At 66.2% G+C, this 55,637-nt stretch carries 56 protein-coding genes and 2 tRNA genes (2 of these 58 running past the window's edge); 36 read left to right on the forward strand and 22 right to left on the reverse strand.

Annotation, left to right across the window (positions count from 1 at the left end; all coding sequences use genetic code 11):
* The 4 genes from mobA to U5A58_RS19695 form a co-directional block, all read left to right on the forward strand.
* Positions 1-194 carry the final stretch of a molybdenum cofactor guanylyltransferase MobA gene (gene mobA / locus U5A58_RS19680; protein WP_321962674.1) on the forward strand. Its footprint begins 430 nt before the window's first position, so only the last 194 of its 624 coding nucleotides appear in the window; its start codon lies off the left edge, out of view; its stop codon occupies positions 192-194.
* A gap of 107 nt (positions 195-301) precedes the next feature.
* On the forward strand, positions 302-1,606 hold the full coding sequence (glp, locus tag U5A58_RS19685; protein ID WP_321962675.1) for a gephyrin-like molybdotransferase Glp: 1,305 nt from the start codon (positions 302-304) through the stop codon (positions 1,604-1,606).
* A gap of 67 nt (positions 1,607-1,673) precedes the next feature.
* Positions 1,674-1,949 carry a hypothetical protein gene (locus U5A58_RS19690; RefSeq protein ID WP_028212919.1) on the forward strand — a complete coding sequence of 92 codons (276 nt, stop codon included), beginning with the start codon at positions 1,674-1,676 and terminating at the stop codon, positions 1,947-1,949.
* Positions 1,949-2,446 carry a GNAT family N-acetyltransferase gene (locus U5A58_RS19695; protein WP_321962676.1) on the forward strand — a complete coding sequence of 166 codons (498 nt, stop codon included), beginning with the start codon at positions 1,949-1,951 and terminating at the stop codon, positions 2,444-2,446. Before U5A58_RS19690 ends, U5A58_RS19695 begins: the two co-directional genes overlap by 1 nt.
* 79 nt (positions 2,447-2,525) lie before the next feature.
* Here the strand turns inward: U5A58_RS19695 and U5A58_RS19700 are convergent, their stop codons facing one another.
* From U5A58_RS19700 to pncB, 5 genes are all read right to left on the reverse strand, one after another.
* Complete coding sequence (locus U5A58_RS19700) at positions 2,526-4,052, reverse strand: DNA recombination protein RmuC (RefSeq protein WP_415774257.1); 1,527 nt, start codon at positions 4,050-4,052, stop codon at positions 2,526-2,528.
* Complete coding sequence (locus tag U5A58_RS19705; RefSeq protein WP_321948774.1) at positions 4,049-5,038, reverse strand: D-glycerate dehydrogenase; 990 nt, start codon at positions 5,036-5,038, stop codon at positions 4,049-4,051. Before U5A58_RS19705 ends, U5A58_RS19700 begins: the two co-directional genes overlap by 4 nt.
* A 104-nt stretch (positions 5,039-5,142) precedes the next feature.
* Positions 5,143-6,579 carry a sodium:proton antiporter gene (locus U5A58_RS19710; protein WP_321962677.1) on the reverse strand — a complete coding sequence of 479 codons (1,437 nt, stop codon included), beginning with the start codon at positions 6,577-6,579 and terminating at the stop codon, positions 5,143-5,145.
* On the reverse strand, positions 6,569-7,231 hold the full coding sequence (locus U5A58_RS19715) for a lactate utilization protein C (RefSeq protein ID WP_321962678.1): 663 nt from the start codon (positions 7,229-7,231) through the stop codon (positions 6,569-6,571). The genes U5A58_RS19710 and U5A58_RS19715 overlap by 11 nt, the downstream gene beginning before the upstream one ends.
* 93 nt (positions 7,232-7,324) lie before the next feature.
* On the reverse strand, positions 7,325-8,527 hold the full coding sequence (pncB, locus tag U5A58_RS19720; RefSeq protein WP_321962679.1) for a nicotinate phosphoribosyltransferase: 1,203 nt from the start codon (positions 8,525-8,527) through the stop codon (positions 7,325-7,327).
* Positions 8,528-8,853: 326 nt separating this feature from the next.
* Here pncB and fdxA point away from each other — a divergent pair, with 326 nt between their 5' ends.
* From fdxA to U5A58_RS19760, 8 genes are all read left to right on the forward strand, one after another.
* Positions 8,854-9,177 (forward strand): ferredoxin FdxA, encoded by a 324-nt coding sequence (gene fdxA, locus U5A58_RS19725; RefSeq protein ID WP_321912568.1) that lies wholly within the window; start codon positions 8,854-8,856, stop codon positions 9,175-9,177.
* Between the two features lie 107 nt (positions 9,178-9,284).
* Positions 9,285-9,360, forward strand: a tRNA-Asn gene (locus U5A58_RS19730).
* Between the two features lie 69 nt (positions 9,361-9,429).
* Positions 9,430-9,505, forward strand: a tRNA-Asn gene (locus U5A58_RS19735).
* 166 nt (positions 9,506-9,671) lie between these two features.
* Entirely contained in the window at positions 9,672-10,148 is a 477-nt protein-coding gene (locus U5A58_RS19740) for a CreA family protein (RefSeq protein WP_321962680.1), read from the forward strand.
* 28 nt (positions 10,149-10,176) lie between these two features.
* Positions 10,177-11,091 carry an AraC family transcriptional regulator gene (locus tag U5A58_RS19745; protein ID WP_321962681.1) on the forward strand — a complete coding sequence of 305 codons (915 nt, stop codon included), beginning with the start codon at positions 10,177-10,179 and terminating at the stop codon, positions 11,089-11,091.
* Positions 11,092-11,239: 148 nt separating this feature from the next.
* Positions 11,240-11,959, forward strand: a complete 720-nt coding sequence (locus U5A58_RS19750; RefSeq protein WP_321962719.1) for an AzlC family ABC transporter permease — start codon at positions 11,240-11,242, stop codon at positions 11,957-11,959.
* Positions 11,956-12,279 carry an AzlD domain-containing protein gene (locus tag U5A58_RS19755; RefSeq protein WP_321962682.1) on the forward strand — a complete coding sequence of 108 codons (324 nt, stop codon included), beginning with the start codon at positions 11,956-11,958 and terminating at the stop codon, positions 12,277-12,279. Before U5A58_RS19750 ends, U5A58_RS19755 begins: the two co-directional genes overlap by 4 nt.
* Before the next feature lie 134 nt (positions 12,280-12,413).
* Positions 12,414-13,175 (forward strand): DUF4088 family protein, encoded by a 762-nt coding sequence (locus U5A58_RS19760; RefSeq protein WP_321912572.1) that lies wholly within the window; start codon positions 12,414-12,416, stop codon positions 13,173-13,175.
* Between the two features lie 37 nt (positions 13,176-13,212).
* Here the strand turns inward: U5A58_RS19760 and U5A58_RS19765 are convergent, their stop codons facing one another.
* Positions 13,213-15,471: an ATP-dependent helicase gene (locus U5A58_RS19765; RefSeq protein ID WP_415774258.1), complete on the reverse strand. Its 2,259-nt coding sequence runs from the start codon at positions 15,469-15,471 to the stop codon at positions 13,213-13,215.
* A 157-nt stretch (positions 15,472-15,628) separates the two neighbouring features.
* A complete protein-coding gene (locus tag U5A58_RS19770) occupies positions 15,629-16,141 on the reverse strand; it encodes a hypothetical protein (RefSeq protein ID WP_321962684.1) in 513 nt (170 codons plus the stop codon).
* A 297-nt stretch (positions 16,142-16,438) separates the two neighbouring features.
* On the opposite strand from U5A58_RS19770, the gene U5A58_RS19775 reads away from it, so the two are divergent.
* The 3 genes from U5A58_RS19775 to panS all read left to right on the forward strand — a co-directional run bounded on the left by U5A58_RS19775 (position 16,439) and on the right by panS (position 19,499).
* On the forward strand, positions 16,439-16,660 hold the full coding sequence (locus tag U5A58_RS19775; protein WP_321912578.1) for an RNA-binding S4 domain-containing protein: 222 nt from the start codon (positions 16,439-16,441) through the stop codon (positions 16,658-16,660).
* A gap of 145 nt (positions 16,661-16,805) precedes the next feature.
* Positions 16,806-18,215, forward strand: a complete 1,410-nt coding sequence (locus tag U5A58_RS19780; protein WP_321962685.1) for an MATE family efflux transporter — start codon at positions 16,806-16,808, stop codon at positions 18,213-18,215.
* Positions 18,216-18,536: 321 nt separating this feature from the next.
* The gene (gene panS, locus U5A58_RS19785; protein WP_321962686.1) at positions 18,537-19,499 is read left to right on the forward strand and encodes a ketopantoate/pantoate/pantothenate transporter PanS; all 963 of its coding nucleotides are present in this window, start codon (positions 18,537-18,539) and stop codon (positions 19,497-19,499) included.
* A gap of 39 nt (positions 19,500-19,538) precedes the next feature.
* Here the strand turns inward: panS and U5A58_RS19790 are convergent, their stop codons facing one another.
* Complete coding sequence (locus U5A58_RS19790) at positions 19,539-19,934, reverse strand: DUF2917 domain-containing protein (protein ID WP_321962687.1); 396 nt, start codon at positions 19,932-19,934, stop codon at positions 19,539-19,541.
* Positions 19,935-20,178: 244 nt separating this feature from the next.
* Here U5A58_RS19790 and U5A58_RS19795 point away from each other — a divergent pair, with 244 nt between their 5' ends.
* Positions 20,179-21,834 carry a phospholipase D family protein gene (locus U5A58_RS19795; RefSeq protein ID WP_415774262.1) on the forward strand — a complete coding sequence of 552 codons (1,656 nt, stop codon included), beginning with the start codon at positions 20,179-20,181 and terminating at the stop codon, positions 21,832-21,834.
* Between the two features lie 245 nt (positions 21,835-22,079).
* On the forward strand, positions 22,080-23,489 hold the full coding sequence (gene fumC / locus U5A58_RS19800; RefSeq protein ID WP_321912588.1) for a class II fumarate hydratase: 1,410 nt from the start codon (positions 22,080-22,082) through the stop codon (positions 23,487-23,489).
* A gap of 94 nt (positions 23,490-23,583) precedes the next feature.
* On the opposite strand, the gene U5A58_RS19805 is transcribed toward fumC, so the two are convergent.
* Positions 23,584-24,087: an acyl-CoA thioesterase gene (locus tag U5A58_RS19805; protein WP_069262939.1), complete on the reverse strand. Its 504-nt coding sequence runs from the start codon at positions 24,085-24,087 to the stop codon at positions 23,584-23,586.
* Between the two features lie 130 nt (positions 24,088-24,217).
* Positions 24,218-25,255 (reverse strand): GlxA family transcriptional regulator, encoded by a 1,038-nt coding sequence (locus U5A58_RS19810; RefSeq protein ID WP_321962688.1) that lies wholly within the window; start codon positions 25,253-25,255, stop codon positions 24,218-24,220.
* 111 nt (positions 25,256-25,366) lie between these two features.
* Between U5A58_RS19810 and U5A58_RS19815 the strand changes: the two genes are divergently transcribed.
* The 3 genes from U5A58_RS19815 to U5A58_RS19825 all read left to right on the forward strand — a co-directional run bounded on the left by U5A58_RS19815 (position 25,367) and on the right by U5A58_RS19825 (position 29,225).
* A complete protein-coding gene (locus U5A58_RS19815) occupies positions 25,367-25,543 on the forward strand; it encodes a hypothetical protein (RefSeq protein ID WP_321912591.1) in 177 nt (58 codons plus the stop codon).
* A 186-nt stretch (positions 25,544-25,729) separates the two neighbouring features.
* Positions 25,730-26,446: a helix-turn-helix transcriptional regulator gene (locus tag U5A58_RS19820; protein WP_321962721.1), complete on the forward strand. Its 717-nt coding sequence runs from the start codon at positions 25,730-25,732 to the stop codon at positions 26,444-26,446.
* A gap of 229 nt (positions 26,447-26,675) precedes the next feature.
* The gene (locus U5A58_RS19825; protein WP_321962689.1) at positions 26,676-29,225 is read left to right on the forward strand and encodes a DUF6600 domain-containing protein; all 2,550 of its coding nucleotides are present in this window, start codon (positions 26,676-26,678) and stop codon (positions 29,223-29,225) included.
* Positions 29,226-29,320: 95 nt separating this feature from the next.
* On the opposite strand, the gene U5A58_RS19830 is transcribed toward U5A58_RS19825, so the two are convergent.
* Together U5A58_RS19830 and U5A58_RS19835 are read right to left on the reverse strand one after the other, a co-directional pair.
* Complete coding sequence (locus U5A58_RS19830; protein WP_321912593.1) at positions 29,321-30,292, reverse strand: thymidylate synthase; 972 nt, start codon at positions 30,290-30,292, stop codon at positions 29,321-29,323.
* A 314-nt stretch (positions 30,293-30,606) separates the two neighbouring features.
* Complete coding sequence (locus U5A58_RS19835) at positions 30,607-31,992, reverse strand: sigma-54 dependent transcriptional regulator (RefSeq protein WP_321912595.1); 1,386 nt, start codon at positions 31,990-31,992, stop codon at positions 30,607-30,609.
* 548 nt (positions 31,993-32,540) lie between these two features.
* On the opposite strand from U5A58_RS19835, the gene U5A58_RS19840 reads away from it, so the two are divergent.
* From U5A58_RS19840 to U5A58_RS19880, 9 genes are all read left to right on the forward strand, one after another.
* Entirely contained in the window at positions 32,541-33,086 is a 546-nt protein-coding gene (locus U5A58_RS19840) for a hypothetical protein (protein WP_321962690.1), read from the forward strand.
* 122 nt (positions 33,087-33,208) lie between these two features.
* Complete coding sequence (locus U5A58_RS19845) at positions 33,209-33,709, forward strand: hypothetical protein (RefSeq protein ID WP_321912599.1); 501 nt, start codon at positions 33,209-33,211, stop codon at positions 33,707-33,709.
* Complete coding sequence (locus tag U5A58_RS19850) at positions 33,706-34,344, forward strand: hypothetical protein (protein WP_321962691.1); 639 nt, start codon at positions 33,706-33,708, stop codon at positions 34,342-34,344. Before U5A58_RS19845 ends, U5A58_RS19850 begins: the two co-directional genes overlap by 4 nt.
* A gap of 27 nt (positions 34,345-34,371) precedes the next feature.
* Complete coding sequence (locus U5A58_RS19855) at positions 34,372-35,949, forward strand: cell wall anchor protein (protein WP_321962692.1); 1,578 nt, start codon at positions 34,372-34,374, stop codon at positions 35,947-35,949.
* 114 nt (positions 35,950-36,063) lie between these two features.
* Positions 36,064-36,786, forward strand: coding sequence for a C39 family peptidase (locus U5A58_RS19860; protein WP_415774259.1), 723 nt, complete (start codon positions 36,064-36,066; stop codon positions 36,784-36,786).
* A 13-nt stretch (positions 36,787-36,799) separates the two neighbouring features.
* Positions 36,800-37,642, forward strand: a complete 843-nt coding sequence (locus U5A58_RS19865) for a peptidase C39 (RefSeq protein WP_321962693.1) — start codon at positions 36,800-36,802, stop codon at positions 37,640-37,642.
* Between the two features lie 164 nt (positions 37,643-37,806).
* Positions 37,807-39,285 (forward strand): hypothetical protein, encoded by a 1,479-nt coding sequence (locus tag U5A58_RS19870; protein WP_415774263.1) that lies wholly within the window; start codon positions 37,807-37,809, stop codon positions 39,283-39,285.
* A 16-nt stretch (positions 39,286-39,301) separates the two neighbouring features.
* On the forward strand, positions 39,302-40,831 hold the full coding sequence (locus U5A58_RS19875; protein ID WP_321962695.1) for a sigma-54 dependent transcriptional regulator: 1,530 nt from the start codon (positions 39,302-39,304) through the stop codon (positions 40,829-40,831).
* A 117-nt stretch (positions 40,832-40,948) separates the two neighbouring features.
* On the forward strand, positions 40,949-41,446 hold the full coding sequence (locus U5A58_RS19880; protein WP_028206731.1) for a dihydrofolate reductase: 498 nt from the start codon (positions 40,949-40,951) through the stop codon (positions 41,444-41,446).
* 108 nt (positions 41,447-41,554) lie between these two features.
* Here U5A58_RS19880 and pmbA read toward each other — a convergent pair whose 3' ends face one another.
* Positions 41,555-42,925 carry a metalloprotease PmbA gene (pmbA, locus tag U5A58_RS19885; RefSeq protein WP_321962696.1) on the reverse strand — a complete coding sequence of 457 codons (1,371 nt, stop codon included), beginning with the start codon at positions 42,923-42,925 and terminating at the stop codon, positions 41,555-41,557.
* Positions 42,926-43,179: 254 nt separating this feature from the next.
* Between pmbA and yjgA the strand changes: the two genes are divergently transcribed.
* Both yjgA and mog read left to right on the forward strand, forming a co-directional pair.
* Entirely contained in the window at positions 43,180-43,794 is a 615-nt protein-coding gene (yjgA, locus tag U5A58_RS19890) for a ribosome biogenesis factor YjgA (protein ID WP_321962697.1), read from the forward strand.
* Positions 43,781-44,404, forward strand: coding sequence for a molybdopterin adenylyltransferase (gene mog, locus U5A58_RS19895; protein WP_233882353.1), 624 nt, complete (start codon positions 43,781-43,783; stop codon positions 44,402-44,404). The genes yjgA and mog overlap by 14 nt, the downstream gene beginning before the upstream one ends.
* A 96-nt stretch (positions 44,405-44,500) precedes the next feature.
* On the opposite strand, the gene orn is transcribed toward mog, so the two are convergent.
* Positions 44,501-45,130, reverse strand: a complete 630-nt coding sequence (gene orn, locus U5A58_RS19900) for an oligoribonuclease (RefSeq protein WP_321962698.1) — start codon at positions 45,128-45,130, stop codon at positions 44,501-44,503.
* 112 nt (positions 45,131-45,242) lie between these two features.
* On the opposite strand from orn, the gene U5A58_RS19905 reads away from it, so the two are divergent.
* From U5A58_RS19905 to U5A58_RS19915, 3 genes are read left to right on the forward strand one after another with little or no spacing between them, the layout of a single operon-like run.
* Complete coding sequence (locus U5A58_RS19905) at positions 45,243-46,520, forward strand: M48 family metallopeptidase (RefSeq protein ID WP_321962699.1); 1,278 nt, start codon at positions 45,243-45,245, stop codon at positions 46,518-46,520.
* Entirely contained in the window at positions 46,517-47,458 is a 942-nt protein-coding gene (gene rsgA, locus U5A58_RS19910; protein WP_321962700.1) for a ribosome small subunit-dependent GTPase A, read from the forward strand. The genes U5A58_RS19905 and rsgA overlap by 4 nt, the downstream gene beginning before the upstream one ends.
* 22 nt (positions 47,459-47,480) lie before the next feature.
* Complete coding sequence (locus tag U5A58_RS19915) at positions 47,481-47,804, forward strand: DUF2007 domain-containing protein (protein ID WP_321912620.1); 324 nt, start codon at positions 47,481-47,483, stop codon at positions 47,802-47,804.
* Positions 47,805-47,879: 75 nt separating this feature from the next.
* Here the strand turns inward: U5A58_RS19915 and U5A58_RS19920 are convergent, their stop codons facing one another.
* The 6 genes from U5A58_RS19920 to rpsP all read right to left on the reverse strand — a co-directional run bounded on the left by U5A58_RS19920 (position 47,880) and on the right by rpsP (position 52,265).
* The gene (locus U5A58_RS19920; RefSeq protein WP_321912622.1) at positions 47,880-48,818 is read right to left on the reverse strand and encodes a CobD/CbiB family protein; all 939 of its coding nucleotides are present in this window, start codon (positions 48,816-48,818) and stop codon (positions 47,880-47,882) included.
* Positions 48,819-48,966: 148 nt separating this feature from the next.
* Positions 48,967-49,689: a CoA pyrophosphatase gene (locus U5A58_RS19925; protein ID WP_321962701.1), complete on the reverse strand. Its 723-nt coding sequence runs from the start codon at positions 49,687-49,689 to the stop codon at positions 48,967-48,969.
* 86 nt (positions 49,690-49,775) lie between these two features.
* On the reverse strand, positions 49,776-50,171 hold the full coding sequence (gene rplS / locus U5A58_RS19930; protein WP_028206741.1) for a 50S ribosomal protein L19: 396 nt from the start codon (positions 50,169-50,171) through the stop codon (positions 49,776-49,778).
* 151 nt (positions 50,172-50,322) lie between these two features.
* A complete protein-coding gene (gene trmD / locus U5A58_RS19935; protein ID WP_321962702.1) occupies positions 50,323-51,090 on the reverse strand; it encodes a tRNA (guanosine(37)-N1)-methyltransferase TrmD in 768 nt (255 codons plus the stop codon).
* Positions 51,091-51,143: 53 nt separating this feature from the next.
* A complete protein-coding gene (gene rimM / locus U5A58_RS19940) occupies positions 51,144-51,908 on the reverse strand; it encodes a ribosome maturation factor RimM (RefSeq protein WP_321962703.1) in 765 nt (254 codons plus the stop codon).
* A 93-nt stretch (positions 51,909-52,001) separates the two neighbouring features.
* Positions 52,002-52,265: a 30S ribosomal protein S16 gene (gene rpsP, locus U5A58_RS19945; protein WP_028206744.1), complete on the reverse strand. Its 264-nt coding sequence runs from the start codon at positions 52,263-52,265 to the stop codon at positions 52,002-52,004.
* Positions 52,266-52,546: 281 nt separating this feature from the next.
* On the opposite strand from rpsP, the gene U5A58_RS19950 reads away from it, so the two are divergent.
* Positions 52,547-53,653 (forward strand): PQQ-dependent sugar dehydrogenase, encoded by a 1,107-nt coding sequence (locus U5A58_RS19950; protein ID WP_321962723.1) that lies wholly within the window; start codon positions 52,547-52,549, stop codon positions 53,651-53,653.
* 152 nt (positions 53,654-53,805) lie between these two features.
* Positions 53,806-54,279, forward strand: coding sequence for a TM2 domain-containing protein (locus U5A58_RS19955; RefSeq protein ID WP_321962704.1), 474 nt, complete (start codon positions 53,806-53,808; stop codon positions 54,277-54,279).
* A gap of 14 nt (positions 54,280-54,293) precedes the next feature.
* Here the strand turns inward: U5A58_RS19955 and U5A58_RS19960 are convergent, their stop codons facing one another.
* The gene (locus U5A58_RS19960) at positions 54,294-55,397 is read right to left on the reverse strand and encodes a PA0069 family radical SAM protein (RefSeq protein ID WP_321962724.1); all 1,104 of its coding nucleotides are present in this window, start codon (positions 55,395-55,397) and stop codon (positions 54,294-54,296) included.
* Positions 55,398-55,553: 156 nt separating this feature from the next.
* Positions 55,554-55,637, reverse strand: partial view of an Lrp/AsnC ligand binding domain-containing protein gene (locus U5A58_RS19965; RefSeq protein WP_321912635.1) — the 3' end only. The gene runs 405 nt beyond the window's last position; only the last 84 of its 489 coding nucleotides appear in the window; the start codon falls outside the window, past its right edge — the gene reads right to left on this strand; the stop codon is at positions 55,554-55,556.

The following is a 55,637-nucleotide window of genomic DNA, read 5'->3' on the forward strand; positions in this document are numbered from 1 at the left end:
TCTCGTTGCACCCTGTCTTCGCACTCGTGCGCACCGCGCTCGCCGACGACCTCGCCGCCTTTCTGGCTGCCGGCGAGCGCAAGGTGCGTGCGTGGTACGCGCGCCACACGGCCGCCGAAGTCGCCTTTGCCGATGAACGTGCGTTTTACAATATCAATTCCTTACAGGAACTGGCCGAACTCGAACGCGCCTGAATTGCAATCGGGCGGCGCCCGGCCAGCCGCCGTCCCCGGCACACGGCCGGCACGCCCGCCTGGACGATCGCCGCACAGGCCGTGCGGATGCGACGCTTCCTCACTCGATGACCACGCTTAACCATCCCTCCGGCAACGCCGGGTGCATCAGCCAGTACGATCCGCAAGCTTTGCCCGTCAGCGCCGCACAGGCCATCGTGCTGCAGTGGGTGACGCCGCTCGCGGCGAGCGAGCGCGTCCCGCTACGCGAAGCGCTCGCGCGCGTGCTGGCCGAAGACGTGATTTCGCCCATCGACGTCCCGGCGCACGACAACGCCGCGATGGACGGCTATGCGTTCAACGGCGCGGCGCTGGCCGACGCCTCCGGCCGTCTCTCGCTCACTGTGTGCGGCAAGGCCTTCGCCGGTCACGCCTACCCGGGCGACGTCGCAGCACTCGCCTGCGTGCGCATCATGACCGGCGCGCCCATGCCTGCGGGATGCGACACCGTCGTGCCCCAGGAGCACGTGTCGGCGCAAGGCGACGCCATCTCTTTCGAAGCGAACGCCGTCAAACGCGGCGCGAATGCGCGGCGCAAGGGCGAGGATCTCGCGCGCGGCGGCGTGGCGCTCGCGGCAGGCCGCGTGCTGCGCGCTTCGGATATCGGCTTGCTGGCCTCGCTCGGACTCGTCGAGGCGAACGTCAAGCAACGCCTGCGCGTGGCCTACTTTTCGACCGGCGACGAATTGCGCTCGCCGGGCGAGCCGCTCGAGCCCGGCTGCATCTACGACAGCAACCGCTACGCGCTCGGCGCGATGCTCCAGCGCCTGAACGTCGAGGCGATCGACCTGGGCGTCGTGCGCGACGACCCGGCGGCGCTCGCGGCAACGCTTAGAAAGGCTGCCGAAAGCGCCGATGTCGTGCTAACCTCCGGCGGCGTCTCGGTCGGCGAAGCCGATTTCACGCGCACCCAGTTGCAAACGCTCGGCGACGTCTCGTTCTGGGGCCTCGCCATGCGTCCCGGCCGCCCGCTTGCGTTCGGCCGCATCTGGTCGGGCGGACGCCCGGGCGCGGGCCGCGCGGCGCTCCTGTTCGGCTTGCCCGGCAACCCGGTCGCGACCATGGTCTCGTTCTACCAGATCGTGCGCCCCGCGCTCATGGCGATGGCGGGCGCGCAAGCGCAGCCCGTCCCGCTCGTGCCGGCACTGAGCGATCAGCCGATCAGGAAGCGAGCGGGACGCACCGAGTTCCAGCGCGGCCTTGCGCGCCGCGATAACAGCGGCCAGTGGCGCGTCACGCCGACCGGCTCGCAAAGCTCGGGCGCACTCAGCACGATGAGCGAGGCGAATTGCTTCATCGTGCTCGCCCACGAAGCCGGCGATCTCGACGCCGGCGACGCCGTCGACATCATGCTGTTCGATGGGCTCGTCTAGCGCGACGGCGCCGCAGAGGCCATCAAACGTATCCACACGTCCACACCTGCATAACGGACCGACTACTATGAAAAAACAGATCTCGTTCATCGCTGCGGGCCAGACCGCCAAGGCGCTCATCCTCGTGTACCTGACCTTCAGCGTGCCTATCGTGCTGCTCGGCGTGCTCGTGGCGTTCGTGCGCTATGGCTCGGTCGAACTCTCGACCATCTTCAGCGCGCTGCTGCTCAATGCGATCGTCGGCTTCATCCTGCTGTGGATCGCCTGCCACGCGTACAACTGGGTGGCCTCGCGCTTTGGCGGCATCGAGATCCATCTCTCCGACGTGCCCGAGGAAGCGTGATGACCGCAACGATTCGCGCCGCCACGGCCGCCGACGTCGGCGCCATGCACGCGCTGATGTATGAACTCGCCGAGTTCGAAAAGCTCACGCATCTGTTCACCGGCACGGCCGATGGTCTCGCCGACGCCCTGTTCGGCGCGCGCCCCGCTGCCGAAGCGCTGGTGGCGGAAGACGCCGGCCGCATCGTCGGCTACGCACTCTTCTTCCACAACTACTCGACGTTCCTGAGCCGCCGCGGCCTTTATCTCGAAGACCTCTACGTGCAGCCGTCGCAACGCGGCACCGGCCTCGGCACGGCGATGCTGCGCGCGCTCGCGGCGATCGCTGTCGAACGCGGCTGCGCCCGCTTCGAATGGACCGTGCTCGACTGGAACACGCCCGCTATCGGCTTCTATGAAAAGCTCGGCGCCACCGTGCTGCCCGACTGGCGCGTGGTGCGCATGACCGGCGACGCGCTCGACAAGCTCGCAGCGCCTGGCGAGACGGCGCTCGGGTAACACAACCGAACCGCACGCTCGAATGCAAACGGGCCGCCTGATTCAGGCGGCCCGTTCCCTTTTGGCGCGGCGGTTTTCCTCACTCGTTGCCGAATCCGCCTTCACTCCCCGCTTCGCCGTTGCGCAGCGCGTCGCCGAGCAGATTCGCGGCGGCCTCGCCCGGCAGCGCCTCGACGTCGCGAAGCTTGCGATTCATCGCGCGAGTGCGCACTTCGGCGGCCTCGATGGAACGCGTGACGGTTTCGAGCTGCGACTTCGTGCGCGCGAGCACGTCGCCGAACTTGCCGAACTCCGTCTTCACCGCGCCGAGTACCTGCCACACCTCGCTCGAACGACGCTCGATGGCAAGCGTGCGGAACCCCATCTGAAGGCTGTTGAGGAGCGCCGTGAGCGTAGTCGGCCCCGCGACGCTCACGCGGTAGTCGCGCTGCAGCACATCAGTCAAACCGGGGCGGCGCAGGATTTCCGCGTACAGCCCTTCCGTTGGCAGGAACAGCAGCGCGAAATCGGTCGTGTGCGGCGGTGCGACGTACTTCTCGGCGATGGTGCGCGCCTCCGCGCGAATGCGCAGTTCGAGCGCGCGGCCCGCCTCCTCGATCGCGAGCGCGTCCGCGCGCTCCTGAGCGTCGATCAGACGCTCGTAGTCCTCGCGCGGAAATTTGGCGTCGATGGGCAGCCAGACCGGCTCGCCGGTTTCCCCAGCGCCGACGCCACGCCCAGGCAAACGAATCGCGAACTCCACGCGTTCACTGCTCCTCGGCACCGTCGCCACGTTCTTCGCGAACTGGTCGGGCGTGAGCATCTGCTCGAGCAACGCTTCGAGCTGCACCTCGCCCCACGTGCCGCGTGTCTTCACGTTGGTGAGCACCTTCTTCAGGTCGCCCACGCCCGCCGCCAGCGTCTGCATCTCGCCAAGCCCGCGATGGACCTGCTCCAGCCGGTCGGAAACGAGCTTGAACGACTCGCCAAGGCGCTGTTCGAGCGTCGCGTGCAGCTTCTCGTCGACGGTGCGGCGCATTTCCTCGAGCTTCGCCGCGTTGTTCGCTTCGATGTCCTTCAGACGCTGTTCGAGCGTCGCGCGCACTTCGGCGAAGCGCCGGTCGTTGACTTCGGTGAGTTGCGCGAGCTGCTGCGTGAGCAACGAGCCGAAGTGGCGCAGCGCGGCGCCCTGCTCGTCGCGCGCTACCTGGGCTTGCTGATGCAGGCTCTGGCGCACGGCGTCGAGCTGTTGCGTATTGGTCGCCGTGAGTTTGGCGAGCTGCTGGGCGAAGCCGTCGATCTGGCTGTTCTGCACCGTTGCCATGCTGCCGAGCTGCGCTGCCAGCGCCTGCTGCACTTGCGCGAAGCCGCCGCCGAATTCGCTGCGCGAGCTCTGGGCGGTGCGCGCGATCTCGTTGCGCAGTTCGCGCTCGATGCGCTCGGCCGCGCGCGCCTGCGTGTCGGTCGAGGCGGCGAGGCGATCGCTCAGCTGATCGAGCGCGTCGAGCGTCGCCTCGGTGTCGCCCTCGCCATGACCGTGACGCGCGCGCAGCAACGCGACGAGCGTCACGACGAACGCGATCGCCAGTGCGATGATCGCCAGCGACATAACTGCAAACGGGCTCATGTACGCGCTTTCCCCAGCACGGCGGGGTTGATCGGGTTAGGCGGCTGCCCCGCGCGCGGCCCTTCGCCGAGCGCGGCGATGAGGTTGTCAGCGGCGAGGTTCGCCATGGCGCGGCGCGTGGCCTCGCTTGCGCTCGCAATGTGCGGCGTGAGCACGACGTTCTCCACTTCGAGCAGCGCCGGATGCACGCGCGGCTCGCCTTCGAACACGTCGAGGCCCGCCGCCGCGATCTGGCGTGTGCGCAGCGCGTGCGCGAGCGCCGCGTCGTCGACGATGCCGCCGCGCGCGATGTTGGTGAGCGTGGCCGTGGGTTTCATCAGCGCGAGTTCCGCTGCGCCGATCGTGTGATGGTTTTCAGCCGTATAGGGCAGCACGAGCACGACATGGTCGGCCTGCTTGAGCAGGTCTTCCTTCGAGAGATAGTCGGCGTTCAGTTCGCGCTCGATCTCAGGCGCGACGCGCGAACGGTTGTGATAGACCACGCGCATGTTGAAGCCGCGCGCGCGGCGCGCGAGCGCCTGACCGATACGCCCCATGCCGATCACGCCGAGCGTGGCGCCATAGATGTCCGAGCCGAGAAACGCGTCGAACGACCACTTGTCCCATTTGCCCGCGCGCAGGAAATGTTCGGACTCCGTCACGCGGCGCGCGGCTGCCATCATGAGCGCCCAGCCGAAGTCGGCCGTGGTTTCGTTGAGCACGTCGGGCGTGTTGGTGCCAAGCACGTTGGCCGCGTTGAAGGCGGCCATGTCGAAGTTGTTGTAGCCCACCGCCATGTTCGACACCGCGCGCAGGCGCGGCGCGGCGGCAAGCGCTGCGGCGCCGATCGGATCGCCCGCGGTGAGCGCGCCGTCCTTGTCCGCGAGACGCTGGTGCAGCGCCTCGGGCGCAAGCGCCTCGCCATTGTTCCAGTCCACGTCGAAATATTGCTTCAGCCGATCGATCACATCGGGAAAGATCGGGCGCGCCACGAGAATCTTTTGCATCGTTGCTCTCCACACTTCAGTCGTTGTCCGTCATTGTTGCGCGTGACGGTGCGCTCAGGGAAGCCTCGCGCGCTTTTTGAGAGCGGTTTCCAGGCCGCTTCCGGCTAGACGAAGAAGAGCCACGTGGCCGCGAGAAAGACCGGCGTGAGCAGCACGCCCGACCAGCCAAGATAGCCGAAGAAGCCCGGCATGCGCACGCCGCGCGACTGCGCGATCGCCTTCACCATGAAGTTCGGCGCGTTGCCGATATAGGTGAGCGCGCCCATCCACACGGCGCCCGCCGAAATCGCGGCGAGCGTCTTCGCACCGCCGGACATGAGCGCATTGGCGTCGCCGCCCGCGAGATTGAAGAACACGAGATACGTGGGCGCGTTGTCGAGAAACGACGAGAGCAGACCCGTCGCCCAGAAATACATCGCTTCATTGGGGCGACCCGGTGCGTCGTTCACGAAGCGGATCAGCGCGGCGAATGCGCCCGCCTCGCCCGCGCGCAGCATCGCGATGACCGGCGCGATCGTCACGAAAATGCCCGCGAAAAGTTTGGCCACCTCGACGATCGGCGCCCACTCGAAACCGTTGTCGGCGCGCGCCTGTTTCGACGTGAACGCGAGCGAGATGAGTGCGAGCGCAACGAGTCCCGCATCGCGCACGAGGTTCTGCAACTGCACATGCGCGCCCGCGACTTCGAAGACGATACCCGGACGCCATATGCCGCTCATCAGCACGAGCGCGATGAGCAGCGCGAGCAGCACGAGATTCGCCTTGCCACCGATCGCGAGCGCGCTTGTGTCCGGCGTCGGGTCGAGCGAGGCGGCGTGCACTTCCCCGGCCTGGCGGAAGTACCAGCTATCGAGCGCATAGAAAACCGCGAGCAGCACGCCGCAGACGAACAGCATCGGAAGCGCGAGATGCTGCGCAGTCCAGAAGAATCCCACGCCATTGAGGAAGCCGAGAAAAAGCGGCGGGTCGCCGAGCGGCGTGAGCAAACCGCCCGCGTTCGCGACGAGAAAGATGAAAAACACGACCACGTGCACGTTGTGCCGGCGATTGTCGTTGGCGCGCAGGAGCGGCCGGATCAGCAGCATCGCCGCGCCCGTCGTGCCCATCACGCTTGCGAGCACGGTGCCTAGAGCGAGGATCGACGTATTCATGCGCGGCGAGCCACGCAAATTCCCATACACGCAGATGCCGCCTGCGATCGTATAAAGCGCGCCGAGCAGCACGATGAACGGAAGATATTCGTCGATCACGGCGTGCACGAAGAGCGGATACGTCGCGCCGGGACCGTGCGTGGCCGCGAACGGCAGCAGGAAGGCCAGTGCCCAGGCCGCCGAGATCTTGCCGAAATGGTGATGCCAGAACGTGGCCGCGAACATGGGGAAGAACGCGATCGACAGAAGCATGCCGGCGAACGGCAGCGCCCAGGCCGCGCCAAGCGATGCGCCGTCGAACGTCGCAGCGTGTGCGCTCGTGCTGATCAGTGTGAGTGCAGCGAAGAGCGCTCCCGCGCAAGCGCTCGCCGCGTTGCGCTTACGCGCCATGCACGACGATCACATGCACGCGATACGGCCCGTGCGCGCCAAGAATGATGGTCTGCTCGATGTCGCCGGTGCGCGAGGGCCCCGAAACGAAATTGACCGCACGCGGCAGTTCTCCGCGCTCGGCGCGCATGAGCGCGAAGGCGTCCTCGTGGCCCGCGACGATGCGCGAAGCGGGCACGACAGCGATGTGCGTTTCGGGCAACAGCGCGCCCGAGGCCCAGGTTTGCGGGCTGGAGAGCAACACTAGCGTGCCGGTTTCGGCCGTGGCGCAAAAACACCCTGTGAGGCCGACGAGATCGCGGTCTTCCGGCTTGCGGAATCGAACCACGAGACCCGCGCCGGCCCAGTCGAACGTTTCGAGCGTTTGCCACGCGACAGCCTGCATCGGCAGGCTGCGCTCGGCGAGATAACGTTGCGCGGCGGCGGGCACGTCGGCCATCTGCTGGACTTCGTCGACGGTGCTCGACATCTTGCGCGCCTCGCCAACGAAGCGCGCAACGAGGTCGCCTTCGAGCGGTGGACGCGGACCTTCGGGATGCTGCGCGAGGTAGTCGGCCACGGCTTCGCGCTCGTGCGCCGCGGGCGTAGCCTCGCGTCCCTGCGCCGCGCGAATGCGCGCGAGTATGCTGCGGCGGGCGGCCGTCGTGTCCATGAACGTCCTCGTCAGATGAAGAAAAGCGACGCGCCGATTATACCGGGGCGTCGCCTTGTGATTGACGGGTTCCGTGTGCGCTTCTTTACGCGCCTATTTGCCCGCGCACTCCTCTTCCACGGGCTGCTCGATGCCGAACACCTGGCGCAGATAGGCGAGATACGCCTTGTCGTCGCACATGTTCTTGCCCGGCGAATCGGAGAGCTTGGCAACAGGCTGGCCGTTGCAGCGAACCATCTTGATGACGATCTGCAGCGGCTGATAGCCGAGGTCGTTGGTGAGATTCGTGCCCACGCCGAACGCGAGGCGGCAGCGGTCGCCAAAACGCTCGTACAGGCGCAGCACCTTGGGAATGTCGAGCGCGTCCGAGAAGATCATCGTCTTCGTGCGCGGGTCGCAGCGGTTGTCCTCGTAGTGCTTGAGCAGGCGCTCGCCCCACTCGAACGGATCGCCCGAATCGTGCCGTGCGCCGTCGAAGAGCTTGCAGAAGTACATGTCGAAGTCGCGCAGGAAGGCCTGCATGCCGTAGACGTCCGAGAGCGCGATGCCGAGGTCGCCGCGATACTCCTTCGCCCACATCTCGAAGCCGTAGATTTGCGAGTCGCGCAGACGCGGCCCGAGCGCCTGACACGCCTGCAGGTACTCGTGCGCCATCGTGCCGAGCGGCGTGAGGTTGTGCTTCATCGCGTAGTAGACGTTGCTCGTGCCGGTGAACTGCTCGCCGAGATCGTCTTTAAGCGTGAGGATGACTTCCTCGTGCCAGCGCTTCGAGAAACGGCGGCGCGTGCCGTAGTCGGCGATCTTGCAGTCGGCGAATTCGGGCTTCGCACCGAGCAGTTCGATCTTGTGGCGCAGGCGCTCGCGCCCCTCCTCGTACTGCGGATGATGCTGCGTGTTGCGGAAATACACTTCGTTGACGATGGCAAGCACCGGGATCTCGAAGAGGATCGTGTGCAGCCACGGCCCCTTGATCTCGATGTCGATCTCGCCGTTGCCCTTGGGCGACGGCGTGACCGAGATGTACTTTTCGTTGAGGTGAAAGAGCGCGAGAAAGTCGATGAAGTCGCCCTTGATGAAGCGCATCTTGCGCAGATACTCGAGCTCGGGCTCGGCGAAGCGCAGCCTGCAGAGCTTCTGGATCTCGCTGCGGATCTCGTCGACGTAGGGCACGAGATCGACGTTCGGCGTGCGGCAGCGGAAACGGTATTCCACACTAGCCGCAGGGAAATGATGCAGCACCACCTGCATCATCGTGAATTTGTACAGATCGGTATCGAGCAGCGAAGTAATGATCATGATGGGCCAGCCGGACTGCAATCGGATAGCGCCCGCGAAGCGGGAACCGGACTCGCTGCGCGGCAGATGCCTCGCAGCGGCTCCGGGCGGCGAGCGCCAGCGGTGCGCCCATGTTACCCGAATGCCTGCGCGCCCCACGTGCCCGCCGGCACGTCCCCTTGCTCGCAGGGGGTAAAACGGTGCGGATCACCCCATCATATAAACTAATCACGAAACGATATAAGGACGGTTGCGGGCCTGTGGTTGGGGTAATTCCTCATCAGTTACAATAGCGCCTTTGGCGAACCGCCATCCCCCGATACAAAAAGCTTGCAGGAGCTGCCTGAATGACTCACGTTGTGACCGAAAGCTGCATCAAGTGCCGCTATACCGACTGCGTCGATGTGTGCCCGGTGGACTGCTTTCGCGAAGGTCCCAACTTCCTCGCGATCGACCCGGACGAGTGCATCGACTGCGCCGTGTGCGTTGCGGAATGCCCGGTGAACGCCATCTACGCCGAGGAAGACGTGCCTGGCGACCAGCAATCGTTCATCGAGCTGAACGCTGACCTCGCCAAGAACTGGCCGAGCATCACCAAGACCAAGGCACCGCTGCCGGAAGCCGACGAATTCAAGGACGTGAAGGACAAGCTCGCGCTTCTCGCACGCTGATTGCACGTTAATCGCACGCTGATCGCGGATTGCCCTTAAAGAGATAGCGACGGGGTATTGACAGGTCTAGCCATACCCCATAGAATCTCGTTCTCTGCTTTTGTTGATCCCCGATAGCTCAGTCGGTAGAGCGCCGGACTGTTAATCCGTAGGTCCCTGGTTCGAGCCCAGGTCGGGGAGCCAAGATTCGCAAAAGCCCGTTAATCACAACGGGCTTTTTTATGACGTAAAGAGTTGTAGCTGTATTGCTGTTCCCCGATAGCTCAGTCGGTAGAGCGCCGGACTGTTAATCCGTAGGTCCCTGGTTCGAGCCCAGGTCGGGGAGCCAAAATATCGAGGGGTTGCGTGTTTGCACGCAACCCCTTTTTCTTTTGCTGCGCGAGTTGCGCATACAGCAAGGCTGCATCGTCAGTGCAGCCGAATGCCTTCGCAGTCTCACCCTGACACTCCCCACCCTCCCCGATAATGTCGATTCGTCATCTTCGGGAATCCGCATGAAATCCGCCCGCCTCACCGCCCTCCTCGCCGGCGCGAGCCTCGTCGCCTCGGCCGCTGCCCACGCCGAACAGATCGGCAGCGTGAACACCAACTTCCGCGTGACCGGTTCCGACAAAGTCGTCGTCGAAGCCTACGACGATCCGCAGGTGCAAGGCGTCACCTGCTATGTCTCCCGTGCACGCACGGGCGGCGTGAAGGGCACGCTCGGCATTGCGGAAGATCCGACCGAGGCGTCGATCGCGTGCCGTCAGGTCGGGCCGATCTCGTTCACAGGCCCGCTCAAGCAGCAAGACGACGTCTTCAACGAGCGCATGTCGTTCCTGTTCAAGACGTTGCACGTCGTGCGCGTGGTCGACGCGAAGCGCAACGCGCTCGTCTATCTGACCTACAGCGACCGGGTGGTGAGCGGCAGCGCCAAGAACAGCGTCACGGCCGTACCGGTGCCGGCGGGCACGACGATTCCTCTGCGCTAAACTGGGGATCTGAGCCGGATCCCTCACCATGACCGATTCCCGTTTTCGAGATTCCGCCCGCTATTGGCGCACGCCGCTTCTGCCCGGCGCGGATCTCGTCACGGCCGAATACAACGAACATACGTTCGCGCCCCACTGGCACGAGGCGTACACGATCCCCGTGATCGAGGGCGGCGCCGAATGCTATCGCTATCGCGGCGCGCAGCACGTCGCCGAAACGGGCAGCGTGCCGGTCATCAATCCCGGCGAGCTGCACACGGGCTCGCGCGCCGCCGAAGAAGGCTGGAGCTATCGGGTGATGTACGTGCCGATCGACTTCCTGCACGATCTCGCCGGCGAAATCGCGGGGCGCGCGCAGCCGCTGCCGTGGTTCGACACGGAGGTGATCCACGATCTCGATCTCGCGCATCGGCTCTCGCGCGCACACCGTCTGCTCGAAGCCGACGCCGACTGGCGGCGCGCCGCAGCCGTTGCGCAATCCAGCACGAGCGCCGGCTTGGCGGCGCTTTCCGCAGATTCCGATGCGCAGCGCTCCGATCTGCTCGCCGTAGAAGGTGCACTGCTCGACGCGCTCTCGACGCTGCTCACGCGCTACGGCCGCACGCGCGAGGCGGCGCTCAGACACGGCCCGAACGATCCGCGTGTGGAAACGATGAAGGCGCTCCTCGCCGCCGATCTCGCCATGCCGTTGCGCGTAGCCGATCTCGCCCACGCAGTCGGCCTCTCGCCGTTTCACGCCACGCGGCTCTTCACGCAAGCAACCGGGCTGCCGCCGCACGCCTGGCGCACGCAGTTGCGCCTGCAACGCGCGCTCGGCCCGTTGCGCGAAGGCGCCTCGGTGGCCGACGTCGCCGCGGCAAGCGGCTTCACCGACCAGAGCCATTTCACACGGCACTTCCGGCGTATGTTCGGCGTGCCGCCGGGGCGCTGGCAGTCGTCCTGAGCGCGCCGGGGCCGCCTCGCGCCGCAAGAACGTACAAGCCACCCGCACGGGCGGCCGTTATGCTGTCCCCTTGTATCAGGAGGACAGTTTGACCACGCATCCCAACCGCTTCACCGAATTCATCGCCGGCGCGCGCGACACGATCCCCATGATGATCGGCGCCGCGCCGTTCGGCGTGATCTTCGGCACGCTCGTCACCTCGGGCCCGCTTTCGCTCTGGCACGGCCAGTTCATGTCGCTCGCCGTGTTCGCCGGCTCTGCGCAGTTCATCGCGCTCGGGCTGATCGCCTCGCACGCGAGCTTCGCCGTCATTCTCGCCACCACGTTCATCGTGAACCTGCGGCACGTGCTCTACAGCGCAACGCTCGCGCCCTATGTCTCGCATCTGCCGCTGCGCTGGCGTCTCGTGCTCGGCGGCCTGCTCACCGACGAGGTCTTCGCCGTCGCGTGGGCGCATTTCCGCCGCCATCCGCCCGGCGACGACGTCTCGCCGTGGCATTTCCTCGGTTCGGGCGTCTCGATGTACCTGAACTGGCAGCTCTGGACCGCGGCCGGCCTGCTGTTCGGCGCGGCGTTCCCGGGCCTGCAGTCGCTCGGCCTCGACTTCGCGATGGTCGCGACCTTCATCGCCATCGTCGTGCCGCAGCTAGTTGCCGTGCGCTACTTCGCCGCTGCCGCGACCGCGGGCGCGCTCGCCTTTTTCTGGCAGGGCTGGCCGTACAAGCTCGGGCTGCTCGGCGCCGTGCTCGCAGGCGTGGTCGTGGGCGTCGTCCTCTCGCGCCCGGGTTCCTCGCGCGGCGTCCGCGCCGCAAGCGACTCCGCCCACAAGCCCACCAACGTCCAACGCACCGCAGGAGCCGGGCAATGAACTACATCGTCCTGATTCTCGGCATGGCCCTCATCACCCTCGTCATTCGCACGGCGGTGTTCGTGCTCGGCGACCGGCTGGTGTTCCCGCCGCTCGTGCGCACCGCGCTCGGCTTCGTGCCCGTCACCGTACTCACGGCCATCATCGTGCCGATGGCGGTCTCGCCGCACGGCCAGGGCGCCGAGCTGACCTGGCGCAACCCGCAACTCGTCGGCGCGCTCGCGGCCATCGTCGTCAGCGCGCTCACGAAGCGGCCGCTCCTCACCATCGCGGTCGGGCTCGGCGTGTTCTTCCTCTGGCAAGGCGTCGTCCTGCGCTAGAGCGCCCCCTCGCCCCTTACGCTCAAGTTTCACCCCGGCGCGCCGTTAAACCCGTCAAGGCCTGCTCTGGCAGGCCACTGCTCGAACGGCGAGAGCACGCGAGAAGCGATAAGGATTACACCGGGGCAACCACAATGGGGCATATCACCCTTAACCTGAAGGATGAAACGCTTGCGTCGCTGCGCAAGGATTTCGACGCGTTCCTGCGCGTCTCGCTCAAACTCGACCCGCAGTTCGCCACGCCGGAATTCGAGGACTACCTGCGTGCGAAGCTGCTCGACAACATGACGCCGCTCACGGAGCACGCTGTCCAGCGTCTCCTGCAAGGCGGCCAGTACGCATGGGCCAAGCGCACGCTCGACAAGGAGTTCCCCGAGGTCGTCTCGATCCTGATGCGACAGGCGGGCGAATTCGGTTTCGGCTTTGCGTCGCGGCCCGAGTGGACACCGGACGAACTCTCGAAGCAGTGCCGCGACTGGGCGGCCGCCATCGTGAGCGAAGCCCAGGGCGAAGAAGCGCTGATCGATCCACTGGCAGCGCAGATCAAGTCAGGCGTGCAGGACATCCAGACGCTCGAAGAGACGATGCAGACGCCCGCGTGGCGGCTCACCGAGTCGCTGCGTCAGCGGGTGTACGAAGCGAAGATTGGCTGCGAGCAGGCTAGCGGCAGCCTGGCGCGCGAGCGCCTGGGTGAACTGCGCGGGCTCTTGAGGCTCGGCGTCACGCATGGCGTGTTCCAGAAGCAGGAAGCGCAACAGATCATGGAATATCTGCGCCTGCTCAAGCCCGAGATTTTCGTCGAAGAGCCCGACGACGTCTTCACGCGCCTCGCCGCGTGGCTGCGCAACTTCTTCATGCCGCCGCAGCGTGGCACCGCGCGCGAACAGGGGCGCTAGACGCGCCTCGCTGAGTACGCCCCGCCAGGCGCGCCCCTTAGTCCCACATCTTCCTGAGCCTCGCGGCGATTTCGACCTTCGCCTGCGCGGCGGCGGCGAGTCCCACCGCGCTCGGCGCGCTCGCCACGGGCGCGGGCGGCCATGCGCGCGATTCGAATAGCGGCAGCATCGGCGCGGCGATAAAGCGCGTGCGCGAGGCCCATACGTGCCGGTCGCCCGACGCCACCTGGTTGTGCACGTAAAAGCGCTGCGGCACGACGATGTGCAGATCCTCTTTCGCGCGCGTCATCGCCACATAGAGCAGCCGCCGCTCCTCCTCCAGCTCCTCGTCGCTGCCCGCGCCGAGATCGGACGGAATGCAGCCGTCCACGCCATTGAGCACGAACACGTTGCGCCACTCCTGCCCTTTCGCCGAATGGATCGTCGAGAGGATCAGATAGTCCTCGTCGAGCAGCGGATCGGCGGATTCGGCGCTCGTGGCGTCCGGCGGATCGAGCGTGAGTTCGGTGAGAAAGCGCTCGCGCGACGCGTAAGTGCTCGCAATGCTCTCCATTTGCAGCAAATCGGCCAGACGCACCTGGGCGTCCTCGTGATTGCGCTCGAGATGCGGCTCGTACCAGCGCCGCACGCGCTCGAATTCGGCGGGCCACGGTGTGGCGCGCATGGAGAGACTGTCGATGAGCGACGCGAACGCCGGCCAGTCTTCGGCCGCGCGCGGCGGCGGCGCGAAAGCCGCGAGCGCCTCGGCGGCGCGATACGCGCCCGTGCACGCGGCCACCTGGTCGAGCAGACGCGCGGCGTTGGCGGGCCCCACGCCCGGCAGCAGTTGCGTCACGCGAAAGCCCGCCACGCGATCGAGCGGATTCTCGGCCCAGCGCAGCACCGCCAGCACGTCCTTCACGTGCGCGGCGTCGAGAAAACGCAGGCCGCCGAACTTCACGAACGGGATATTGCGCCGCGCCAGTTCGATTTCGAGCGTGGCGCTGTGGTGCGCCGCGCGAAACAGCACAGCCTGCTGCTTGAGCCTCATGCCCGCTTCACGCGCCTCGAGAATCTGTTCGACGACGTAGCGCGCCTGGGTCGCCTCGTCGGCCACCGTGACGAGACGCGGGCGCTGCTGCGAGGGGCGATCGGTCCACAGGTTCTTGGTGAAGCGCTCGGCGGCGGCGTCGATCACGGCGTTCGAAGCGGCGAGGATCGGCGCCGTCGAACGGTAGTTGCGCTCGAGCGTCACCTGGCGCGCGGGCGGATCGAACTGCGCCGGAAAGTCGAGAATGTTGCGCACCGTCGCGCCGCGAAACGAATAAATCGCCTGGGCGTCGTCGCCGACCACGGTCAGGCCGCGGCCGTCGGGCTTGAGCGCGAGCAGGATCGAGGCCTGCAGGCGGTTGGTGTCCTGGTATTCGTCGACGAGGATGTGATCGAAGCGGCCCGCAAGATCGGCGGCAATCGCCGGCTCCGCGGCCATGTGCGCCCAGTAGAGCAGCAGGTCGTCGTAGTCGAGGACGTTCTGCTTTTGCTTGGCGTCCACGTAGGACGCGAACAGCGCTCGCAGTTGCGGCTCCCATTCGAGGCACCACGAGAACGACCGGTTGAGCACGCTGGCGAGCGAGTCGCCCGTGTTGACCGCGCGCGAGTAGATCGCAAGGCACGTCGACTTCGAGGGGAAGCGCTTTTCCTTCGCCGAGAATCCCAGCTCGTGGCGCACGAGGTTCATCAGATCGGCGGAATCTTCGCGGTCGTTGATCGTGAACGCCGGCGAAAGGCCGATGTGCTCCGCGTACTCGCGCAACAGCCGTGCGCCTACGCCGTGAAAGGTGCCTGCCCAACTGAGGCCTTGCGCGAGCACTGCCGCCGCGCCTGGCGCGCTGGCGGCGATGCGCGCCACACGCCGCGTCATTTCCTGCGCGGCGCGCCGCGAGAACGTGAGCAGCAGGATGCGGTGCGGGTCGGCGCCACCCGCGATCAGATGCGCGACGCGGTGAGCGAGCGTATTGGTCTTGCCCGACCCAGCCCCTGCGATCACGAGCAGCGGGCCCGGCAGCGCCGAGCCCGGCACGTAGCCCGCTTCGCCGCCGTGCTCGACGGCCTCACGCTGCGCGTCGTTGAGTTTCGCGAGCCACGAAGAAACGGCATTGGCCGCGTCGGCACGCACCTGGCTGGCGTCGGAGACGGAAGAATCGGCAACGGAAACTGTGGACACGGCGGGCGCTGGGACGATGAACGTGGCGAATCGGAAAGAGGCGACGCATACTGTATATCCATACACCCCGCATCCGCAAGCGCCTGATTCCATGGCGATCTGGCGGGATTTAACGACAACGCCGCGGCGCGCTTCGAGCATCACAAAGCGAAACGGCGGCGTCCGTTGCCGGTCGCCGCCGCTCTCAGTGTGCTAACAAGGTCAGCGCCCAGGACACGGGCGCCGCCTGCATCAGCCGCGCGATAGCGCGTTATTCCGACTGGCCGCCCTGCTGCTGGGCCGACATGCCGTTCATCTGATCCTTCATTTCCGAATCGTTGGCCTGACGGTCGGCCTTGTGGTTGATCTTCGCGTCCTTCACCTGAGCCTTGTACTGCGACTTCGCCTGCTTCTTCGCGTCGCTGTACTCGGCGTTCGCCGACTTCTTCGCGCTGCGGTATTCCGCGTTCGCGGCGGCGTTGGCGTTGCGCTTTTGCACCAGCGGGTCAGCGGATTGCGGGGCAGTCAGCGCTTGCGGGGCAGGCGCGGGTTGCGCGATGCCGGCGGCCGCCGGCGCCTGGCTCGGGACGTGACCAGTCATCTGGCCCGGTATTTGACCAGGCGCGGCACCCGGCGCCATCGTTGGGGCTTCGCCGGCCTGGGTCGCGCCCTGGGTCGCGTTTTGTGCCGCGTTTTGTGCATACGCACCTTGCGCGAATACGGCGGCAGTCGTCACGGTGGCAAAAACGGCGGTAGCGGTGAGCAGCTTGCGAATCTGGGTCATGGCGTATCCTCCTTGCAGTGGTTCCGAAGGCGCTTTTGCAGCGGGCAAGCCCGCCAGAGCCGCGCCCCCGCTCGACGGAGCCGTTCAAGGGAAACTTGAGCGGCGCTGTCGATCCGGGTGAAACCATTTTGGTATGAAGATCGCCGTGGGGTCCCGCGACGTTACTCAACGTTTCATTTTCTGACGAATTCATAACATCTGGCCCCGAGATGTGACAGACGCCGCGGCAAAGCCGCCATCGCTTATGATGCTCACCCTTCGCGCGCTTGCCGCACGCCTTTGAAATTCCAATCCGCCATGCCCAACCTCGATTTCACGCTGACCGGCGACTACGTCGAACTGCACAACCTCCTGAAGATCACCGGACTCGCCGACAGCGGCGGCTCGGCCAAACAGATCGTCGCCTCGGGCGCGGTGAAGGTGGACGGCGAAGTCGAGCTGCGCAAGACGTGCAAGATCCGCGCGGGCCAGGCCGTGCTGCTGGGCGACACGCGCATTGCCGTCAAGGCGCACGAGTGAACCGCCCCGAAACTTGCCCGCAGGCGCCAGCTATGCACCAGATTTGAGCATCTGGATCGACAAGGTCGCTGTCTCGCAATAAGCTTTCAGTTTCGACAGACGAACCCTGCCGCGCGGCGCGCTTATATCGCGCCGCTTGTTTTTCATGACTCGAACCACGCTTTCCCGCCGCGCCGTTTCGGCGCCGCCCACGCTGCGCGGCCACGCCGCCGACACCGCCCGCCTCGCCGGCCCGCTTGCGATCGCCCAGCTCTCGCAGATGGCGATGAGCGTGACCGACACGGTCCTGCTGGGCTCGCTCGGCGCCGACGCCCTCGCCGCGGGCGGCTTGGGCGCGAACATGTTCTTCGTGGTGGTGACCGTGCTGCAAGGCGTGCTGACCTCGGTCAGCGTGAGCGTCGCGCAGGCGCGCGGCGCCGACAACGAAAGCCACGTGCCGCACATCTACTGGACCGGCTTCGCGCTCTCCCTGCTGCTCTCTGTGCCTGCATTCGCGCTGCTCTCCTTCGCCGAGCCGATCCTGCGCGCGCTCGGCGAGCCCACGCTGCTCGCGCATCACATCGGCGAGTACACGGCCGTGCTGCGCTGGGGCGCGCCCGCCAGCCTGATCGGCGTGGGGCTCATGCGCTCGTTCCTGCCCGCCATCGGCGCGGCGCGGCGCCTGCTGTGGGTGTCGATCGCGTGCGTGTTCATCAACGGCTTTCTCAACTACGGGCTGATCCACGGCGTGTGGAGCCTGCCGCGCCTGGGCTTTCTCGGCTCGGCGGTGGCCACCACGATCACCGTGTGGCTCACCGCGTTCGTGCTGATGGCGCTGCTGCACCTGCGGCCTTCGCACCAGCATTTCGTCGTTGCGCGCCGGCCGACGGCGCCGCTGATGGGCGAACTCTTCACCATTGGCTGGCCGGTTGCGATCACCTACGCGGTCGAGGCGACGCTCTTTCTCGCCACCGGCCTGCTCGCGGGCCTGCTCGGCGAAACGCCGCTCGCGGCGCACCAGATCGCCTTGAACGTGGCCTCCGTTACCTTCATGGTGCCGCTCGCGATCGGTCAGGCGGCCAACGTGCGCGTGGGTTACTGGTCGGGCGCGGGGGTGCCGCGCGCGGCGCGCCATGCGGGCTTCGTCGCGCTCGGGCTCGGCGTTGGCTTCATGTCGCTGTCGGCGCTCGTGATGGTGCTCGCGCCGCACTGGATCGTCGGGCTCTACCTGCACCTCGACGACCCGGCCAACGCGCACACGGTCTCGCTCGCGGCCACGCTGCTCGGCGTCGCGGCGATTTTCCAGATCGTCGACGGCGCGCAGACCGTCGGTTCGGGCTGCCTGCGCGGCCTGAAAGACACGCGCGTGCCGATGCTCGCGGCCACGCTCGGCTACTGGGGCATCGGCTTTCCGCTCGGCTACGTGCTCGCGTTCCACTTCGGGCTCGGCGCGCTCGGGCTCTGGTGGGGGCTCGCCGCCGGGCTCACCACCGTCGCCGTGCTCATGACGTGGCGCTTTCACCGTATGAGCCGGCGCGCACAGGCCCACGCTGCCGCCACAAGCCGCGTTGGTTGAAGCGTCCACTTAACCGGCCAGGCCGTACCGGCGCGACCGGGTAAAATACGCGCCTGGCGCCGCACGCGGCGTCCGTCCCACGAGGGCACGAACAGTTTGGAGACAGCCGCGCCCCGCGAGCGCCGCCGGCCACCCCGGCTACGCTTGCCGCGCGCGGAGCGCAGGTCGCACGCATCGACACCCCGCCACGATCCGACGCAAAGCGCGAAACAAAGACGCGACGCAACAGCGCGCCACGCAAGCGCACACGCCCAGTGCGCGTGCCCGCTGAAGCGTCTCGCGCCACGACATAAAACGAACCCCTTCACGGACCACCCTTTCATGCTTGCCCCGATTACCCGACTCTTCCCGCTCTGGGCCGTCCTCGTTTCATTGCTGGCTTACTTCGATCCGGGCCTCGTCGCGCCGATCGCGCCGCACGTCACGACGCTCCTGATGATCATCATGCTGGCGATGGGCGTCACGCTCTCGTTCGCCGACTTCCAGCGCGTCTTCACGCGGCCCGCGCCGGTCGCGGCAGGCATCTTCCTGCATTACCTCGTCATGCCGCTCGCCGCGTGGGCGATCGCCAAGGTGCTGCACATGCCGCCCGATCTCACGGCAGGCATGGTGCTCGTCGGCAGCGTCGCGAGCGGCACGGCGTCCAACGTGATGATCTATCTCGCGCGCGGCGACGTCGCGCTTTCGGTGACGATCAGCGCGCTTTCCACCCTGGTGGGCGTGTTCGCGACGCCGCTGCTCACGCGCCTTTACGTCGATGCGTCGATCGTCGTCGACGTGCGCGGCATGCTCATGAGCATCCTGCAGATCGTCGGCCTGCCGATCGCCATCGGCCTCGTCGTCAACAGGCTCGCGGGCGGCCTCGTGCGCCGCGTCGAGCCCGTGCTGCCGCTCGTCTCCATGGTGTCGATCCTCGCGATCATCGCCGCCGTGGTGGGCGGCACGCATGCGAGCATCGCCACGGTCGGCCCGCTCGTCGCGCTCGGCGTGGTGCTGCACAACGGCATCGGGCTGCTTGGCGGCTACTGGGGCGGGCGCCTGCTCGGCTTCGACGAGTCGGTGTGCCGTACGCTCGCCATCGAAGTGGGCATGCAGAACTCGGGGCTCGCCGCGACGCTCGGCAAGCTCTACTTCTCGCCGCTCGCGGCCCTGCCGGGCGCGCTGTTCTCGGTGTGGCACAACCTCTCGGGCTCCGTGCTCGCGGGTTACTGGGCCGGCAAGCCGGCGCGCGGCAGCACGCGCAATACGCAAAGCGCCGCGAACGCGTCGCCCGAGCGCGGTTGATCGATGCCGTGGTCAAGCGCCGGGCCAGCGTTCCGGCGCTTACGCCACACGCTCCTGCGGTACGCGGTCTCGCGCCCCTGCCAGCCTGCGGGGCGCACGCCGAGTTAGCCTCACCTGCAGCCATGCTCGCAGCCTCGCGAAGCGCCATTCGCGCGGCTGTGCCAGAAGCTCGCTCTCGCAGCGCACTTCAAAGCGCACACCCTCCCGCCATCCACTGATGCGTGCCCGCTCACCAGGCGCAAGCGGCAGTGCTTCGCCCGGTTCGAGCCAGTAGTCCTCGGTATCGCCTTCGACCGTCATCCAGACGCGGCCCTCGAGCGCCATCACCACGCCGCCCTGCGCCACGCGAATCGTGCGGCAAGCGTCACACGGCACCCACAGCGCCAACGCGTCCTTGAAGTCTGCGTGCATCACCACGCGGGTTTCTGCTCTCATTGCGCGCTCCGTTCGTTCGAGATGCGCGCAGTGTCGCGCCGCAAGCCCCTCGGACGTTTCCGGCCGCGCTGAAACGTCAGTTGCATGCGGCCCAAAAATTGCTCAAGGAACTTGCTCGCCGCCACTGGACCGGTAGGCCGCTTCCCGTAGAATTTTCGTGAAGTCGTGCAATGAAAACGAACCATCATGCGGCGTGCCGCCATGGAGAATCCGCTTGCCCGCGCATCCCGCCCCAACCGAAGCCGTGACGCGGCGCATGACGAAGCCGGGCGCCTCGCCGTGCGCGCCCAGGGTTGCGCTGTATGCCCTCTTTACGCTCGTTTGCCTCGCGCTGGTCGCCGGCTGCGCAACGCGGCCGCCCGCCACCGACTACCCGCGCCAGACGAGCGCGGCGCTGCCGGCCACGCAGGCCAGCGCCACGCCGCTTGGCGCCGCGCTCGCCGCGCCCGAAGCCGCGCACCCGGGCGAATCGGGCTTTCGCCTGCTCGCCACCGGGCCGGACTCGCTACAAATGCGCGTCGCGCTCGCGCGCGCGGCGACGAAAACGCTCGACATGCAGTACTACATCGCCAACGAGGACACCACCGGCAAGCTGCTGCTAGGCTCGGCGCTCTATGCGGCCGATCGCGGCGTGCGCGTGCGCATGCTGGTGGACGATCTGAATTTTCACGACATCGACCAGCTGATGGCCGCGCTCAACAGCCATCCGAACATCCAGATCCGCGTGTTCAACCCGTACGGCAGCACGAGCGAGTCGATGTACCTGCGCACGCGCAACTTCTTCTCGAACGTCGACCAGTTCACACGGCGCATGCACAACAAGGCGACGATCGTCGACAACGAGATGGCGATCGTCGGCGGGCGCAATCTCGGCGACGAGTACTTCAACGCCAGCCCGACGCTCGACTTCCGCGACCTCGACGTGCTCACCGCCGGGCCGGTCGCGCAAAGCGTCTCGGCAAGCTTCGACGAGTACTGGAACAGCTCGATCTCGTACCCCTTGAGCGTGCTCAATCATCAGAAGTTCGACGCGCACGATCTCGACACCGCGCGCGACGACCTGCGCAAGCACTGGCGCGAAAGCGCCGAGCCTTACAACGCCAAACCGCTCAACGCCACGCCGCTCGCGCAGCAAATCACGGGCAATACGCTCGCGCTCGTCTGGGCGAAATGGGCGTTCGTGGCCGACTCGCCCGGCAAGATCGCGGGCAGCGAGAAAGGCGAGCTGGGCGACGCCATGCGCTCGCTGCTCGACCGCATCCATCAGGCGCATAGCAGCGTGCTGGTGTTCTCGCCGTACTTCGTGCCGCACGACACGGGCGTACAGACCATCCGCACGCTCACTGCGCACGGCGTGCGCGTGGCGATCCTCACCAATTCGCTCGCCGCCACCGACGCCGTTGCGGTGCAGGCCGGCTACAGCCCTTACCGCGTGCCGCTGCTCGAGGCCGGCGCCGAGCTTTACGAGTTCAAGCCGCTGCAGCCCGAGCACGCCGACCAGCGGCGCTTCGGCGTAGTCGGTTCGCGCTCGCGCGCGAGCCTGCACGCCAAGGCCTACGTGATCGACGACAGCACGCTCGTGATCGGCTCGCTCAATCTCGATCCGCGCTCCGCGCGTCTGAACACCGAGCTTGCGCTAACCGTGGAGAGCCCACCGATCGCGCACGAAGTGGCCGACCTGTTCAAGCGTGCAATCTCGCCGCAGGTGAGCTACCACGTGACGCTCGCAACGCCCGCGCAACTGGCGCAGCTCCAGGGCACGACGGTCAACTCGCCGCTCGTCTGGACCGACGAGGAAAACGGCATGATCCGCACCTACAACCTCGACCCTGGTGCGGGTTTCTACAGAAATGTCCTAACCGGGCTATTCTTGCTGTTGCCGGTCGATAGCCAGCTGTGAACCGGTCGTGAAGCGACTGTGAGCACGACCTGGCTGTCGCCCGCGCAAGATCGCTTGATTTACGTTGTAACGTCCGCCGTCGAGCCAGCCGCGAAGCCGCCTTCATCGCCATGAGCGTCGCGCCTTCGCAGCGGCCGCGCCAGCACAGCGCGCCGCCGCCCAGCCACCACGCGGATCCGAACCCGTCACGAAAGCGGCGCCCTCGCGCGAGCGAGGATGCGCCGCCTCAATCACCGGAGTATCAAATGACCGCAAGCAACGAAAACGTCCGCATGGAGCGCGACACGTTCGGCGAGATCGCCGTGCCCGCCCAGCAGCTTTGGGGCGCACAAACGCAGCGATCCCTGCAAAACTTTCGCATCTCGACCGAAAAGCAGTCGCCGGAACTGATCACCGCGCTCGCGACGATCAAGCGCGCCGCCGCCGAAGTGAATCTCTCGCTAGGCGTGCTCGACGAGAACAAAGCGAAAGCGATCATGCAGGCCGCCGACGAGATCATCGCGGGCAAGCACCCCGGCGAGTTCCCACTCGCCGTGTGGCAAACGGGCTCCGGCACGCAGACCAACATGAACCTCAACGAGGTGATTGCGAACCGCGCGAGCGAGATTCTGGGCGGCGAGCGCGGCGAGGCGCGCAAGGTGCATCCGAACGACGACGTGAACCGCGGCCAGTCCTCCAACGACGTGTTCCCGACCGCGATGCACGTGGCGGCCGCCTACGGCATCGTCAAGCATTTGCTGCCGGCGCTCAAGACGCTGCGCGATACGCTCGACACCAAGGCCAAGGCTTTTGCCGACATCGTGAAGATCGGCCGCACGCACCTGCAGGACGCCACGCCGCTCACGCTCGGCCAGGAGTTCTCGGGCTATGTCGCGCAGCTCGATCACGGCATCAAGCACGTCGAATCTTCATTGCCGCATCTGTACGAACTCGCGCAAGGCGGCACGGCCGTGGGCACCGGCCTGAACGCGCATCCGCAGTTCGCGCACAAGGTTGCGGAAAGCATCGCCAAGCTCACGGGCGTGCCCTTTGTCACCGCACCCAACAAGTTCGAAGTGATGGCCGCCGCCGACGCGCTCGTGTTCGCGCACGGGGCGCTCAAGACCGTGGCCGCGAGCCTCATGAAAATCGCCAACGACATTCGCTGGCTCGCAAGCGGTCCGCGCTGCGGTCTGGGCGAATTGTCGATTCCCGAGAACGAGCCGGGCAGCTCGATCATGCCGGGCAAAGTGAACCCTACGCAGTCCGAAGCAGTAACGATGCTCTGTTGTCAGGTGTTCGGCAACGACGTGGCCGTGAACATGGGCGGCGCGAGCGGCAACTTCGAGCTGAACGTGTTCCGCCCGATGATCGCGCACAACGTGCTGCAGTCCATCCGCATGCTCGCCGACGGCGCGCTCAGTTTCAACGACCACTGCGCCGTGGGGATCGAGCCGAACCGCTCGCGCATCGACACGCTGCTCAACGAGTCGCTCATGCTCGTGACGGCGCTCAATCCGCACATCGGCTACGACAAGGCCGCGCAGATCGCGAAGAAGGCGCACAAGGAAGGCACCACGCTCAAGGCCGCCGCGCTAGCACTCGGCCACGTGACCGAGCAGCAGTTCGACGAGTGGGTGAAGCCCGGCGAGATGGTGGGCGAGGCGAAGAAATAAGCCCTGTTTGAAGGGCTGAAATGCACAACGGGCGGCGAGGTTCACACCTTTGCCGCCCGTTTTTTTCATGCAGCCGCAACGGCGCGCATGCGGATCAAACCTGCCCTTTCGCCACCTCCTCGGGCTTGAGTTCGACGATCGCGTCGAGCGCTTCCTTCACGTCGAGCGCGTATTTCGCGAGGCGCTTTTGCTCGTCCGTTTCCGGCACGTACGTCGGCACGGGAATCGGGTTGCCGTTTTCGTCGACGGCCACGAACACGATCAGGCAGTCGGTGGTGAGGCGCAGCTGGCCACTCTTCGGGTCGCCCGCATGCACGGTGATGTGGATGTGCATGGACGTGCGGCCCGTGGCGACCACGCGCGCGCGCAGCTCGACCATGTTGCCGACGAGAATTGGCCGGCGAAAGCGGATGTTGCCCACGCTCACCGTCACGCAATAGCGGCCGGACCAGACCGCGGCACACGCATATGCAGTCTCGTCGATCCATTTCATCAGCGCACCGCCGTGCACTTTGCCGCCGAAGTTCACCGAAGTCGGCTCGGCGAGGAACCGGAACGTCGTTTCCGAACGGTCCAGCGGCTGGGTAGGCGTCTTCATCTCGGCTTGGCTCATGGCGATTACCGCATACGGCGGCCCGTATCGTAGTGTGGGGAATGGAGGCGTCGATTATACGAGTGCAATAAGACAGACAGTCGCAGCCGCTTGCGAAACCCCATTCGCGATTGATTCAACTCGCCGCGAATCGCGCCCGGTAATCGAGCGGCAGCACGCCATAGCATCGCTCGAACGCGCGCCGCAGATTCTGCTCGGTGCCGAAACCGCAATCGGCCGCAATGCGCTTGAGCGGCCGGCGCGACTGCGCGAGCGCGTGCGCAGCGGCCTCCACGCGCATCGCCGCAACCGTGCGCGCCGGCGTGCGCCCCACCGCGTCGACATAGCGGCGCGCAAAGGTACGCGGGCTCATGCGCGCCTCCTCGGCCAGACGCTCGACGCTCAGCTCGCCATGCAGGTTGGCGGCCATCCAGCCGTGCAGCGCGTCGAACTCCGCGCCGGCGGTAGCTTGCGCCGCGAGCGCTTCGCTGAATTGCGCCTGGCCGCCGGGCCGCTTCATGAACACGACGAGGCGGCGCGCCGCCTGCATCGCGACCGCATGGCCGCAGTCCTCCTCGATCAGCGCGAGCGCGAGATCGATGCCGGCCGTCACGCCCGCCGAGGTCCAGACCACGCGGCCGTCGCGCTCGTCGCGGATAAAGATCGGCTCGGGATCGACCTCCACGCGGGGAAAGCGCCGCGCGAGCTGGGACGCGTTGCGCCAGTGCGTGGCGGCGCGGCGGCCGTCGAGCAGCCCCGCCGCGGCGAGATAGAACGCCCCCGTGCAGACCGACGCGACGCGGCGTGCATGCGGCGCGGCCGCCGCGATCCAGGCGACGAGTTCGGGTTGCAGCACGGTGGTGTCGTCGATGGGGACGCCGGGCACGATCAGCGTGTCGATCGTGGCGGGGTCGAGCGTGTCGAGCCGCTCGGTGACGATGGGCATGCCCGCAAAGGTCGGCAGCACGCCGCCAGCGACCGAGGCGAGCGTCGTGCGGTAGGCGCAAGGCTGCGCGCCGTTTGCACTACCGCTCGCGCCGCCGGCCGTGCGCATCGCCAGCTCGGCGCGCCAGAATGCTTCGATGGGTCCGCAGGCGTCGAGCAGCACAAGCTCGGGCGCGACGGCAAATACGACGTGGCGTGCAGCGGCAGGGAAAGTCGGTTCAGACGGCATGACGGCGAACTCGATGCTGACGAAGTGCCCTCATCATCGCACGCGCGCGATTGGCAGTCAGGTCAAAGTAACGTCAAATCCTGCCAGTCGACGGTGACGACAGGATCACGCGTGGCCGCTCACTTATGGAACGTGACGCCTTCGTCGATCGTGCCGTACATCGTGATGCCGCTCGTGCTGTTCGACGGCGGCGTGGAACCGCCTGCACAGGCGGCGCACAAGGCGGCGAGCGCGGCGGCGGCGAAAAGAGCCAGGAAGCGTTTCATAAAGGGCAAGCCGATAGCGTGAATAAACGATTCTAGCGCGGCGCTCCCGCGCGCCGCAGTACGTACCACCGCGCGCGACTCGGCACTCATCGAGCGGCTGCAATCGACACTTCATCGCAGAGTGAAACGTCGAATGCGCCATTTCGCTAAAGTGACGGTGTGGGTGAAATCCGCCGCCATCGCCAACCATGAAGGAGCCGCCATGACCCTGCCCGCCACCGACGAATCGAGCCACTTTCCGGGTCTCGCACGCGTTGCCGCGCTGCTCGCCGATCCCGGCCGCGCCGCCATGCTATGGGCGCTCATGGACGGCAGCGCGCGGCCCGCGGGCGAACTCACGATGATCGCGGGCCTCTCGCCTTCGGCGGCGAGCGGCCACCTCGCGCGCCTGACCGATGGCGGCCTGCTCGCGCTCGACGTGCGCGGCCGCCACCGGTACTACCGGATCGCTACCCCCGAGATCGCGGCAGCGATCGAGGCGCTCATGAACGTCGCGCATGTGTCCAATGCCGTCACGTCGCAGCGCCCGACACCCCGCCCCGCGCGCACGGTGCCCCTGGAGATGCGCCATGCGCGCACCTGCTATGACCACATGGCCGGCGAAGTCGCCGTGCAAGTGTTCGAGCGCCTCGTGGACGGCGGCCTGCTGGTGCGCGACGGCGACACGCTCGAAGCCACGCCGGAGGGCACGGCGCGTCTCGCGGCGTGGGGCGTGGACGTTGCCGCGCTGCGCGCACGGCGGCGGCGCTTTGCCTGTACCTGTCTCGACTGGAGCGAGCGCAGGCCGCACCTGGGCGGCGCACTCGGCGCGGCGCTGCTCGATTCGTGGACGCACAGCGGCTGGATCGAGCGCACGAGCCGCCCGCGCGTGCTGCGCATCACGCCTAAAGGACAGCACGAATTCGATGCGCTCGTCGGTGCATAACACACTTCGCGAGCGGGCCGTATTAACTGACAAATACCCAACAAAATCGCGGATTTCGCGCGCAAAAGGTCGCGTTTCTCCCGCGGCCACACGTTCTGTTACATCTGCTGCATAAGCCTTAACAAATCCGCGAGCATGGAAACAAGCCTGCCGGATACAGTGCCCTGCATGGGATGGCAATCGGCGCAACAGCACCAAAGCGCCCGATCCCATGGACAGGAGAACAAAGATGAGAACGCGCACACCTACGATCACCCAGTTTCGCCGCACGTCCCGCCGCACGCTGTTCGCACTCGCCGCGCTCGCGGCGCTGAACCTCGCCGGCACGAGCGCGGTTTTCGCGCAGGTGGCGCCCCCCGATGCGGCGGCCAGCCCCACTGCTACGGGCGGTGATCCGCCCAGCCGCGTGGCGCGCCTCGACTACATGGCCGGCGCCGTGACCACCGAGCCGGCCGGCGCGAGCGACTGGTCGTACGCGCAGCTCAACCGCCCGCTCACGACCGGCGACCAGCTCTGGAACGACGCCAACGGGCGCTCGGAGCTGCACATCGGCTCGACGGCGGTGCGCCTCGGCGCGCAGACGAGCCTCGACGTGCTCAACCTCGACGATCAAACGGCGCAGCTCAAAGTGCCGCAAGGCACGCTCTCGACGCGTGTGCGCGAAATGCCTCCCGGCACCTCGTATGAAATCGACACGCCGAACCTCGCGCTCGGCGTGACGAGCCCCGGCGACTACCGCGTGGATGTGGCGCCCGACGGCAGCAGCACGACCGTCACCGTGCGCAACGGCAGCGTGACCGTGTACGGCGAAAACGGTCAGATGCCGATGACGGCCGGTCAGCAGATCCGCTTTGCCGGCACCGACCTGCAGCAGGTGGCAAGCGACCAGGCGCCGCCGCCGGACACCTTCGACCAGTGGGCCCTCGCACGCGACGCCGCCGAAGACCGCTCGGTTTCGGCGCGCTATGTCTCGCGAGACGTCCCGGGCTACCAGGACCTCGACAACAACGGCACGTGGCGCAGCGATCCGCAGTACGGCGAAGTCTGGACGCCGAACTCGGTGCCCGCCGGCTGGGCGCCGTATCACGACGGCCACTGGGTGTGGCAGGCGCCGTGGGGCTGGACGTGGGTCGACGACGCGCCTTGGGGCTTCGCGCCATACCACTACGGCCGCTGGGCGTACGTCGACGATTCGTGGGCCTGGGTGCCCGGCCCGGTCGTCGAGAGCGCACCGCCCGTCTATGCGCCAGCGCTGGTCGCGTTCGTAGGCGGCGGTGACGGCGGCACGGACTGGGGCGTCAACCTCGCCGTGGGCGGCGTCGCGGCCGCGGGCGTCGCTTGGTTCGCGCTCGGGCCGGGCGAGCCGTGGCATCCGCACTGGGGCGGCTGGAGCCCGAACTACTACCAGCGTGTGAACCAGACCGTCGTCGTCAACAACTACCGGCGCGACGTCAACATCACGAATATCAACGTTCACAACACCTATGTGAACTATCGCGCGCCGGGCGCTGTGACCGCCGTGCCGGCCACGGCTTTCGTCCACGGTCAGCCGGTCTCGCGCTTCGCGCAGCATGTCGATCCGCAGCAATGGCGTAATGCGCGGATCAACCCGGGTACGCCCGGCATCGCGCCAGTGCAGGGCAGTTTCGGACCCAACATGCGCCGCGCCAACTACCGGCCGCCCGCAGCGCTCAACCAGCGCCAGGTCGTAGCCACGCGCGCGCCGGTCGCGCCGCCTGCGTTCCACGATAACCTCGCGCAGCGCTTCGCCCACACCGGGGGCGCGGTGCCGGGCGCGGGTGCGCCTGTGGTGCGCGTCTCGGCGCCGGCGCATGCGCCCTCCTCGCCGTTCGCGTCGGCTTCGCATGGCGCGTGGCCCGCGCAGAACGTGCGCGTCGTGCCGCCGCATTCGCCGGTGCTCGGCGCGGCCGGCAGGCCGGCTGCCCCGCAGGCCCAGGCTGGCCGTCCAGGCATGCCTGGCGGCGCACCTCAAGCGGGCGCCGTGCCCGCTAACGCCATGCAGCGTGGCGCCGAGCATGGCCAGCCGGGCATGGCGCCCGCCGCCGCGCAAGAACACGGTGTGCCGCGCCCGCCGCAGTTTGCCGGCCGTCCGGAAGGCGGCGCGCCCGCAGCGGGCCAGCCGGGTCCGGGCGCCATGAACGCAGCGCCGCGCGGCGAAGCGCATCAGCCAGCATGGACGCAGCCGCACGCGCCGATGGCCACGCGTGGCCAGCCGGGCGGCAACGAGGCAGGCAGACCGCCCGTCGTCGCGATGCAACAGCAACGTGACGCGGCACGTGGCCAGCCGCAGGCGCAACCGCAGCAACGCATGCCCGAGCCCGCCGCGGCGCAACGCGCGCCGCAAGCCGAGGCACGGCAAGCGCCGCAGCCCGGGGCGCGCCCCGAGTTCCATCCGCAGACGCAAGCTCAGCCGCAGCCGCAACAGCGCGCTGAGGTTCGTCCGCAGCCGCAGCCCCAGCCGCGTCAGGAGTTCCATCCGCAGCCCCAGCCGCAGCAGCACGCGGAGGCTCGTCCGCAACCGCAGCCCCAGCCGCGCCAGGAGTTCCATCCGCAGCCCCAGCCGCAGCCGCGCGCCGAAGCCCGTCCGCAGCCGCAGCCCCAACCGCGCCAGGAGTTCCATCCGCAGCCCCAGCCGCAGCAGCAGCACGCTGAAGCCCGCCCGCAGCCGCAGCCTCAACCGCGTCCGCAACCGCAACCCGCGCCTCACCCGCAGGAGCGCGCAAGCGGCAACAATCACGACGATCGCCACCACGGCTGATCGCCGTGCCAGCAACGAAAAAGCCCGCGAACGTCGCCGTTCGCGGGCTTTTTTCATGGCGCTGTCATCCCGCCCCTACCGTGAATGCAAGCGCCTCACACCGCCATCGGCGCAGTGAGCGGTTCATGATGGCGGTAGTCCACGAGCGAGAAGTCGGACGGCTCGACCTTTTCGAGCCACTCCGGCTCATAGACGCCCGTCTTCGCGTACTCGGGCACGCGCTCGGAAATGGCCAGACGCGGGCTTGCATACGGCTCCCGGCGCAACTGCTCGTTGAGCATATCGAGTTGATTCTCGTAAATGTGCGCGTCGCCGATGAAGTACGTGAACCAGCGCGGCGTATAACCCGTCAGCCGGCCCACGAGGTGCAGCAGCACCGCGCCTTCGGTCAGGTTGAACGGCGTGCCGAGGCCCACGTCGTTGCTGCGGATATACAGGCACAACGAGATTTCGCGCTTCGTCGGGTTCGGCACGAACTGATACAGCAAGTGGCAAGCCGGCAGCGCGATCTCTTCGAGCACCGCCGGATTCCAGCCATGAAACAAAATTCGACGGTCGGTCGGGTTGTTCATGATCGTGTCGAGGCACTGACGCAGCTGGTCGACCGCCTTGTAGAGCAGCACCTTGGCTCGCCCATCCTCGGTAAATTCTGCGACGCGCGCGTAACCTCGCGATTGCGCGTCGGCGAGCTGCGCGGCGGCTTGGGCGTCGAGCACCTTGTAGGCTGGCCAGCGCCGCCATTGCACGCCGTACACGTCGCCCAGGTCGTCCGTGCCTTCGCGGTACGGATTGGCGAGCCACTGGGCGTTCTCGTTCGCGTTGGCGTCCCAGACCTTGCAGCCCAGCGCGCGGAAATCGGCAGCGCTGCGCGAGGCGCGCAAAAATCCGATCAGCTCGCCCACCGCCGACTTGAACGCCAGTTTCTTCGTCGTCACCGCCGGGAAGCCGTCCTGCAGGTCGAAGCGCAGCATGGCGCCCGGCTGGCTGATCGTGCGGATACCGGTGCGGTTTTCCTGCCAGGTGCCGGTGTCGAGAATCGAGCGGACGAGCTCGAGATACTGTTTCATGCGCGGTTCCCTCGTCGGGCACATAGCGCCCGGGTCGGATTCAGGATGGAAAAGGAGGATTTTACCCGGCGCGCGCGTCCCGGGTCGGCCGCGCCGAAAGCGCGAGTCCGTCACGAAACGGGGACAAGGGCGAAACGCCCGCAGGACGGGCTACGAAGAGCCCTGGGAAAAGCTCGCGGCGCAACGAGTCGCAGCGAGATGAAACACCATGACAATGACCCGCCACAAGCGACGGCGCGCGCTCAACACACGGAGCACGAAAGCGCCGGCCGCTTCAAGCAACCTGAATCAAACTCGAGCAACCTCACCGCGCCTCAACCGCCCGACGCCAGCCCGCCCGGATGCGGCGCGAGCGGCTCGCTTTCCATATGGCGCATGCCATGCGCACACAAGAGCCGGTACAGCGTCACGCGCGAGATGCCGAGCTCCTGGGCGGCGTCGCCAAGACGGCCGCGGTGGCGCAGCAGCGCAAGTTCGATGGCCTGACGCTCGGCGGCTTCCCGCGCCTGGGCGAGCGAGACCGGCACCACTTCGACGTAGTCGCCCAGTTCGAGATCGCGCGCCGTGATCGCGCGGCCCTCCGACATCACGATGGCGCGCCGCACGCGGTTGATCAGCTCGCGCACGTTGCCGGGCCAGCTGTAGTTGTGCAGCGCCGCGATGGCGTCGGGCGAAAAGCCGCGCAGGCGCCGGCTGCCGTCCTTCTTGAAGCGCTCGAGCATGTGCCGCGCGAGCAGTTCGATGTCCTTGCCGCGCGCGCGCAGCGGCGGCTCGTCGATCTGCAGCACGCACAGGCGGTGATACAAGTCCTGGCGGAAGCGCCCTTCCACCATTGCCGCGCGCATGTCGACGTGGGTGGCCGAGATGATGCGCACGTCCACCGGAATCGACTGATGGCCGCCCAGCCGCTCGATCTTGCCTTCCTGCAGGAAGCGCAGCAGGCTCGCCTGGCTTTCCATGGGCAGGTCGCCGATTTCATCGAGAAAGAGCGTGCCGCCATTGGCCGATTCGACGCGCCCGACCTTGCGCTGGCTCGCGCCCGTGAACGCACCGCGCTCGTAGCCGAACAGCTCGGACTGCAGCAGGTGCGGGGGAATGGCGCCGCAGTTGATCGGCACGAACGGCGCGCTACGGCGCGACGAGCGCTCGTGGATCGCCACCGCCGTGAGTTCCTTGCCCGTACCGGATTCGCCCGAAATGAACACCGGCGCGTCGGTCAGCGCGACCTTGCGGATCGAGCGGAACAGCGCCAGCATCGCCTCGCACGAGCCGACCATTTCGCCTTCGCTGCCGCCCGTGGTGTCGTTCGAGGCGACTTCGCCGAGCGATACCATGCCATACGCGTGGCCGACGGAATCGACGATGCGATCGCCGTTCCAGGGGACCGTTACGTAATCGAAACAGTAATCGCGCACCAGACGGCGCAGCGTTGCGTCCTGCAGTTGCCCGGTCGTCGTCGCCGCCACCCAGCCGACGTTGGGCAACGTGAGGCACGGCTCGAATGAGCCGATTTCATGCAGATGAAATTCGCTTGATAGATCGAGCAAGCCCCCCGCGGGCATACCTGCGCGAAGCGCCCGCCGCGCGTCCCGTGCGTTGCCGACGATCTCCACCTGCCAGCCACGCTCGTGGAACCGCTCGTTCAACGCTTCGACCGGTTTTCGCGTCACGTACACCAATTGCCGCGTTGCAGGTTCCATTATTCAGATCCTCTTGCCAACACCATCGTTTGGGAATGACGGCACGCACCTGAATGTACAGACACGCAGCAAAAAGCGACTTTCGCGTACCTGCAAAAAACAGTGAACGCGCATGCTTTTGCTGACAGTGAATCCCCGAGTTGTGGCGTGTGTGTCAACTTGCCCAGTTGCGGGCTTTTTCTTTTAGGCATTACGGCTTTTTCTGAAGCTTACTATAGCCTCATGGCACTTGGATAGAATTTATGCAATTGGAATGCATAAGGGACTGATGGAAATGTTTCCACCTGTTTCCTGGCATTTTGTCAGTGCAGAAATAATTACGGATGTTTCCATTCTCTGAATAGTTAAGCGTCTGGCGCGCAAACGTTCTCCTTTGAAACCATATGGCATTCCAAACGGGTTTAAACGGCCTCACGTTTCAGCGCTGAAACATTTTGGCGAATATCCGCCATTCAAAGTTTGCAGAAAATAGTGCGGTTCGAAGCGTATCAATGGATTGCGGGCGATGGCACACGTTTCGCTAAATGTCTCGCACCAGGAGATACGCCATGCGACTCAACATCCAGCAGGTCCGGCGCAGTGTCATCGGCTACGGCAGCGCATGCGCCGCCATGCTCGTACCGGCCGCCCTCCTCGTCCTCTCGCCCGCCGCTCGCGCACAGGCGCCGGACGATGCGTCAGCCGCGCCAAACACGGTTGTCAGCGTCACGAACGCCGCCCCGGATGTCGTTCCTGCAACACCTGCGGCACTCGTCCCCGCCACGCTCGCCGTAAGCGCGCCGGCCGACGATACAAACGCCGCCGCCACGGACTCGACCAGCGCCACGGCCACCAGCGCGCAGGCGCCGGCCGACCCTGTCGCCTCTGGCAACGATGGCGCCTTCGCGGGCATCGGCTCACTCGACGATCAGACGCTCTCGCGCCAGCGCGGCGGCGCCGTCGGCATGGTGATGGTTGCGGCCACGCCACAACTGATGCGTGGAAACAACAACGTGACGCTCTGGGACGAAATCGCGCCGCCTGCACCGCTGCCGATCCCCGTGGACGCCACGCAGAACGCGCAGGGCAACCTCGCAAGCTACACGAGAAAGTGACGATGAGATAGCACCCGTGCCGCCTGCGGCGCGGTGTCCGGTTCGCGGTGAATAACGCGAAGCCAGGACAAATGGACCGGACAAGGCGCCCATGCGCCGACTCCGGCCAGGAGGAGACCAGAATGACAGCACGCAACTCGACGCGCGGCGCAAGCCGCCGCTCGATCCAGGCCGCCGCCGCCCTGTGCGGCGCCCTGGCCGCGAGCGTCACAGCGGGCGTGTACGCCCAGCAGGTGACGAATCCCGGCGACATCATCGTCGAACGCGACATCACGCCGCGCAGCGCCTTCGACAACGTGCCAAAGAGCCAGGACCCCGTGCTCGTGCGCGCCACGACCTTTCCCAAGAACAGCTTCGACCCGGCGATCGCGACGCTCGTCACCGACACGGACCTCACCAACGCGCACGGCTCGAGTGGCGTGAACGCGAACGGCGCCTTGAGCGCGCAAACCGCCGGCGTGCAGGCGCTCACGCGCATTCTCACGGGCAGCGCGACCGGCGCGAACGTGGCGGCCGGCCCCGGCGCGAGCGCCGGCGTAGGCGGCGGCCTCGGCGGCACGATTTCCTCGACGATCACAGGCGCGCTCGCCCCACTCTCGGGCGCCATGGGAGGCATGAAATGAGCCGTTCGATCCAGACGCCATGCACGTGGCACACGCTGCGCACGGCGCTTCCCGGCGCGCTCGTCTGCGCCGCCGCGCTCGCCTTTGCCGGCGCCGCGCAGGCCCAGGTCAGCGTCGGCGCGACGGCAAGCATCGCCCCGGGCGCCGCCACCTCGACGACGGGCGCGCTCACCGTGAACGAAACAGCGGGGGTCGACAACGCCCAGGCCAACCAGTTGACGATCACGACCGGCAACGTGTCGATCAACGTGAACGGCGACGACCAGCTCGCCACCGTCACGGCGCGGCTCAAGGGCGCGACCGCGACGATAGGTACAGGTGCTTTTGCAAACACGAACGGCGCAATGATGGTGAATCAGTCGGCGGGCGTGGGCAATGTCCAGCGCAACACTGCGCTCATCAGCAGTGGTGCGATTGGTGTGGTGGCGGTCTCGGACGGTGAATTGTCCGCGGCGGCTGCCCAAAACGGCAGTCGGGGGCAAATGGCCCAGGCAGGGGGCATTCGTGAGGTACGCATCGACAATGCGGCATTCAGGAATGCGACGGGCCTCGTGCAGGTGAACCAGACAGCCGGCGCCGGTAACGCTACGGCAAACAGTTTTGTGCTCCGTCCCCCGGCGGGCACTCTTTTTTAACTGACCACTCAGTATCGGAGCGAAATCATGAAGCGCACCCTCATAGCAGCGGCAGTTCTCGCGTCGGCGGTAGGTTCCGCTCACGCGGCTAATTCGGCGTATCTGTTCAACGCCACAGGCGTAACCCAGTACGTCGGCATCGAAGGCTTTGTCGCGCTGTTCGGCTGCGTCTCGGTTTCGAGCACCGCCGGCGCCGTCATCAACAACAACCAGACCACCGGCGGCGGCACGCTCATTCCGCAAGCACAAAGCTATAACAGCGGCAAGGTGACGACGACGTTCAACGACACGAACTTCAGCGTGATGGGCACGGGCAGCAACACGTTCACGAAGTCGTCGAGTTCGAGCGAGTCGAGCATGTCGTCATCGTCGAGCAGCCAGTCGAAGACGCATAATGTCAACGCATCGACCACAAAGAGCTCGTCGAGCAGCTCGACCTTCAGCAAGTCGCTCGACGCAAGCGCGAGCGCCGACTATCACGTCAAGACCGACAACGGCAGCACGCACGACCACACGACGTCCAGCAGCTTTAGCGATACGGGCAGCGCGGCGCTCGGTACGAGCTACAGCAGCGTAGGCAACAACACGTCGACGAAGTCGCAAAGCGGCAATGGCAGCCTGACAGCCAACGCGTCGTGGTCGCACAGCGGCAACCCGCACAATGGCTCGGCAAGCTTGAACCTCAGCGGCTCGGAAAGCACGTCGCACACGAAGACGAATTCGCATAACAACAGCGACACGACGAACGTCGGCGCAACGTGGGATGTGAACAACAACAAGAACACGAGCAACAGCTCTACCACTGCCAACACGGCTTATGCCGACGGCACGGCGAGCGCGTCACTCTCGGCCAGCGTGAGCGGCTCGAGCAGCAAGACGAAGAACTCGAGCAACACGTATGCCCATACGTACAGCGAGTCGAGCACCAGCATGAACTCGCATGAGCATTCGTCGTCGCACCAATCGAGCTCGACCAAGAGCTGGGGCTATAGCGTGAGCGACACGCTCAACACCGTCGACGAGCATACGACCGGCTACATCACGCAGCACATCAACACGCAACAAGCCGGCACGCTCGACGCCAACACGGGCAGCGACGCGGCAACCGGTGTGACGGGCAACCTTGGCGTGAACATCGCGGAAGGCATCAACAACGCGCAAAGCAACGATGTCGCGCTCGCTTCCGTCGACATGGGCAACGTCTTCGGCAACGCGCAGATCTTCAACACGCAAAGCTCCAGTGGCCGCGCGAACGTGAAGAACTTCAATCTGAACGCGTCGGTCGGTGACGGCTCGCTTGCGAACGTCTCGGGCAACGTCGGCGTGAACGTCGCATCCGGTATCGGCAACGCGCAGAACAACAGCCTCGCCGGCTCCGTGACGACGGCAAGCCCGGGTTCGGCCTCGACGGTTGCCATGGTCGCGACGGATAACAACGTGCAGAACGCCAACATGTCGGCAACCGGCCAGTTCCAGGGCACGGCTAGCCTCGGCGCCAATACGCTCACCGGCGCACAAGGCAACATCGGCGTGAACATTGCCGGCGGCATCGGCAACCTGCAGCACAACGGCATGGCAATCGCCGCGATGAACAACGGCCACTAAGCACGGCTGGCAGTACCGCAGGAACTGGGCTCGTCCCAGGCAGTAACGCAGCAAGCAACGCGCGCCGGCTGTCCCACCGCAGCCGGCGCGCAAACCAGAAGGCAGGAGACCACCATGTCCGGGCCCCTCTCGACCCCGGCGTCAAGGATGTTTGTGCTCGCGCTGACGCTTACCGCCAGCGCGGCGCTTGTGCCTGTGCATGCACAGCAGTCGACGCTCGACGCGACCCACCTCATCGGCGTGCCGGTGAAGCTTCCGGTCCACTCGATGCGGGACCTGCGCTATCGCAGCATCGTCAGCCAGCAGTATGACTACAGCTGCGGCGCTGCCGCACTCGCCACGCTGCTCAAGTACGGCTACGGCATCGACATCCCCGAACCTGAGTTGATCCGCCAGATGATGGTGTTCTCCACACCCGAGGTGGTCGTCAAGAACGGCTTCTCCATGCTCGACATGAAGAAGTTCGTGGAGACGATCGGCTTGCGCGGCCGCGGTTTTCGCGTCAACACCGACGCGCTCTACCACCTGCAGATTCCCGTGCTGGTGCTCATGAACATCGATGGCTACGAGCACTTCGTGATCGTCAAGCATGCCGAGAACAGCCGCATCTTCATTGCGGACCCCGCGCTCGGCAACCGTATCGTCGCCGAAGACGACTTTGCCAAGACATGGAACGGCCTCGTCTTCGCGGTGCTCGGAAAACCGTTCCTGGAGGATTCTCCGCTGTTGCAGAACAACGAGTCGCTCGCGCTCAAGCTGCGTGAAAACGCACTGCTCAATGGCACGGCTGCGACTCCCTTCTTCGAATACGGCCTCGATAAGGCCGTCATGTTCTGAAGTCCGAAGAATCATGAAACGCAACCTCTCACAGTGTGGCATCGCGGCAGCTGTCTCCGCGCTCGCCTGCGCTTTCTCGAGCGGTGCGCTAGCGGCCGATGGCATCGGCTTGCCGCAGCCGGTGCCGGCGTTTCTCTCGAACGCCGACGCGCAGGCGCCAGGCATCCGCTGCGAGGCCGTCGGCGACGACGTGCTCGCGCATCAGACCGGCAAATATGCCGGCAGCGACATGATTTCCGGGTTCGTTCTGAACCTGCTTTCTCAATGGCAATTGCCAAACGGCGCGACCGCAGTCGCGCAAGGCGCACTCGCGGTCGCCCAGAACGCGGCCAACCAGGTAAGCGCGCAGGTCAAGACATATGCAACCGTGATCGACCCGGCGCAGGGCGGAACCACGGGCGCGAACAGCGGCGCCAACCCGAACGCGACGGCCACCGGCGGCCAGAACGTTTCGGTCAACGGCGTCTCGCAGATCACCCAGGTGGCCGGCAATGGCAATGCGGGCGCCAATGCCGCAACCATCTCCTACGACAACAACGCGCCGCAGATCGCCAACCTGCCAGGCGCCAACCAGTCGAGCGCGTCCGCCTCGAACGCGAGCGGCAGCATCAAGGCGGGCATCTCGTTCGGCAGTAACGGCGTCAATGTGACGCTGCAGACGCCGGCGGGCATCGCCACGCAGAACGTCATGCCGGGCAACGCGCAACAGGCCGGCGCGATCGCCCAGCTACTCCAGGTCGCAGGCAATAACCAGCAGGTCGCCAACCAGTTGCAACTGAGTCTGCAGACGCAGCAGATGACGTCGCAAATGATCCGGCAGTCCGGCGTATTACAGGCGCTGCGAAATCTCCACTAACCGAGGGCTCATAACGAGGCGCACCAGCAAGGAGACCACCACGCGGGCAAGGACCCGCGCGAGCAGCAGGACTTTGAATGAGGAGCATCGACGTGCGCGGGCGTGGGACCAGGGGGTTCCAGTTGGCGCCCGCATTCGATCCCGGGGGAAGAAGAATGAAGACGATGTCAAGGACGGCCGCGCCGCACGCGACGCTGGCCGCCATACCAGCAGCGGTTTTGCTGTTCGCGCTCTCGCAGTCCGCCCACGCGCAGGCGCTTCAAAGCCAGTCGATCGAAGAGCGGCTGAACACCCTCATGCGGGTGGTGGACGAGCAGCAGCGGCAAATCCAGTCACTCGAGCGCCAGGTGACGAACCTCGAAATGGCGCAACGCGGCCGAGGCATGCCGGGCGCAGGCGCGCCCGACGCCGCGTCGGACGCAACGGTGGCGGAGCAGCCCGGCGCCGACGGCCTGCCTGTGCCGTTGCCGCCGCTCGCCCAGGCGCTGCCGGGCGCGACTGCGCCCGGTGCGCTCACCGGCACGGCAACCGGCGTGCCGGTGAACCCGCCCTCGCCCGACGCCGGAGCGACCAATGGCGCGACCGGCACCGCGGCCGCGAGCGGCCCGCAGCAGGGCGCGCCGGTTGGCGTGAACCCCAACGGCAGCCCGACTGTGGGCGAAACCCAGAAGAACGCCGAGCCCTCGCGCACGCAAGCCGAAGAAGCAGTCGTGCAGCGCGAGCACGCACCGCTCTTCGACCATAAGCTGACATTGGACTGGGGTATCAGCGACAGCTATTACGATCGCCGCCAGCTGCAGCTCTCGGGCTTCCTCGCGCTCGACGCGATCTTCCTCGGCAACATCAATCTGGGGCAGACCAAGTCGCACCAGATCACGGCCGACCTGGACACGCGCTACGGCATCACCGACCGCATGAGCGTGGACGTGGACGTGCCGTACGTGTACCGCCACAGCACCTTCATCGTGGGCGGCGCGGGTGGCTCGGCGAGCACGCTCACGGACGCATCGGTCAATTCGAACGCCATTGGCGACGTGAACTTCGGGATCTACTACCAGTTCCTGAAAGAGACCAACAGCGTTCCGGACGTAGTCGGCAGCCTGCGCGTGAAGACGGCGACCGGCACCTCGCCGTTCGGCATCAAGGTGCAGCAGATCACGCCCGACAACACCAACCTCGTCGCGCCCAGCAAACTGCCCACGGGCACGGGATTCTGGAACGTGACCGCAGGTGTCTCGGTGCTGAAAACCTACGACCCGGTGGTGCTGTTCGGCAGCCTCTCGTACACGTACAACATCTCGCGCTCGTTCGCCGACATCTCCTCGGTGATCGGCCAGACCGAACCCGCCGAAGTAAAGCTTGGCGACATCATCCAGTTCGGCGGCGGCGTTGCGCTCGCGTTCTCGGACAAGGATTCGGCGAGCATTTCGTACACCATGGCCATCGAACCGCAGTCGAAGACGAAGACGCCCGGCGGCAGCTGGACCGGCGTGCCGGGCAGCGAGACCACCGCCTCGGTGCTCAACTTCGGCCTGAATCACGTGGTCAACAAGCACTTGACGATCAACGGCGCGGTTTCCGTCGGGCTCACGCCCGATGCACCGAACTTCGTTGTTGGCGTGCGTTTCCCTTATACCTTCTGATGTCATGAGGCCGATCGTGCGCGAATCCTCACATCTGGGCGCCACTGTGACACCGCTCGCGGGAGCCGGTCAGCATCTTGCCGTGACCGGGCCGCCGCCTGCAGGCGTTGCATCCGACGCCGGCCACGCGCGCGATGCGAAGTCCGAGACGGGTCTCGAGCGCACCTTGCTGTACGTCGCGCGCACGCCCGACCCGCTGCTCAGCGCCTACCTGAAGAGCCGCGGCTGGGAAATCGCGACCGCGCGCACGGTGCATGAGGCCTCGCGCCTCGTGAAGCCAGAGGCGGCCTACGCCGGCATCGTCGATCTCACGGGCTTCGCGCCGCGCGAGTTCGCGGGCCTCGAGACGATCCTGCGGCTGCAGCAGGTCGGATGGATCGCGCTCACCGACGACTCGCGCTTGACCGACGCCGAAGTGCGGCGTCTGATCCGCCACTACTGCTTCGACTACGTGCACGTGCCGGTCTCGCACGCCACGCTCGACTACCTCGTGGGCCACGCGTTCGGCATGGTGTCGCTGTGCGATCTCGACGCGCCGGGCGCCGCCGCCGCGAGCCAGGACGACGACGAGATGGTCGGGACCTGCGAGGCGATGCAGCAGCTCTTTCGCACGATCCGCAAGGTCGCCAATACCGACGCCACCGTGTTCATCTCGGGCGAATCGGGCACGGGCAAGGAACTCACCGCGCTCGCGATCCACGAGCGCTCCGCGCGGCGCAAGGCGACGTTCGTGCCGATCAACTGCGGCGCGATCCCGCATCATCTTCTGCAATCCGAACTGTTCGGCTATGAGCGCGGCGCCTTCACGGGCGCGAACCAGCGCAAGATCGGACGCGTCGAATCGGCCAACGGCGGCACGCTCTTTCTCGACGAAATCGGCGACTTGCCGCTGGAAAGCCAGGCAAGCCTGCTGCGCTTCCTGCAGGAAGGCAAGATCGAGCGGCTGGGCGGCCACGAGCAGATTCCCGTGGACCTGCGCATCATTTCGGCGACGCACGTCGATCTCGAAACGGCGATGCGCGACGGCCGCTTTCGCGCCGACCTCTTTCACCGCCTGTGCGTGCTGCGCGTGGACGAGCCGCCGCTGCGCGCACGCGGCAAGGACATCGAAATTCTCGCGCACCACGTGCTGCACAAGTTCAAGCAGGACAGCGCGCGCCGCATACGCGGCTTCACGCCCGACGCCATCGAGGCGATGTACAACTACAACTGGCCGGGCAACGTGCGCGAGCTGATCAACCGCGTGCGCCGCGCGATCGTCATGGCCGAAAGCAAGCTGATCTCGGCGGAGGATCTCGATCTCGCCCACTTCACGGCGCAGCAGACGGTCACGCTCGCGCAGGCGCGCGAAGCCGCGGAGCGGCGCGCGATCGAGGCGGCGCTGCTGCGGCACCGGCACCGGCTCACGGAAGCCGCTGCCGACCTCGGCATCTCGCGCGTGACGCTCTACCGGCTAATGGGTACGCACGGCCTGCGCGACGAAAAAACGCTCTTCGACGGCGAAGCGGAGAACCAGGCGGAATTGCCGCCCGACGTGCAGGAGTGAAACGGACGCCGGGGCACGAGAGGGCAAGACAGGGCACGAGTGAGCGCGCCGGGCCGCCCGGCGCGCTCAGGTAGAATCGCTGCGAACAGCTTACAACCTCGCACCTCTACCCTTTCGATGACGACGCTCACCCTCATCGTCGCCCGTGCACGCAACGGCGTGATCGGCCGCGACAACGCGCTGCCCTGGCGGCTCCCGGAAGACCTTGCGTTCTTCAAGCGCACCACCATGGGCGCGCCCATCATCATGGGCCGCAAAACGCACGAATCGATCGGCCGCGCCTTGCCGGGCCGCCGCAACATCGTCGTGACGCGCGACGCGGGCAAGCGCTTTCCCGGCTGCGATACCGCCACGAGCCTCGACGAAGCGCTCGCGCTCGCGGCGCAGGATCAGGCGCCTACGGCATTCCTGATCGGCGGCGCGCAGCTCTATGGCGAGGGACTGGGCCTCGCGCATGAGCTCGTGGTGACGGAAATCTCCGCGGACTTCGAGGGCGACGCCACCTTTCCCGCACCGGACCCCGACGTGTGGCAAGAAACGTCGCGCGAGACGCTGCATGCGAATGCGCCGAACGACTTCGACTTTGCGTTCGTGCGCTACGTGCGGCGCGATTGATTGCCTCGGCGCGCCACGCTACCCAACCGCGCGCCCACAACCCGCCGCCCAAAAGCACAACGGCACGCCAAGGCGTGCCGTTGTTGATTGAGCCTGCGGAAATACCGCTTACTGCCCCGCCACCGTCATGCGCTCGATCAGTACCGAGCCGGTTTGACGCGTGCCGCGCGCGAGCGTATCCGCGCCCACGGCGACGATGTGGTGGAACATCTCCTGCAGCGTCGAAGCCACCGTGATTTCCTCGACCGGGTACTGGATCTTGCCGTTCTCCACCCAGAAGCCCGACGCCCCGCGCGAATAGTCGCCCGTCACGAAGTTCACGCCCTGCCCCATCAGCTCGGTCAGCAAGAGGCCCGTGCCGAGCTTCTTGAGCATCGCTTCGAAGTCGTCCTCCGGCTTCGTGAGCGAGCTTTGCAGATGCAGGTTGTGCGAGCCGCCGGCGTTGCCCGTGGTCTGCATGCCGAGCTTGCGCGCCGAATACGACGACAGGAAATAGCCCTGCACGATGCCGTCCTTGACGACTTCGCGCCGCTGCGTGCGCACGCCCTCTTCGTCGAACGGCGCGCTGCCGGCCGCACGCGGCACATGCGGGTCCTCGACGATCTGGATGTGCGGCGCGAATACGGGCTTGCCGAGGCTGTCGACGAGGAACGACGTCTTGCGATACAGCGCGCCGCCGCTCACGGCCTGCACGAACGCGCCGAGCAGGCCCGCGGCGAGCGGGGCCTCGAACAGCACCGGCACCTTGCGCGTGTCGAGGCTGCGCGCGTTCAGGCGCGAGAGCGCACGTTCGGCCGCATAGCGCCCGACGGCTTCGGGCGCGGCCAGCTCGGCCGCGCTGCGCCGCGAGGTGTACCAGTCGTCGCGCTGCATGTTGCGGCCGGCGCCTGCGATGGGCGCGCACGAAATGTAGTGGCGCGAGTACGGATAGCCGTGCATGAAGCCGCCCGAGGTGGCGAGCACGAACTGCGAATGCTGCGCCGACACGCTCGCGCCTTCGGAGTTCTTCACGCGCGGATCGACGGCGAAAGCGGCATCTTCGGCGCGGCGCGCGATTTCCACGGCCTCGTCGGCCGAGAGATTCCACGGGTGGTAAAGGTCGAGGTCGCGCGGCGCGGTTTCGAGCAGCTCGCGCTCTGCGAGGCCCGCGCAGTCGTCATCGGCGGTGAAGCGCGCGATGTTGTACGCGGCCGCGACCGTGTCCTTGAGGGCCTGCGGCGAAAAGTCGGAGGTGCTCGCGTTGCCGCGCTTGTTGCCGATATAGACGGTCACGCCGACCATCTTGTCGCGGTTGTGCTCGATCGTCTCGACCTCGCCGCGGCGCACCGAGACGGACAAGCCGTCGCCTTCGGAGATCTCGGTCGCGGCGTCGCTTGCGCCGAGCGCATTGGCGTGCCGGAGGATGTCGGACGCGATCTCCTTCAGTTCGTCCTGGGTGTGCGGGAAAAAGCGTTGCCGGGCTTCGATGTCTGCTGCCATTGTCGTTACGGTCCGGTTCTGGGCCGATGCGGCCCGCTGATGTCGTGTTTCGCTGGTGTCGCTTCGAGTGCGACCGGTGCTTCGGAACGCGATGCGTTCGCAAAGCGCATCACGCGATCATAGCAAGGTATGTGAACACGCATCACAGGCGCTTTCGCCGCCTCGCGCTGCGCATGAACCCTCACACCGATATCGGGCCGCCGGCGGCGCCTTCAAGCCCAGGCCGCACGCCCGCGCACGCTACAATACGCCCCATGAAACGCAAAACCCGCATTCAACCGATGAACGACGCTGTCGCCGACCCGGACGACAACGGCTACGATCGCCCGAGCAAATCGCAGCTCAAGCGCGACATGGAAGCGCTCCAGGAACTGGGCCAGGCCCTCGTGGAGCTGCCCAAAGACGCGCTCAAGCGCATGCCGATGACCGAAGACCTCGCGGACGCCGTCCACGAGTGCCGCCGCATCACCGACCACGAAGGCAAACGCCGCCAGCTTCAGTATGTAGGCCGCATGATGCGCGGCCTGACCGAAGCCGAAGTCGCCGCGCTGCGCACGAAGCTCGATGAGCACCGCGGCGTGAACAGGGCCGCGACGGCGCGCCTGCACTGGATCGAGCGCACGCGCGACAAACTGCTCGCCGACGACGCCGCGCTCACCGAATTCATCCGCCAGTACCCAGCCGCCGACCCGCAGGAGGGCCGCACGCTGATCCGCAACGCGCGCCGCGAGCAGGAGCAGAGCCGGCCCCCGAAGTCCTTCCGCGAGTTGTTCCAGTGGATCAAGGACGTGAGCGCGCAAGGCGCCGGCGAGGCGGACGACCACGACGACGAGCGCGCCGACGAGGACCGCGAAGATGACGAAGCCTGAGCGCAGCCACCCTGACGAACTCGTGATCGGCCTCGTGTCGGTCAGCGACCGCGCGACGAGCGGCGTGTATGAGGACAAGGGCATTCCGTCGCTGATGGAGTGGCTCGGCAGCGTGCTGAAAACGCCGTGGCGCGCGGAAACCCGCCTGATTCACGACGACGCGGCGACGATCTCCGCCACGCTCACGGCGCTCGTGGACGGTCTGGGCTGCGACCTCGTGCTGACCACGGGCGGCACCGGCCCCGCGCGCCGCGATGTGACGCCCGAGGCGACGCTTGCGGTCGCGACCAAGGAGATGCCGGGCTTTGGTGAGCAAATGCGCCAGATCAGCCTGAATTTCGTGCCGACGGCCATTCTGTCGCGCCAGGTCGCCGTGATCCGCGAAAACGACGACCATGCGGCGCTGATCATCAACCTGCCGGGGCAGCCGAAGTCGATCAAGGAAACGCTGGAAGGCCTGCGCGACGATCAGGGCGCCGTCAAGGTGCCGGGTATTTTTGCTGCGGTGCCGTATTGCATCGACCTGATTGGCGGCCCGTATATCGAAACCGATCCGAACGTCGTGGCGGCGTTCCGGCCAAAGAACGCGCAGCGAGCGCCGCGCGCGTAAGACTCAAACTTCTTGCTGCGTCATGACACAGCGCGGGACAGAACGCGGCGACGACGGGACGAACCCGCCGCCGCGGCGTTGCCGTGTCGGCTCAGATCAAAGCGCCGGACCGGCTTCGCCCGTTGCGTTATCCGGCACGATGCCCGGCGCCGGAACGAGGAAGTGCTCGCGGTAGTACTTGAGCTCGTCGATCGACTCGTGGATGTCGGCGAGCGCCGTGTGCATCGCGCGCTTCTGGAAACCCTTGTAGATGGTTGGCTGCCAGCGGCGGCACAGCTCCTTGAGCGTGCTCACGTCGAGGTTGCGGTAGTGGAAGAAGCGCTCGAGCGTGGGCATCCAGCGCGCCATGAAGCGGCGGTCCTGACAAATCGAGTTGCCGCACATCGGCGACTTGCCCGGCGGCACGTACTGCGAAAGAAACGCCATGATCTGCTCGGTCGCGCTTTCTTCCGTGACCGTCGACGCCCGCACGCGCTCGGTGAGGCCCGAGCGGCCGTGCGTGTTGCGGTTCCATTCATCCATGCGGTCGAGCACCGACTCCGGCTGATGGATGGCCAGCACGGGACCTTCCACGAGCTTGTCGAGCGTCGAGTTCGTCACCACCACGGCGATCTCGATGATGCGGTCGTTGTCCGGATCGAGCCCCGTCATTTCCATATCGAGCCAGATCAGGTTCATGTCGGTGCGCTCGATGAGCGGCGCGCCGGCAGCGGTAATCTCAGTCATGAAAGGCAACCCGGAGAGCGTTGGAAGCGCGGCGCGTGCGCGGCATCGACAGGATGCGATGCCCGGCCGGCGAGAACATATAATTGTCGCATAGATACCACGGACTTCCTGGATGCCTAATCTGTCCCCCTCCCCTGCGCTGTACTTCAGCGTGCTCTTCGTCGTGGCCGTGCTCGCCATGGTCGCGACCAAGCTCTGGCTCGCGTCGCGCCAGATCCGTTTCGTGGCCGCGCACCGCGGCGCGGTTCCCGCGCAGTTCACCGCGACCATCCCGCTCGCCGCGCACCAGCGCGCCGCCGATTACACGGTTGCGCGCACGCGCCTTGGCATGATCGAGATCGTGCTCGGCGCCGTGGTGCTGATCGCGCTCACGCTGCTCGGCGGCGTGCAGGCGCTCGACCTCGGCATTTCGGACGCGATCGGGCGCGACTATGTGGGCCAGATCGCCCTGATCGGCGCCGTGCTCGCCATTTCCGGCGTGGTCGAACTGCCGCTCGACTACTACCGCCAATTCGTGGTCGAGGAGCGCTTCGGCTTTAACCGCATGACCAAGCGCATTTTCATCATGGACCGCATCAAGGGGCTGCTGATCGGCGCCGCGTTCGGCATTCCGCTGCTCTTCGTCGTGCTCTGGCTCATGAAGCAGGCGGGCAGCCTCTGGTGGCTCTGGACGTGGGCCGTCTGGGTCGCCTTCCAGATGCTCGTGCTGGTGCTCTACCCCACCTTCATCGCGCCGCTTTTCAACAAGTTCGAACCGCTGCGCGATGAAGCCCTGCGCTCGCGCATCGAAGCGCTCATGCAGCGCTGCGGCTTCGCGGCCAAGGGCCTGTTCGTGATGGACGGCAGCCGCCGCTCCGCACACGGCAACGCCTATTTCACGGGCTTTGGCGCAGCCAAGCGCATCGTGTTCTTCGACACGCTGCTCGCGCGCCTCTCCGGCAGCGAGATCGAGGCCGTGCTCGCGCACGAACTCGGCCACTTCAAGCGCCGTCACGTGATCAAGCGCATGGTCGTCACGTTCGCGATCAGCCTCGCGCTGCTCGCCCTGCTCGGCTGGCTCTCGCAGCGCGTGTGGTTCTATGAAGGCCTCGGTGTGCGGCCGTCGCTGCTCGGCGGCAACGAAGGGCTTGCGCTCGTGCTGTTCTTCCTCGCCGTGCCGGTGTTCCTGTTCTTCGTCACGCCGCTTGGCAGCCTCTCGTCGCGCAAGCATGAGTTCGAGGCCGACGCCTTTGCCGCCACGCAAACCGACGCGCAGCATCTCGTCAACGCGCTCGTGAAGCTCTACGAGGACAACGCGTCGACGCTCACGCCCGACCCGCTCTATACCGCGTTCTACTACTCGCATCCGCCGGCTTCGCAGCGGATCGACCGACTGCTAGCGCACGCATGAACCGGCGCGCAACGAAAGCCGCCGGCAATGCTAAAGCCGCAGGCGCCACGCTGCACGGCGTGGTGATCGCCGCCCACGGGCGCCATTATCTCGTCGCGCCCGACGGCGGCGGCGCACATCTGCAATGCTTCCCGCGCGGCAAGAAGAGCGAAGTGGCGGTCGGCGACCGCGTCGACTATCAATCGACTTCCGCCGATCAGGGCGTGATCGTCGCGATCGGCGAGCGGCGCAACCTGCTCTACCGTTCCGACCAGTTCAAGTCGAAGCTCTTCGCGGCAAACCTCGACCAGTTGCTGATCGTGCTCGCCACCGAGCCGCACTTCAGCGAAGACCTGCTCGGCCGCGCGCTCGTGGCCGCCGAGGCCAACGACCTCAAGCCACTCATCGTCCTCAACAAGATCGACGTCCAGGCCGCGCTGCCGCTCGCGCGCGAGCGGCTCGAACGCTATCGCGCGCTGGGCTATACGGTGCTCGAGGTTTCGGTGAAGGGGCGCCCCGAGGAGGCGCGCGCGGTGCTCGCCGAGCACCTGCACGGCCATCAGACGATCCTGCTCGGCCAGTCGGGCATGGGCAAGTCGACGCTCGTGAACCTGCTGATTCCCGATGCCGAAGCCGCCACGCGCGAGATTTCGACGGCGCTCAACAGCGGGCGCCACACCACGACGTTCACGCGGCTTTACAGCTTGCCCGAGGGTGGCGCGCTGATCGACTCGCCGGGCTTCCAGGAATTCGGCCTCTATCACCTAACCGAAGGCAAGCTGGAGCGCGCGTTTCCCGAATTCCGGCCGCTGCTCGCGCACTGCCGCTTCTACAACTGCCATCACCTGCACGAGCCGGGCTGCGCGATTCTGGAAGCTGTCGACGATGGTCGCATCGCGCCGGAGCGCCAGGCGCTCTACGCGCAACTCATGCACGAGATCAGCCAGGTCGTGCGCTGACGCGCCGCCTGCCCCTGCGCCTATGCTCAAGCTCGTACGCGCGCCGAATCTGCTGATCGCCCAGCATTGGATGAACATCCTGGCGACGGCGGGCGTGCCCTGCGAGCTGCACAACCGCTACCTGAGCGGCGCGATGGGCGAGATTCCCGCTGAGCAGTGCGCACCCGAGCTGTGGCTCGTGGACGAACGCGACGAGAAGCTCGCCCGGCGTTTGATCGACGAGGCGGTGAGCGGACCGCCGCCAGGCTCGCCCACATGGCGCTGCGCGCGCTGCGGCGAGGTGCTCGAGGCGCAATTCACCGTGTGCTGGAATTGCGGGCGCGACCGCGACGTGCGCGACGAGTGACGCAAGCACCGTCGCATATGCAAATGGGCCGCTTTTAGCGGCCCATTTGCATGTTCGTGGCTGGCGATCCGGCGCTCAGAGCCAGACGGCGATCGTCAGCATGAGGAGCAGGATCATCCACAGGATCACGGCGCGCCACACGAGGCCCACCGCCGATTGCAGCGTGCGCGGCGTGCAGTCGTCGCCCACCGTGTACGGACCGCCCTCGCCCGGCTGCGCGAGCGCATCGACGCTGGACTGCTCCGCGAGCGGACCCGAGAGGCGAGCGCCGAGCGCCCCGCTGCCGGTCGCGAGCAGCACGCCTTCGTTGGTATCGGGCCACTGGTTCGTGTGATTGCGCCAGGCGTAGATCGCGTCCTCGAAGTTGCCGACGATCGCAAAGCCCAGCGACGTGAGCCGCGCCGGCACCCAGTCGATCACGAAGAACACGTGCTGCGCGAAGTTCGAGAACGCCTCGGTGCGGTCTTCGGCCGGACGCGCCCACTCGCGCGCGAGGTATTCGGCAATGCGGTACAGCACGGCGCCCGCGGGCCCGATCGGCACGAGGAACCAGAAGAACACGCCGAACACGTGCCGATGCGAGGCGATCACCGCATGGATGAGCGTGTGACGCACGATCTCGCTCACGGGCATGTCCACCGCGTCGAGGCCGGTCCATTCGTGGAGAATTTCGCGCGCGCGCGGCACATCGTCGTTGTTCAGCGCGAGATGGATGTCGGTGAAATAGTGGCTGAACTGGCGAAAGCCGAGCGTGAAATACACGACCACCACGTTCCACAGGAAGGCCAGCACGAAGCTGATGTGGTACAGCACGTAGTAGACGAGCGCCGTGGCGAGCGTCCACGGCAGCACGACCACGAGCCAGGCGATGAGGCCGTGCTTCTGCTTGCCGGCGTCGAAGCCGTGAGCGGCCCACTCCGCATTGAGGCGCACGAGCGCCATGACTGGATTATTGGGCGACAGCGCCCGCACCTGTTCGATGACGAGGGCCAGCAATACGGAAAAGAAGGTCATGCGACGCGCCGTGCAGATCGAGTTGCGAAAGGGTTTTAGAAAGTGTTGCAACGATATCACAGGGCCAGATGTGCCTGACCATCGCCGGCCAATCGGGCGGCAATCTCGCAACAGTGCGCGGCGGCGCTTGCGCGCGCCGCCAGACGTGCTACGCGAGCAGGAAGCGGTAGAAGTTGCGCAGCATGCCCGCCGTGGCCCCCCAGATAAAGTGCGAGGACCCGACGCCCGACGCGACAGCGGATTCCGGCGCATTGCGGTCCGGTGCATTGCGGTCGGGATAAGGCATCGCGTAAAAGCGCCGCTCGCCCCCCTCCCAACGGAACACGCGCACCTGGTGATGCACCGGGTTCATGAGAAAGCTGAGCGGCACCTCGAAGATGCTCGCCACTTCGAGCGAATCGGCGGCAAGGCTGAACGGCTCGTGCACGAGGCCGACCACGGGCGTGACCCTGAAGCCCGTGCCAGTAAGATATTCGGGCAAAGCGCCGAGCACCTCGACGCGCGCGGGGTCGAGATTCACTTCCTCTTGCGCCTCGCGCAGCGCGGCGGCGATGGGCGTGGGGTCGGAAGGCTCGCGGCTGCCGCCGGGAAAGCTCACCTGCCCCGCGTGATTGCTGAGATTGTCGGCGCGCTGCGTGAGCAGCACGGTCAGGCCGCCCGCGCGCATGGCGATGGGCACGAGCACGGCGGCCTCGCGCGGATCGCGCACCTCGGCGAGACGGGCTTCCTGCGGTTCAGGGTCCCACGGCAGACGCTGCTCGAAGCGCGCGCGCAAACCAGCGGCGGTCAGGCGCTCCGCGGCGACTTGCGGAAGGCTCGCGCCCGTCGATTCGATCGGCAGGTTTTCGGGTTCAAATACTGGGCGGATCAACGGCGGTCCCGGATTACACGTACACGAGATTATTTTGCGGCCAAAAAGAAAAAAGCACCCCGAAGGGTGCTTCTTTCTTACAGCTTTTACGCCTGATCGGCCGGAGCAGCTGCGCGGTCTTTCGACACCAGCTTTTCCTTGATACGTGCCTTCTTGCCCGACAGGTTGCGCAGGTAGTACAGCTTCGCGCGACGCACGTCGCCGCGGCGCTTCACCACGATGCTGGCCAGCAGCGGCGAGTACGTCTGGAACGTACGCTCGACGCCTTCGCCCGACGAGATCTTGCGCACGATGAACGACGAGTTCAGGCCGCGGTTACGCTTCGCGATCACGACGCCTTCGTATGCCTGAACGCGCTTGCGGTTACCTTCAACCACGTTCACGTTGACGATCACCGTGTCGCCGGGGGCGAATTCGGGGATGGTCTTCTCGCCCAGCACGCGCTGGATTTCTTCCTGCTCGAGTTTTTCAATCAGATTCATGGAATGACTCCGTATGCCATCTTGTCGGCGTTCGTACCTGTGCAGGATGACCTGCAACTACGGCCCCGATAGAGGATGGATTCACAACTGGCGCCGTTCACGCATGAAGCGGCACCGCCTTTTGCGCCCCTTGTCGCGCACGCCCGAAGCCTTACGCTTCGTTCGAGCCCTTCGCGAGACTAGCGAGCCACGCCTCGTCGGCACGGCTCAACATCTTGTTCTTTCTGGCCCGCGCGATCAGATCGGGCCGCTTGTTCCACGTGTTGCGCAACGCCTCGCGGCGCCTCCACAACTCGATTTCCGCGTGATGGCCGCCAAGCAGCACATCGGGCACGCGCACGCCGTCGTATTCCTCGGGGCGCGTGTAATGCGGACAGTCGAGCAAACCGTCGACGAAGCTGTCCTGCACCGCCGAAAGCGCATCGCCGAGCACGCCCGGCAGGTTGCGCACCACGGCGTCCATCAAGGCCATCGCGGGCAATTCGCCCCCCGAGAGCACGAAGTCGCCGAGGCTCACTTCTTCGTCCACGCAGCGGTCGACGAGACGCTGGTCGATCGCTTCGTAGCGGCCGCACAACATCACGAGACCCGGCTCCTGCGCGAACTGCATGACGCGTTCGTGCGTGAGCGGCTTGCCTTGCGGCGACATCAGCAGCACACGCGGAGCGCTCACGCCGGCTTGCGCCTGCGCGGCCTTCGCCGCATCGATCGCCGCTTCGAGCGGCTTGGCCAGCATGACCATACCGGGGCCGCCGCCGTAGGGGCGATCGTCGATCGTGCGATAGTTGTCGGTCGTGAAATCACGCGGATTCCACGTGCGCAACGTGTAACGCTGCTGCTTCGCCGCCCGGCTGGTAATACCCCAGTCGGTCAGCGCGCGGAACATCTCGGGAAAGAGCGTGACGACATCGAACTGCATCGCTCTCTCCGTTCAGCGAAATTGAATCACGGCGCGCGGTATTGCCGTGTTGCTTAGTAATCGGCTTCCCAGTCGACGACGATACGCTTCGCCGCCAGGTCCACCGTTTTCACGAACACGCCCACAAACGGGATCAGGCGCTCGCCGGTGACCGGCTTGCCATCCTTGTCCGTAGACGGGTACGTGACACGCAACACCGATTGCGCGCCATTGTCGATCAGGTCGGCAACCTTGCCGAGCTCGACACCCGCCTCGTTGGCGACGTCGAGGCCGATCAGGTCGACCCAGTAATATTCATCGGCTGCGGGCGCCGGGAATTCGGCCCGGCTCACGTACACGCGCGCGCCGCGCAACAGCAGCGCGGCGTCGCGGTCGGCCAGGCCCGAAAGCTCGCCGACGACGCTGTCACCATGAACCTTGGCGCTCACGCGCACCGCGGAATGACGCTCGCGATGCCCCTGACCCTCGCGGCCCTTGAGAAGCCACCAGCGTTTAGCGGAAAGCAGCGCGCGGCCGTCCTGCGCGTGTGGCGCGATCTTCAGCCAGCCCCTAAGGCCATAGGCGTCGATCACGGCGCCGACTTCAACGGCGTCGTCCGGCCAGCTCGCTTCGGTTTCGGCGCGCAGGCCTTCGGTTGCAGGCGCAGCTTTCGCGGCACTCTCGCGCGCAGGCTTGCGCACGAACGCACCAAACGAAGGCGCGCTGCGGGCCGCAGCTTTGCCAGCGCCGCTGGTCGCAGCACCTGTTGCAACGTCGGGCGCCCCGCTTTCCGACGCGTCGTTCGCCTTTACGGCAGATTTAGCGTCATGCACGGACATCGGCACCCCTTGCGACCAGCTTGATATCGCACACGCTCATGGAGCGCGTACGCGGGTAAAACACGGACAACAGACTGAAAGACGCTTAAAAACTTAAGCAGCCGGCGCAGCGGCGGCGGTCTTTTGCGCTTCCTTCACGAGGCGCTCGACTGCCGGCGACATTTGCGCGCCGTTTTCCTTCCAGTACGTCACGCGATCTTGAGCGATACGCAGCGTTTCACCCTTGGTAGCGACCGGGTTGTAGAAGCCCACGCGCTCGATGAAACGGCCGTCGCGACGGTTGCGCGAATCGGTTGCGACGATGTTGTAGAACGGGCGCTTCTTCGAGCCGCCGCGTGCCAGACGGATGATGACCATACTAAAATCCTTGAAAACCGGGGTTCGGGACTACTGAAACATGCGATTATAGCCCGAAACCGGAGGCATAACAAACACTTAACGGGAAATTGCGCGCTGGCGCCGGGAAAGCGGCAAGACGCGGCGGTCAAACTGCCGCTCGTGGCCACGGCGGGCGGGCCCTGGAGCGAATTGTGGCGACTTTCAGACGACTCGTGCAATGGCTGCGTCGCACTTGCGGCGCCGGCGTGCGTGACAGCTCCCTTTTTCGGGCACCCCGAGCGTCGGCCAGACGCTTCGCACTGGTGTGGCTCGGCCTTGCCGCCGCCCTGCTCGCGGCACCGCTCGCTCACGGGGCGCTTCCCATCGAGCGCATCAAGCTCCCTCCTGGCTTCCACATAGCGGTGCTCTCCGAGGACGTTCCCGGCGCGCGCGAAATGACACTCTCGGGCAACGGCACCTTCCTATATGTAGGGAGCATGAGCGGCGACGTGTACGCGCTCGAACTCAAGGACGGCAAAGCGGCGAAGCGCCATATCGTGGCATCCGGGCTGATGATGCCGGTGGGCGTGGCCTGGCGCAACGGCGCATTGTACGTCTCGGCGGTTTCGTCGATTGTGCGGCTGGACGACATCGACCGTCATCTCGACGATCCGCCCAAGGCCGTAGTCGTCACGGATTCACTGCCCACCGAGCGCCACCACGGCTGGAAGTTCATCGCCTTCGGCCCCGACGGCAAGCTGTACGTGCCGCAAGGCGCGCCGTGCAACGTCTGCCTGCCGGCAAGCGACCCGCAGCGCGTGCATTTCGCGATGATCGGCCGCATGGACCCCGACGGCTCGCACTACGAGACCATTGCGCGCGGCGTGCGCAACACGGTCGGCTTCGCGTGGCATCCGCAGACGCACGAACTCTGGTTCACCGACAACGGCCGCGACATGCTCGGCGACGACATCCCCGACGACAAGCTCAACCGCCTCGCGCACACCGGCGAGGACTTCGGCTTTCCGTATTGCCACGGCGGCAACGTCGCCGACCCCGAGTTCGGCGCGGGCCATCCTTGCAGCGGCTTCACGCCCCCGGTCGCGAAACTCGGCGCGCATGTGGCGTCGCTCGGCATGCGCTTCTACACCGCCTCGATGTTCCCGGCCGATTACAAGAACAGCCTGTTCATCGCCGAGCACGGTTCGTGGAACCGCAGCAAGAAGGTCGGTTACCGCGTGGTGCGCGTGAGCGCCAACCCCGACGGCACGAACGCACGTCAGGATGTGTTCGCGCAGGGCTGGCTCAACGCCGACGAGACCCAATGGGGCCGCCCCGCCGACGTGCTGCCGCTGCCCGACGGCTCGCTCCTGATCAGCGACGACTACGCGGGCGCGATCTATCGCGTGACGTACACCAAACCGTGACGCGCGCGCCACGCTAACGCTGATGGCATGGTGCCGGGCATAAGCGTGCGCTTGTGCTGCAAGCGAGGCGCGCGGCATACAATGCCCGGCGGCCCGTGTGCGATGACGTGATGCGCCCATGACGGCCAAACGTTCACGTTATGCCCGAGCCCATGCCCAACGAAAACAACCCCGCACGCTTTCGCTCCAAGACCCTCACCGCCGCCCTCGCGTTCCTGTTTGGCAGCCTCGGCGCACATCGCTTCTATCTGTATGGTTCGCGCGACGTGTGGGGCTGGGCGCATCTGTTCGGCACGCTAATCGGCATTCCGGGCGTGATGCTGCTCGTCGCAACCGAACGCGCCTCGATTCCCGGCTGGGGCCTCGCCGTGATCGGCGCAGTTTCCGTCATTTCGGCGTTTCTGGCGGCAATCGTGTATGGGCTGCGCCCCGACGCCAAATGGGACGCGCAGTTCAACGCCGCGTTCGTGGAGCAAGGCCGCACAAGCCGCTCGGGCTGGACGGTCATCTTCGTCGTGATTTTTTCGCTGCTGATTGGCGCATTCCTGCTGATGACGGGACTCGCGCTCTCTTTCCAGACCTATTTCGAGTCGCAGGTCGAGGCCGCAAAGGCCATCTCGCAATAACGCCGCGAGCCCACTCAGAACAAGTCGAGTTGAGGCTTCTCACGCACGGTCTTCGACTGCACGAACGCCGACATATCGAGAATGCCGTGACGCCGCTCATTGAGCCCGAGGCGCCGCACGGCATTGTGAAAGCGCTGCTTGAGCAGGTCGGCCCAAAGCCCCGTGCCCTTCATGCGCTGCGAGAACGCCGACTCGTAGTCCTTGCCGCCGCGCATGTCGCGCACACGGCTCATCACGCGCTCGGCGCGCTGGGGGAAATGCGCCGCCAGCCAATCCTGGAAGAGCGGCGCGACCTCCCATGGCAAACGCAGCACGATATAGCTCGCGCTCGTTGCGCCGGCCTCGGCGCAGGCTTCGAGCACACGTTCCATGTCGGGCTCGGTCACGAACGGAATGACAGGCGCGATGCTCACGCCCACCGGCACACCGGCTTCGGCTAGCGTGCGAATGGTGCGCAGGCGACGCGCAGGGGTCGCCGCACGCGGTTCGAGCGAGCGGGCGATATCGGCGTCGAGCGTGGTGATCGTGATCGCCGCCATGAACTGCTTGCGCGCGGCCATCGGCGCGAGCAGATCGAGATCGCGCTCGATCAGCGAGGACTTCGTGATGGCCGCGAACGGATGCTGACGCTCGGCCAGTACCTCGACCACGCGCCGCGTGATGCGCATGTCGCGCTCCACCGGCTGCCAGGCGTCGGTGTTCACGCCGAGCGCAATGGGCTCGGGCTCGTACGAAGGCTTCGCGATCTCCCGCGCGAGCAGTTCTGCGGCGTTCACCTTCGCATAGATACGGCTTTCGAAATCGAGCCCCGGCGAAAGACCGAGATAGCTATGCGTGGGCCGCGCGAAGCAATAGATGCAACCGTGCTCGCAACCACGATAAGGATTGAGCGAGACGTTGAACGGAATGTCCGGCGACTGGTTGCGCGTGAGGATACTTTTCGCACGCTCTTCGAAGACTTCGGTGCGCAGCTTCGGCTCACTGTTGTGGTCGGCCTGGTCCCCTCGGCCCTCTTCGCCTTCGCCCGCCTGCTGCCAACCATCGTCGAACGCTTCGCGTTGGTCCACTTCATAGCGCCCTTGCAGGTTCGTAACCGCACCGCGCCCCTTGCGTGCCATGGGCGGCGCAACGGGATACCAGGTATCGGGATCGGGGTGGCGGGAATCGGTCACGGCTAAAGTGAACAAGACATGAAAAAACGCGGCTCAGTACTGTACAAATATACAGTACTGAGCCGCGTTGTCGAGTCCTAAAAACAGGGCGCTGACAGCCGCTCACTCCCCCACGGCGATAGTCAGCGTCTCCTTGATCTCTTCCATCACCACGTAGCTTTTCGACTGCACCGCGCCGGGCAGTTG

Source organism: Paraburkholderia sp. J7 (assembly GCF_905220155.1).
In the GTDB taxonomy this organism is placed as follows: Bacteria; Pseudomonadota; Gammaproteobacteria; order Burkholderiales; family Burkholderiaceae; genus Paraburkholderia.

What these genes read in the sequence shown, in the direction of transcription:
- glp (WP_321962675.1), top strand. Translation starts at nt 302, where the DNA reads ATGACCACGCTTAACCATCCCTCCGGCAACGCCGGGTGCATCAGCCAG.
- U5A58_RS19690 (WP_028212919.1), top strand. Translation starts at nt 1,674, where the DNA reads ATGAAAAAACAGATCTCGTTCATCGCTGCGGGCCAGACCGCCAAGGCG.
- U5A58_RS19695 (WP_321962676.1), top strand. Translation starts at nt 1,949, where the DNA reads ATGACCGCAACGATTCGCGCCGCCACGGCCGCCGACGTCGGCGCCATG.
- U5A58_RS19700 (WP_415774257.1), bottom strand. Translation starts at nt 4,052, where the DNA reads ATGAGCCCGTTTGCAGTTATGTCGCTGGCGATCATCGCACTGGCGATC.
- U5A58_RS19705 (WP_321948774.1), bottom strand. Translation starts at nt 5,038, where the DNA reads ATGCAAAAGATTCTCGTGGCGCGCCCGATCTTTCCCGATGTGATCGAT.
- U5A58_RS19710 (WP_321962677.1), bottom strand. Translation starts at nt 6,579, where the DNA reads ATGGCGCGTAAGCGCAACGCGGCGAGCGCTTGCGCGGGAGCGCTCTTC.
- U5A58_RS19715 (WP_321962678.1), bottom strand. Translation starts at nt 7,231, where the DNA reads ATGGACACGACGGCCGCCCGCCGCAGCATACTCGCGCGCATTCGCGCG.
- pncB (WP_321962679.1), bottom strand. Translation starts at nt 8,527, where the DNA reads ATGATCATTACTTCGCTGCTCGATACCGATCTGTACAAATTCACGATG.
- fdxA (WP_321912568.1), top strand. Translation starts at nt 8,854, where the DNA reads ATGACTCACGTTGTGACCGAAAGCTGCATCAAGTGCCGCTATACCGAC.
- U5A58_RS19740 (WP_321962680.1), top strand. Translation starts at nt 9,672, where the DNA reads ATGAAATCCGCCCGCCTCACCGCCCTCCTCGCCGGCGCGAGCCTCGTC.
- U5A58_RS19745 (WP_321962681.1), top strand. Translation starts at nt 10,177, where the DNA reads ATGACCGATTCCCGTTTTCGAGATTCCGCCCGCTATTGGCGCACGCCG.
- U5A58_RS19750 (WP_321962719.1), top strand. Translation starts at nt 11,240, where the DNA reads ATGATGATCGGCGCCGCGCCGTTCGGCGTGATCTTCGGCACGCTCGTC.
- U5A58_RS19755 (WP_321962682.1), top strand. Translation starts at nt 11,956, where the DNA reads ATGAACTACATCGTCCTGATTCTCGGCATGGCCCTCATCACCCTCGTC.
- U5A58_RS19760 (WP_321912572.1), top strand. Translation starts at nt 12,414, where the DNA reads ATGGGGCATATCACCCTTAACCTGAAGGATGAAACGCTTGCGTCGCTG.
- U5A58_RS19765 (WP_415774258.1), bottom strand. Translation starts at nt 15,471, where the DNA reads ATGGAATCAGGCGCTTGCGGATGCGGGGTGTATGGATATACAGTATGC.
- U5A58_RS19770 (WP_321962684.1), bottom strand. Translation starts at nt 16,141, where the DNA reads ATGACCCAGATTCGCAAGCTGCTCACCGCTACCGCCGTTTTTGCCACC.
- U5A58_RS19775 (WP_321912578.1), top strand. Translation starts at nt 16,439, where the DNA reads ATGCCCAACCTCGATTTCACGCTGACCGGCGACTACGTCGAACTGCAC.
- U5A58_RS19780 (WP_321962685.1), top strand. Translation starts at nt 16,806, where the DNA reads ATGACTCGAACCACGCTTTCCCGCCGCGCCGTTTCGGCGCCGCCCACG.
- panS (WP_321962686.1), top strand. Translation starts at nt 18,537, where the DNA reads ATGCTTGCCCCGATTACCCGACTCTTCCCGCTCTGGGCCGTCCTCGTT.
- U5A58_RS19790 (WP_321962687.1), bottom strand. Translation starts at nt 19,934, where the DNA reads ATGAGAGCAGAAACCCGCGTGGTGATGCACGCAGACTTCAAGGACGCG.
- fumC (WP_321912588.1), top strand. Translation starts at nt 22,080, where the DNA reads ATGACCGCAAGCAACGAAAACGTCCGCATGGAGCGCGACACGTTCGGC.
- U5A58_RS19805 (WP_069262939.1), bottom strand. Translation starts at nt 24,087, where the DNA reads ATGAAGACGCCTACCCAGCCGCTGGACCGTTCGGAAACGACGTTCCGG.
- U5A58_RS19810 (WP_321962688.1), bottom strand. Translation starts at nt 25,255, where the DNA reads ATGCCGTCTGAACCGACTTTCCCTGCCGCTGCACGCCACGTCGTATTT.
- U5A58_RS19825 (WP_321962689.1), top strand. Translation starts at nt 26,676, where the DNA reads ATGAGAACGCGCACACCTACGATCACCCAGTTTCGCCGCACGTCCCGC.
- U5A58_RS19830 (WP_321912593.1), bottom strand. Translation starts at nt 30,292, where the DNA reads ATGAAACAGTATCTCGAGCTCGTCCGCTCGATTCTCGACACCGGCACC.
- U5A58_RS19835 (WP_321912595.1), bottom strand. Translation starts at nt 31,992, where the DNA reads ATGGAACCTGCAACGCGGCAATTGGTGTACGTGACGCGAAAACCGGTC.
- U5A58_RS19840 (WP_321962690.1), top strand. Translation starts at nt 32,541, where the DNA reads ATGCGACTCAACATCCAGCAGGTCCGGCGCAGTGTCATCGGCTACGGC.
- U5A58_RS19845 (WP_321912599.1), top strand. Translation starts at nt 33,209, where the DNA reads ATGACAGCACGCAACTCGACGCGCGGCGCAAGCCGCCGCTCGATCCAG.
- U5A58_RS19850 (WP_321962691.1), top strand. Translation starts at nt 33,706, where the DNA reads ATGAGCCGTTCGATCCAGACGCCATGCACGTGGCACACGCTGCGCACG.
- U5A58_RS19855 (WP_321962692.1), top strand. Translation starts at nt 34,372, where the DNA reads ATGAAGCGCACCCTCATAGCAGCGGCAGTTCTCGCGTCGGCGGTAGGT.
- U5A58_RS19860 (WP_415774259.1), top strand. Translation starts at nt 36,064, where the DNA reads ATGTCCGGGCCCCTCTCGACCCCGGCGTCAAGGATGTTTGTGCTCGCG.
- U5A58_RS19865 (WP_321962693.1), top strand. Translation starts at nt 36,800, where the DNA reads ATGAAACGCAACCTCTCACAGTGTGGCATCGCGGCAGCTGTCTCCGCG.
- U5A58_RS19870 (WP_415774263.1), top strand. Translation starts at nt 37,807, where the DNA reads ATGTCAAGGACGGCCGCGCCGCACGCGACGCTGGCCGCCATACCAGCA.
- U5A58_RS19880 (WP_028206731.1), top strand. Translation starts at nt 40,949, where the DNA reads ATGACGACGCTCACCCTCATCGTCGCCCGTGCACGCAACGGCGTGATC.
- pmbA (WP_321962696.1), bottom strand. Translation starts at nt 42,925, where the DNA reads ATGGCAGCAGACATCGAAGCCCGGCAACGCTTTTTCCCGCACACCCAG.
- yjgA (WP_321962697.1), top strand. Translation starts at nt 43,180, where the DNA reads ATGAAACGCAAAACCCGCATTCAACCGATGAACGACGCTGTCGCCGAC.
- mog (WP_233882353.1), top strand. Translation starts at nt 43,781, where the DNA reads ATGACGAAGCCTGAGCGCAGCCACCCTGACGAACTCGTGATCGGCCTC.
- orn (WP_321962698.1), bottom strand. Translation starts at nt 45,130, where the DNA reads ATGACTGAGATTACCGCTGCCGGCGCGCCGCTCATCGAGCGCACCGAC.
- U5A58_RS19905 (WP_321962699.1), top strand. Translation starts at nt 45,243, where the DNA reads ATGCCTAATCTGTCCCCCTCCCCTGCGCTGTACTTCAGCGTGCTCTTC.
- rsgA (WP_321962700.1), top strand. Translation starts at nt 46,517, where the DNA reads ATGAACCGGCGCGCAACGAAAGCCGCCGGCAATGCTAAAGCCGCAGGC.
- U5A58_RS19915 (WP_321912620.1), top strand. Translation starts at nt 47,481, where the DNA reads ATGCTCAAGCTCGTACGCGCGCCGAATCTGCTGATCGCCCAGCATTGG.
- U5A58_RS19920 (WP_321912622.1), bottom strand. Translation starts at nt 48,818, where the DNA reads ATGACCTTCTTTTCCGTATTGCTGGCCCTCGTCATCGAACAGGTGCGG.
- rplS (WP_028206741.1), bottom strand. Translation starts at nt 50,171, where the DNA reads ATGAATCTGATTGAAAAACTCGAGCAGGAAGAAATCCAGCGCGTGCTG.
- trmD (WP_321962702.1), bottom strand. Translation starts at nt 51,090, where the DNA reads ATGCAGTTCGATGTCGTCACGCTCTTTCCCGAGATGTTCCGCGCGCTG.
- rimM (WP_321962703.1), bottom strand. Translation starts at nt 51,908, where the DNA reads ATGTCCGTGCATGACGCTAAATCTGCCGTAAAGGCGAACGACGCGTCG.
- rpsP (WP_028206744.1), bottom strand. Translation starts at nt 52,265, where the DNA reads ATGGTCATCATCCGTCTGGCACGCGGCGGCTCGAAGAAGCGCCCGTTC.
- U5A58_RS19955 (WP_321962704.1), top strand. Translation starts at nt 53,806, where the DNA reads ATGCCCAACGAAAACAACCCCGCACGCTTTCGCTCCAAGACCCTCACC.
- U5A58_RS19960 (WP_321962724.1), bottom strand. Translation starts at nt 55,397, where the DNA reads ATGGCACGCAAGGGGCGCGGTGCGGTTACGAACCTGCAAGGGCGCTAT.